This window comes from Streptomyces sp. NPDC056835 (assembly GCF_042789485.1).
Taxonomy (GTDB): domain Bacteria; phylum Actinomycetota; class Actinomycetes; order Streptomycetales; family Streptomycetaceae; genus Streptomyces.
This window is the reverse complement of the sequence record NZ_JBHUBB010000014.1, coordinates 113519-170528: the sequence shown is the minus strand read 5'-3', so window position 1 is coordinate 170528 and position 57010 is coordinate 113519. Positions and strand designations below refer to the sequence as shown.

General features: G+C 68.7%; 53 protein-coding genes (2 of these 53 cut by a window edge). 29 read left to right on the top strand and 24 right to left on the bottom strand.

All coding sequences use genetic code 11. The annotated features are described in order from the left end of the window. The 3 genes from ACFRMN_RS18575 to ACFRMN_RS18565 all read right to left on the bottom strand — a co-directional run. Positions 1-3334: the 5' portion of a DEAD/DEAH box helicase family protein gene (locus tag ACFRMN_RS18575; RefSeq protein ID WP_383020521.1), read on the bottom strand. 329 nt of this gene lie to the left of the window's left edge; only the first 3334 of its 3663 coding nucleotides appear in the window; the start codon lies at positions 3332-3334; its stop codon lies off the left edge, out of view. A gap of 139 nt (positions 3335-3473) precedes the next feature. Beyond that, entirely contained in the window at positions 3474-4694 is a 1221-nt protein-coding gene (locus ACFRMN_RS18570; RefSeq protein ID WP_383020604.1) for a restriction endonuclease subunit S, read from the bottom strand. 5 nt (positions 4695-4699) lie between these two features. Then, the gene (locus tag ACFRMN_RS18565) at positions 4700-6217 is read right to left on the bottom strand and encodes an N-6 DNA methylase (RefSeq protein WP_383020519.1); all 1518 of its coding nucleotides are present in this window, start codon (positions 6215-6217) and stop codon (positions 4700-4702) included. Positions 6218-6500: 283 nt separating this feature from the next. Here ACFRMN_RS18565 and ACFRMN_RS18560 point away from each other — a divergent pair, with 283 nt between their 5' ends. The 3 genes from ACFRMN_RS18560 (at position 6501) to ACFRMN_RS18550 (ending at position 8490) form a co-directional block, all read left to right on the top strand. Further along, entirely contained in the window at positions 6501-7700 is a 1200-nt protein-coding gene (locus ACFRMN_RS18560) for a hypothetical protein (RefSeq protein ID WP_383020516.1), read from the top strand. A gap of 264 nt (positions 7701-7964) precedes the next feature. Then, entirely contained in the window at positions 7965-8234 is a 270-nt protein-coding gene (locus ACFRMN_RS18555; RefSeq protein ID WP_015578585.1) for a type II toxin-antitoxin system Phd/YefM family antitoxin, read from the top strand. Continuing rightward, on the top strand, positions 8227-8490 hold the full coding sequence (locus ACFRMN_RS18550; protein WP_126640886.1) for a type II toxin-antitoxin system RelE/ParE family toxin: 264 nt from the start codon (positions 8227-8229) through the stop codon (positions 8488-8490). The genes ACFRMN_RS18555 and ACFRMN_RS18550 overlap by 8 nt, the downstream gene beginning before the upstream one ends. A gap of 82 nt (positions 8491-8572) precedes the next feature. Here the strand turns inward: ACFRMN_RS18550 and ACFRMN_RS18545 are convergent, their stop codons facing one another. Together ACFRMN_RS18545 and ychF are read right to left on the bottom strand one after the other, a co-directional pair. Next, on the bottom strand, positions 8573-9349 hold the full coding sequence (locus ACFRMN_RS18545; protein ID WP_383020512.1) for a hypothetical protein: 777 nt from the start codon (positions 9347-9349) through the stop codon (positions 8573-8575). 462 nt (positions 9350-9811) lie between these two features. After that, a complete protein-coding gene (ychF, locus tag ACFRMN_RS18540) occupies positions 9812-10900 on the bottom strand; it encodes a redox-regulated ATPase YchF (protein ID WP_383020509.1) in 1089 nt (362 codons plus the stop codon). Positions 10901-11240: 340 nt separating this feature from the next. Between ychF and ACFRMN_RS18535 the strand changes: the two genes are divergently transcribed. After that, positions 11241-11798 (top strand): DUF6542 domain-containing protein, encoded by a 558-nt coding sequence (locus ACFRMN_RS18535; protein ID WP_383020601.1) that lies wholly within the window; start codon positions 11241-11243, stop codon positions 11796-11798. A gap of 10 nt (positions 11799-11808) precedes the next feature. On the opposite strand, the gene ppgK is transcribed toward ACFRMN_RS18535, so the two are convergent. Beyond that, the gene (gene ppgK, locus ACFRMN_RS18530; protein ID WP_383020506.1) at positions 11809-12546 is read right to left on the bottom strand and encodes a polyphosphate--glucose phosphotransferase; all 738 of its coding nucleotides are present in this window, start codon (positions 12544-12546) and stop codon (positions 11809-11811) included. A gap of 89 nt (positions 12547-12635) precedes the next feature. Continuing rightward, positions 12636-13661 (bottom strand): 4-hydroxy-3-methylbut-2-enyl diphosphate reductase, encoded by a 1026-nt coding sequence (locus ACFRMN_RS18525; protein ID WP_383020504.1) that lies wholly within the window; start codon positions 13659-13661, stop codon positions 12636-12638. 301 nt (positions 13662-13962) lie between these two features. Here ACFRMN_RS18525 and ACFRMN_RS18520 point away from each other — a divergent pair, with 301 nt between their 5' ends. The 4 genes from ACFRMN_RS18520 to ACFRMN_RS18505 all read left to right on the top strand — a co-directional run bounded on the left by ACFRMN_RS18520 (position 13963) and on the right by ACFRMN_RS18505 (position 17850). Next, a complete protein-coding gene (locus ACFRMN_RS18520; protein ID WP_383020501.1) occupies positions 13963-15336 on the top strand; it encodes an APC family permease in 1374 nt (457 codons plus the stop codon). Positions 15337-15520: 184 nt separating this feature from the next. Then, a complete protein-coding gene (gene xseA, locus ACFRMN_RS18515) occupies positions 15521-16729 on the top strand; it encodes an exodeoxyribonuclease VII large subunit (protein WP_383020498.1) in 1209 nt (402 codons plus the stop codon). 86 nt (positions 16730-16815) lie between these two features. Beyond that, positions 16816-17109, top strand: coding sequence for an exodeoxyribonuclease VII small subunit (locus tag ACFRMN_RS18510; protein WP_383020495.1), 294 nt, complete (start codon positions 16816-16818; stop codon positions 17107-17109). A 153-nt stretch (positions 17110-17262) separates the two neighbouring features. Beyond that, positions 17263-17850, top strand: coding sequence for a malonic semialdehyde reductase (locus ACFRMN_RS18505; protein ID WP_383020493.1), 588 nt, complete (start codon positions 17263-17265; stop codon positions 17848-17850). 181 nt (positions 17851-18031) lie between these two features. On the opposite strand, the gene ACFRMN_RS18500 is transcribed toward ACFRMN_RS18505, so the two are convergent. Next, a complete protein-coding gene (locus ACFRMN_RS18500; protein ID WP_383020490.1) occupies positions 18032-18607 on the bottom strand; it encodes a DUF4245 domain-containing protein in 576 nt (191 codons plus the stop codon). A 123-nt stretch (positions 18608-18730) separates the two neighbouring features. Between ACFRMN_RS18500 and glpX the strand changes: the two genes are divergently transcribed. Next, positions 18731-19762 carry a class II fructose-bisphosphatase gene (gene glpX, locus ACFRMN_RS18495; RefSeq protein WP_383020488.1) on the top strand — a complete coding sequence of 344 codons (1032 nt, stop codon included), beginning with the start codon at positions 18731-18733 and terminating at the stop codon, positions 19760-19762. Positions 19763-19862: 100 nt separating this feature from the next. On the opposite strand, the gene ACFRMN_RS18490 is transcribed toward glpX, so the two are convergent. Beyond that, positions 19863-20237 carry a WhiB family transcriptional regulator gene (locus ACFRMN_RS18490; protein ID WP_129770557.1) on the bottom strand — a complete coding sequence of 125 codons (375 nt, stop codon included), beginning with the start codon at positions 20235-20237 and terminating at the stop codon, positions 19863-19865. 235 nt (positions 20238-20472) lie between these two features. After that, positions 20473-21171, bottom strand: a complete 699-nt coding sequence (locus tag ACFRMN_RS18485; RefSeq protein WP_383020485.1) for a DUF1707 domain-containing protein — start codon at positions 21169-21171, stop codon at positions 20473-20475. Positions 21172-21394: 223 nt separating this feature from the next. Here ACFRMN_RS18485 and ACFRMN_RS18480 point away from each other — a divergent pair, with 223 nt between their 5' ends. The 8 genes from ACFRMN_RS18480 to ACFRMN_RS18445 all read left to right on the top strand — a co-directional run bounded on the left by ACFRMN_RS18480 (position 21395) and on the right by ACFRMN_RS18445 (position 33044). After that, positions 21395-23068 carry a fumarate hydratase gene (locus ACFRMN_RS18480; RefSeq protein ID WP_383020482.1) on the top strand — a complete coding sequence of 558 codons (1674 nt, stop codon included), beginning with the start codon at positions 21395-21397 and terminating at the stop codon, positions 23066-23068. Positions 23069-23282: 214 nt separating this feature from the next. Next, a complete protein-coding gene (locus ACFRMN_RS18475; protein WP_383020479.1) occupies positions 23283-24680 on the top strand; it encodes a class II fumarate hydratase in 1398 nt (465 codons plus the stop codon). A 152-nt stretch (positions 24681-24832) separates the two neighbouring features. Continuing rightward, positions 24833-25507 (top strand): DUF402 domain-containing protein, encoded by a 675-nt coding sequence (locus ACFRMN_RS18470; protein WP_383020477.1) that lies wholly within the window; start codon positions 24833-24835, stop codon positions 25505-25507. Between the two features lie 112 nt (positions 25508-25619). Next, the gene (locus tag ACFRMN_RS18465; protein WP_383020474.1) at positions 25620-26093 is read left to right on the top strand and encodes a hypothetical protein; all 474 of its coding nucleotides are present in this window, start codon (positions 25620-25622) and stop codon (positions 26091-26093) included. Continuing rightward, on the top strand, positions 26090-28432 hold the full coding sequence (locus ACFRMN_RS18460; protein ID WP_383020470.1) for a hypothetical protein: 2343 nt from the start codon (positions 26090-26092) through the stop codon (positions 28430-28432). Before ACFRMN_RS18465 ends, ACFRMN_RS18460 begins: the two co-directional genes overlap by 4 nt. Before the next feature lie 17 nt (positions 28433-28449). Beyond that, the gene (locus ACFRMN_RS18455; RefSeq protein WP_383020467.1) at positions 28450-29175 is read left to right on the top strand and encodes a hypothetical protein; all 726 of its coding nucleotides are present in this window, start codon (positions 28450-28452) and stop codon (positions 29173-29175) included. A gap of 333 nt (positions 29176-29508) precedes the next feature. Further along, the gene (locus tag ACFRMN_RS18450) at positions 29509-31383 is read left to right on the top strand and encodes a SpoIIE family protein phosphatase (RefSeq protein ID WP_383020464.1); all 1875 of its coding nucleotides are present in this window, start codon (positions 29509-29511) and stop codon (positions 31381-31383) included. Between the two features lie 197 nt (positions 31384-31580). Continuing rightward, positions 31581-33044 (top strand): catalase, encoded by a 1464-nt coding sequence (locus ACFRMN_RS18445; RefSeq protein WP_383020461.1) that lies wholly within the window; start codon positions 31581-31583, stop codon positions 33042-33044. A 66-nt stretch (positions 33045-33110) separates the two neighbouring features. Here ACFRMN_RS18445 and ACFRMN_RS18440 read toward each other — a convergent pair whose 3' ends face one another. Continuing rightward, positions 33111-35393 (bottom strand): transglycosylase domain-containing protein, encoded by a 2283-nt coding sequence (locus tag ACFRMN_RS18440; protein WP_383020459.1) that lies wholly within the window; start codon positions 35391-35393, stop codon positions 33111-33113. 258 nt (positions 35394-35651) lie between these two features. Between ACFRMN_RS18440 and ACFRMN_RS18435 the strand changes: the two genes are divergently transcribed. Then, positions 35652-36599, top strand: coding sequence for an SPFH domain-containing protein (locus tag ACFRMN_RS18435; RefSeq protein ID WP_383020456.1), 948 nt, complete (start codon positions 35652-35654; stop codon positions 36597-36599). After that, positions 36545-36874 carry a hypothetical protein gene (locus tag ACFRMN_RS18430; RefSeq protein WP_383020598.1) on the top strand — a complete coding sequence of 110 codons (330 nt, stop codon included), beginning with the start codon at positions 36545-36547 and terminating at the stop codon, positions 36872-36874. The genes ACFRMN_RS18435 and ACFRMN_RS18430 overlap by 55 nt, the downstream gene beginning before the upstream one ends. 52 nt (positions 36875-36926) lie before the next feature. Here the strand turns inward: ACFRMN_RS18430 and ACFRMN_RS18425 are convergent, their stop codons facing one another. The 4 genes from ACFRMN_RS18425 to ACFRMN_RS18410 form a co-directional block, all read right to left on the bottom strand. Then, complete coding sequence (locus ACFRMN_RS18425) at positions 36927-37331, bottom strand: hypothetical protein (RefSeq protein WP_383020453.1); 405 nt, start codon at positions 37329-37331, stop codon at positions 36927-36929. Positions 37332-37397: 66 nt separating this feature from the next. Continuing rightward, a complete protein-coding gene (locus ACFRMN_RS18420; RefSeq protein ID WP_383020450.1) occupies positions 37398-37535 on the bottom strand; it encodes a hypothetical protein in 138 nt (45 codons plus the stop codon). Between the two features lie 228 nt (positions 37536-37763). Next, the gene (locus ACFRMN_RS18415; RefSeq protein WP_383020448.1) at positions 37764-38246 is read right to left on the bottom strand and encodes a hypothetical protein; all 483 of its coding nucleotides are present in this window, start codon (positions 38244-38246) and stop codon (positions 37764-37766) included. After that, entirely contained in the window at positions 38243-38611 is a 369-nt protein-coding gene (locus ACFRMN_RS18410; protein ID WP_383020445.1) for an ATP-binding protein, read from the bottom strand. Before ACFRMN_RS18410 ends, ACFRMN_RS18415 begins: the two co-directional genes overlap by 4 nt. Positions 38612-38889: 278 nt before the next feature. On the opposite strand from ACFRMN_RS18410, the gene ACFRMN_RS18405 reads away from it, so the two are divergent. The 6 genes from ACFRMN_RS18405 (at position 38890) to ACFRMN_RS18380 (ending at position 45153) form a co-directional block, all read left to right on the top strand. After that, a complete protein-coding gene (locus ACFRMN_RS18405; protein ID WP_383020442.1) occupies positions 38890-39690 on the top strand; it encodes a GntR family transcriptional regulator in 801 nt (266 codons plus the stop codon). After that, positions 39687-40355, top strand: a complete 669-nt coding sequence (locus ACFRMN_RS18400; protein WP_383020440.1) for a YdcF family protein — start codon at positions 39687-39689, stop codon at positions 40353-40355. Before ACFRMN_RS18405 ends, ACFRMN_RS18400 begins: the two co-directional genes overlap by 4 nt. A 220-nt stretch (positions 40356-40575) precedes the next feature. Beyond that, a complete protein-coding gene (locus ACFRMN_RS18395) occupies positions 40576-41100 on the top strand; it encodes a PadR family transcriptional regulator (protein ID WP_383020437.1) in 525 nt (174 codons plus the stop codon). Next, entirely contained in the window at positions 41097-41783 is a 687-nt protein-coding gene (locus ACFRMN_RS18390; protein ID WP_383020435.1) for an ABC transporter ATP-binding protein, read from the top strand. The genes ACFRMN_RS18395 and ACFRMN_RS18390 overlap by 4 nt, the downstream gene beginning before the upstream one ends. After that, entirely contained in the window at positions 41780-44185 is a 2406-nt protein-coding gene (locus ACFRMN_RS18385) for an FtsX-like permease family protein (protein ID WP_383020432.1), read from the top strand. Before ACFRMN_RS18390 ends, ACFRMN_RS18385 begins: the two co-directional genes overlap by 4 nt. Positions 44186-44616: 431 nt before the next feature. Further along, positions 44617-45153: a hypothetical protein gene (locus tag ACFRMN_RS18380; RefSeq protein ID WP_383020430.1), complete on the top strand. Its 537-nt coding sequence runs from the start codon at positions 44617-44619 to the stop codon at positions 45151-45153. Here ACFRMN_RS18380 and ACFRMN_RS18375 read toward each other — a convergent pair. After that, positions 45150-46190 (bottom strand): hydrogen peroxide-inducible genes activator, encoded by a 1041-nt coding sequence (locus tag ACFRMN_RS18375; RefSeq protein WP_383020428.1) that lies wholly within the window; start codon positions 46188-46190, stop codon positions 45150-45152. The two genes, ACFRMN_RS18380 and ACFRMN_RS18375, sit on opposite strands and share 4 nt — an antisense overlap. A gap of 213 nt (positions 46191-46403) precedes the next feature. On the opposite strand from ACFRMN_RS18375, the gene ACFRMN_RS18370 reads away from it, so the two are divergent. Together ACFRMN_RS18370 and ACFRMN_RS18365 are read left to right on the top strand one after the other, a co-directional pair. Next, positions 46404-46958 (top strand): peroxiredoxin, encoded by a 555-nt coding sequence (locus ACFRMN_RS18370; RefSeq protein WP_030352998.1) that lies wholly within the window; start codon positions 46404-46406, stop codon positions 46956-46958. Between the two features lie 6 nt (positions 46959-46964). Beyond that, positions 46965-47513 (top strand): alkyl hydroperoxide reductase, encoded by a 549-nt coding sequence (locus ACFRMN_RS18365; protein ID WP_383020425.1) that lies wholly within the window; start codon positions 46965-46967, stop codon positions 47511-47513. Positions 47514-47619: 106 nt separating this feature from the next. Here the strand turns inward: ACFRMN_RS18365 and ACFRMN_RS18360 are convergent, their stop codons facing one another. The 5 genes from ACFRMN_RS18360 to ACFRMN_RS18340 all read right to left on the bottom strand — a co-directional run bounded on the left by ACFRMN_RS18360 (position 47620) and on the right by ACFRMN_RS18340 (position 53613). After that, the gene (locus ACFRMN_RS18360; RefSeq protein WP_383020422.1) at positions 47620-48462 is read right to left on the bottom strand and encodes a hypothetical protein; all 843 of its coding nucleotides are present in this window, start codon (positions 48460-48462) and stop codon (positions 47620-47622) included. Continuing rightward, a complete protein-coding gene (locus ACFRMN_RS18355; protein ID WP_383020420.1) occupies positions 48459-49868 on the bottom strand; it encodes an AI-2E family transporter in 1410 nt (469 codons plus the stop codon). The genes ACFRMN_RS18360 and ACFRMN_RS18355 overlap by 4 nt, the downstream gene beginning before the upstream one ends. A gap of 172 nt (positions 49869-50040) precedes the next feature. Then, positions 50041-50754, bottom strand: a complete 714-nt coding sequence (locus ACFRMN_RS18350; RefSeq protein ID WP_383020418.1) for a transglycosylase SLT domain-containing protein — start codon at positions 50752-50754, stop codon at positions 50041-50043. A 388-nt stretch (positions 50755-51142) separates the two neighbouring features. Next, positions 51143-52477 (bottom strand): PhoH family protein, encoded by a 1335-nt coding sequence (locus tag ACFRMN_RS18345; RefSeq protein WP_383020415.1) that lies wholly within the window; start codon positions 52475-52477, stop codon positions 51143-51145. A gap of 374 nt (positions 52478-52851) precedes the next feature. Next, positions 52852-53613, bottom strand: a complete 762-nt coding sequence (locus ACFRMN_RS18340; RefSeq protein ID WP_351421443.1) for an isoprenyl transferase — start codon at positions 53611-53613, stop codon at positions 52852-52854. A gap of 149 nt (positions 53614-53762) precedes the next feature. Here ACFRMN_RS18340 and mgrA point away from each other — a divergent pair, with 149 nt between their 5' ends. Beyond that, positions 53763-54800 (top strand): L-glyceraldehyde 3-phosphate reductase, encoded by a 1038-nt coding sequence (gene mgrA / locus ACFRMN_RS18335; protein WP_383020413.1) that lies wholly within the window; start codon positions 53763-53765, stop codon positions 54798-54800. A gap of 410 nt (positions 54801-55210) precedes the next feature. Here mgrA and ACFRMN_RS18330 read toward each other — a convergent pair whose 3' ends face one another. Next, the gene (locus ACFRMN_RS18330) at positions 55211-56185 is read right to left on the bottom strand and encodes a prepilin peptidase (protein ID WP_383020410.1); all 975 of its coding nucleotides are present in this window, start codon (positions 56183-56185) and stop codon (positions 55211-55213) included. Between the two features lie 126 nt (positions 56186-56311). On the opposite strand from ACFRMN_RS18330, the gene ACFRMN_RS18325 reads away from it, so the two are divergent. Further along, positions 56312-56689, top strand: a complete 378-nt coding sequence (locus tag ACFRMN_RS18325) for a DUF192 domain-containing protein (protein WP_383020407.1) — start codon at positions 56312-56314, stop codon at positions 56687-56689. A gap of 60 nt (positions 56690-56749) precedes the next feature. Here the strand turns inward: ACFRMN_RS18325 and ACFRMN_RS18320 are convergent, their stop codons facing one another. Next, a complete protein-coding gene (locus ACFRMN_RS18320) occupies positions 56750-56944 on the bottom strand; it encodes a hypothetical protein (RefSeq protein WP_383020405.1) in 195 nt (64 codons plus the stop codon). After that, a protein-coding gene (locus ACFRMN_RS18315; protein WP_383020400.1) for a hypothetical protein crosses the window boundary here: on the bottom strand, positions 56941-57010 show its end. Its footprint extends 479 nt past the window's final position; 70 of the gene's 549 nt are visible here — the last part of the coding sequence; its start codon lies off the right edge, out of view — the gene reads right to left on this strand; its stop codon occupies positions 56941-56943. Before ACFRMN_RS18315 ends, ACFRMN_RS18320 begins: the two co-directional genes overlap by 4 nt.

The window sequence follows — 57010 nt, the reverse complement described above, 5'->3', positions numbered from 1 at the left end:
CCCGTGAGGCGATACCTTCGGTGAGGAAGACCCCCTCCAAGGCTTCCAGATCCTCGATGGTGATCTGCTCGGCCTGACGGAGTCTGCGCACGGACGGGTGGTCATCGTGACGCAGCAGGTAGGCACGGGCCTTCTGGCGGAAGCGCTGCTCGTCGGTGCCGACGGGCAGGCCGCGCAGCTCGGCCTCGGTGATCTCGCCGAGTTCGTCCTCGAAGTCGGTGTAGACGATCTTCCGCTTGGCCTTGGCGTCGACGAGCCCAGCGAGACCGCGGACTCTGCGGCGCATGTCCTCCAGCATCGGGAGGGTCGCGTCCTGCCACCATTCGTCGCCGGCCAAGGCGTCGAGGAGGGCGGCCTGGTCACCCACAGCCGGGATGATGACCATGCCGAGCAGTTCGCCGGCGATCTCCGTGATCTTCGCGCGGAGCTTGCCGTATTCCTTGCCGCCCTCCAGGGCCGCGAGCTGAAGCCGGAACGCGATGAGGTCGAAGCGCTTGGCGTCCTCGCGCCGGTCGTCCGCGTCCGGTTCGTACGCGCTGGGCAGTTTGATCAGCTTCTCGCGGATCTCGGCCTCGGCGTCGTCGTCAATACGGTGCCAGGTGGTGAAGTCGGCATAGACCTCCACGGCGCGGCGGTGCCGGCGAACCAGGAAGTTGTCCGGGCTCATGCCGTTGATCACGCCGTTGAGGCGGTGGGCGAGGGCCCAACGGACGGCGTGCTCGGTGCCGATGTCGTCCGGGCCACCGTCGCGGGCGGGGTCGGGCTGGATACGGCGGTCCAGGCTACGCAGAAGATCGAGCTGGACGGCGAGGAGCCGTTCGGTGAGGGAGACCGTCTGGCGGCCTTCGCTGCCGGCGATCTCGCTGTTGAAGAAGTCGACGTTGCCGCAGAAGTCGAAGACCCGGAAATCCTTCTTCGCGTACTCGGGGTCGGTCTCGTCCGGGCCGAAGAGGGCAGGGCGCAGGCGGGTGCCGCGGCCGATCATCTGCCAGAACTTCGTCTTGGAGAAGACAGCCTTGGCGAAGACCAGGTTGACGACCTCGGGGACGTCGATGCCGGTGTCCAGCATGTCGACGGAGATCGCGATGTCCGGTTCCTTGGCGGGGTTGGAGAAGTCCTCGATGAGGCTCTGGCGATATGTCTCCCTGTACGTGATCACTCGGGTCGTGTGGCCCGCGCCCTGGGGGTAGTTGGCGTTGTAGCGCGCCTCTATGAAGCGGGCGTGCTCGCTGCTCTTGGCGAAGATGATGGTCTTGCCGAGACGGTCGCCGCCCTGGACACGGTGGCCCCGGGTGACCAGGACCTCCAGCATCTTGTCGACGGTGTCCTCGTTGAAGACATACTTGTTGATGTCATTACGCCCGACGGTGTCGGGGACCTGGCCGTCCTCGGTCCATTCCTTGGCATCCCACTCGGCCCTCTCCTCCTCGGAGAGCTCCGCGTACCGTATGCCGTGCTCCATGATCTTCAGGGGCACCTTCACGGCACGCGGCGGCACGAGGTAGCCGTCGGCGACGGCCTCGTCCAGACCGTAGGAGTCGGTGGGGACGCCGTCCTCCAGCTGGAACAGCTTGTAGGTGTTCCGGTCGATCTCGTCCTTCGGGGTGGCGGTGAGGCCCAGCAGGAGTGAGTCGAAGTAGTTGAAGATCTCGCCGTACTTGGCGTAGACGGAACGGTGGGCCTCGTCGATGACGATCAGGTCGAAGTGGCCGGGGCCGAAGCGGCGACGGCCCGCCGAGTCGGTGACGTCGATCTGCTTCATCATCGTCTGGTACGTGGAGACGAAGACGCGGGCGGAGGCGTTCTTGTCGTCCAGGAGGCTGGCGACGGGGGTGTTCGGCAGGTGTTCCTTGAACGCCTTCATCGCCTGGATGACGAGGGCTTCGCGGTCGGCGAGGAAGAGGACGTTCTTAACCCAGCCGGCTTTGGAGAGCTGCTCGACCAGGGCGACGGTGGTACGGGTCTTGCCTGTGCCGGTGGCCATGACGAGGAGGGCTTGGCGCATGCGCTCGCGGTCGTAGGTCTCGCCGACGCGCTTGACGGCGCGGAGCTGGTAGGGGCGGCCGGCGATATTCAGGTCGGTGGGGTACGTGGACAGCGAGCGGCGCAGTGCGCGCTGCTGGATGCGCCAGAGGAGCTGTTCCTTGGTGAGGAAGCCGGAGATCTGGCGAGGCGGGTAGCGAAGGCCGTCGTCCCAGATGTGGGTCTCGTAGCCGTTGGTGAAGAAGATCACTGGGCGGCGGTTGTGCGCGGCTTCGAGGGCATCGGCGTAGAGCTTGGCCTGCTGCTGGCCGTCGCGGGGGTCGCGGCGGGTGCGCTTGGCTTCGACGACGGCGAGGGGCTTGCCGTCGTCGCTCCACAGGACGTAGTCGGCACGGCCGTCGCCGGAGTCGGTCGGCATGCCGGTGATGGCGTGCTCGGTGGTGCAGTCGGTGGCGCCGACGGTCCAGCCGGCCTCCTTGAGGAGGAGGTCGATGAACGTGTCGCGGGTGGCCTGCTCGTCGTAGTCGTGGGTGTCCCGGATCTGGGTGTTGGCCTGCTTGGCGGCCTCGATCCGGTCTCGCAGCTCGGCGATCTCGCGGGCGCGGGCGGCGTTCTCGGCGAGGGCCTGCTTCAGCTCTTCGTCCTGCTGCTTGTAGCGGCGGGCATCCGCCTCCGCTTCCGCCTTGAGCTCTGCCTGCTTCTTCAGGCGCGCCTGCGCGGAAAGCGGACGGGGCACGGCGGCCGTGTCGAAGTCGAGCGCGGGGGCCGGGCGGAGCTCGGGACGGGCGGCATAGGTGCGGGCCACCCAGTAGAGGGAGTGGAACACCTCCCGGAGCACGGAGAGCGCGGTGGCGGGCGGGACGGGCGCGGCCTTGTGCACGGCGTCGTTGCCGAGGCGGCGCACCAGGTCCATCTTCGCCGCCACGGCCGGGCCGACGAGCCGCTTGAAGCCGGCCTCGTGGAGGTGGGCCGCTAAGTCCCTGCGGTACGGCTCGCGGAGGCTGGCCGTGTCGTTGGCGTACATCCAGTGGACGGCGAGTTCGAGCGCCCGGCGGGAGTAGAAGCAGGAGGCGCGGGGATCGGCGTGGGCGAAGCGTTCGGCCTGACGGGCCTCTTGGTAGAAGGCGGGCCACGAGGTCTTGAGAAAGTCGAAGTTGGAGACGAGGGCGGCTGCCTGGGAGGCGGCACGGTCGCGGGAGGCGGGGGCGGTGGGTGCGGGCTGACCGGCCGGGCGACCCTGGCGGGGGTCGTGGGGCTTGGGGGGCGTGGGCCCCGGCTGCCCTCTCCCATCACTGCCGCTGCCGCTGCCGTTGCCGTTGCCCGGGTTCTCATTGTTCGCGTTGCTGCGCATGGTCGCTTGCCGCGCCCCTCTCCCCTATTGACGATCCTGCTCGGGGTGGGGCTGCCGGCCCGTTCATGGCCCGGCAACCCCACCACCGCGCGTACGACGCGGCCGTATCGGTCGACCGGTCGCTGCTGACGTGGTGCGGCTAGACCGGGACAGCGATGTGTCGCGGGTACGCGGCTTCACGATCCCGGAGCTCGCCGGCGAAGGCACGCTGCTGGAGGGAGGTGAAGAGTTCGTCAAGGGTGGCGAGGTGAGCCGCGTAGGACCTCTTCCGTTCCGCCACCTTCTCAATTCGCTCCGCGAATCCGGAGATCTCTCCCGCCGGAGCGACAGGGATGGGCAGATTCCTGAGGATCGCAAGATTGATATTCTTCTGAGCCGATTCAGGAGCTGATGCCTCCAGCGCTTTCTGCAGGAAAGAAAGCCAGATGCGGACATATTCCACCACTGCCGAATCTGCCGTGAAACCCACCACACTGTCCGGGAAGCACGCGGGGAATCGAAGAATTCCGGTCTTGGCGATATTTGCGGCGATGGTGATGCAGAGCGTACCGGCGGGCCACATTCGACTCTGCGTCAGACCGATCCCGGAATAAGTCGACTTATATTCGTCAATATACCCTCCGGATGCGGCGACATCCCCCGTCTGGATGAGTGGGTAAGGGCCACCAAGAAGCGCCGGGTCATTCCTCGGCCGATGCTTGGAGACTCCGCGGTCCAGAGTCCCCAACTCTCCCAGTCGCCCCATCGGCAGCCCCTTGGGATTCACCACCGGATCACCGAACATGTCAAGGAAGATGTCGCGGGCGAGGCCGTCGAGGAGGGCGATGGTTTGCCGGCGCTTGGTACGGAGGGCATCTACCTGGTCGAGGATTGCCGCGATGCGCCGCTGCTCCGCGAGCGACGGAAGCGGAATCTGGAGGTCCAGGCACCTTTTCAAATCAAGGTTGGCAATGTTGGTCGTCTGCCGACTGAAACTTCTGACTGTCGCCTGCGTACTCGACATGATGAACCAGTGGTACAGGTAGCGCTTTTCGATCAACGCCCTGTCTCCACGCAGGACACTCACAAATCCACCAAAGGTTGCCGGGGATTCCATTTCGGGAATCCACGAGCACTTCCCCACCAGATTCCAACTATTGGCACTGGAGATCAACAGGTCCCCGGCGCACAAAAACTGTTCCTCCCGCTTGACGAATCCGGAATCAACACTCCAGACGTCTGATGTATCCAGAGTCGCTTGAACGTTCTTCGTCCTCATGCATTGAATCGCACCACTGGTTCCGGCCGGCACGACGTCATCGGGCTTGAACGTAATCCCACGAATGAACTTTGCGACGTCACCGAGTCGCATGCTTCGCATATCACTCACGCCAGCATCCCCTTCAGCTCCGCGGTTCCCTTCGCGATCTCTTCCTCAAGGCGCTGAAGGTCGGCCAGGATGTCCATTGGTGCCCGCGTCTCGATCTCCTCGGGGACGATCTCCTTGTACCGGTTGAGCGACAGGTCGTAGCCCTGGGCCGCGATGTCCGCCTTCGGGACCGTGAAGGACTGGGCCGTACGCGGGTGTTCTCGTTCGGTGGTGTCGCGGGCGAACCAGCGGGTGAGGGCGTCCGGGAGGTTGTTCTTGGCGTGGTCGGCCTCGGTCAGGGGCTCCGCGGGGCGGACACCGAACTTGTCCTCCGGCAGGAGGAGGTTGCGCTTGTCGTCGAGGGACATGCCGTCGGCCCGGACGTCGTAGAACCAGACGTCGTCCGTGCCGCCGGAGTCGGTTCGGGTGAAGATGAGGATGGCGGTGGAGACACCGGCGTAGGGCTTGAAGACTCCAGAGGGGAGCTTGACCACGGCGTCCAGCTTCTGGTCCTCGACCAGCATGCGGCGGAGTTCCTTGTGAGCCTTGGTGGAGCCGAAGAGAACACCGTCGGGGACGACGACGGCGGCGCGGCCACCGGGCTTCAGGAGCTTCAGGAAGAGGGCGAGAAAGAGGAGTTCGGTCTTCTTGGTCTTGACGACTCGGAGGAGGTCCGCGGCGGTCTGCTCGTAGTCGAGGCTGCCCGCGAAGGGCGGATTCGCGAGGATCAGCGAGTAACGCTCGGACTCCGGAGAGGCGGACTCGGACAGCGAGTCCCGGTAGCGGATGTCCGGATTCTCGATGCCGTGCAGGAGCATGTTCATCGAGCCGATGCGCAGCATCGTGGAGTCGAAGTCGAAGCCGTGGAACATCGACTCGTTGAAGTGCTTGCGCTGGACGGACTCGTACAGCTCCTCACGGTGCTCGCGCTGGACGTAAGAAGCCGACTGGACGAGGAAACCGGCCGTGCCGCAGGCCGGGTCGCAGATCTCGTCGCCAGGGCGGGGCTGGGTCATCTCGACCATGAGGTCGATGATGTGGCGCGGGGTGCGGAACTGGCCGTTCTGTCCGGCCGAGGCGATCTTGGCGAGCAGGTACTCGTAGACGTCGCCCTTCATGTCGCTGCGATCCATCGGAAGGTCATCGAGGATGTCGACGACCTTGGTGAGGAGGTTGGGCGACGGGATCGTGAAGCGGGCGTCCCGCATGTGGTGGGCGTAGGTCGAGTCGTCGCCGCCCATGCGGCGGAGGTAGGGGAAGACTCCCTCGGCTACCAGCCCGTACGCGGTCTCGGGGTCTCGGTCCTTGAAGTTCTGCCAGCGAAGGTCCTGCTCGTCGGGCCCGAAGAAGGGGGCCGGGTCGGGCTCTCCGAGGCGGTTCGCCTTGCGGTCCTTGACGGTCTGGAGTTCGTCGAGGCGCTTGATGAAGAGCAGGTACGTGATCTGCTCCATCACTTCGAGGGGGTTGGAGATACCGCCGGTCCAGAACGCGTCCCAGACGCGGTCGACCTTGCTCTTGAGTTCGCCCGTAATCACGTGGTCGATCGTAACGGCGGGCACCGACAGTGACGGTCCGCTCCGGATAAGCCCCCCGTGCGCCCCACCCGCCATGCCTCCGCGGGTGATGATGCGTCAGCCATCCCAGTACTGTCCCAGCACGGGAACGAGACAAGGGCCCGGCTCCGAAGAGTCAGCCCACTCCTGACCCGTCTATGTGACAAAAGCAACGTTGCGGAATCGCGCCAAAACGTTGAAGCGGAAGCGCCACTGGCCGGGCCGGCCGTGCCGGGTTGTCAGTGGTGACTGCTTCCATAGCGCCATGAGCACTGTGCACGAGACCGCGGCCCTCCTCCCCGAGCCCGCCGAACTCCGCTCGCACCTGAACGCGTTGGCCATTCTGGACGCCACGATCGGCGACGATCCGCAGTTCTGCTGCTACACCTTCGACACGGCTCGGGGCCCCGGCGAAGGGGCGGCCTCGATGGAGAACGGCTCGGGGGACGACTTCTCCGTCCTCTTCACCCCAGCAGGCGTGCTCATACGAGGGTTCGACCACGAATCGGAGATGAGTCCGTACGGGACGGACGACGAGCAGGTCTGGCCCGGTGTCATCGACGACGTGCCCGCCACACTGCGCCCTCTGCTGGACGAGCCCGCGTTCCGCGACGAGGGTATCGACGCTCCTCGGATCACCGCCTGCCTGTGGCGGGAAACCGGTGACACCGCCTGGCGCACCGGCTCGGCCATCGCCTTCCCCGCAGGCAACGAGGACCCGGACGGCTCCGGCTTCCTCTTCCATCTCCTCACCGACCGCTCCCCCGAGGCCGTCCAGGCCCACTTCGAGGACTACTACGAGCGCCCCGTCCCCCTCGACGCCGTCCGCCACGTCCTCGCCGGACACCCCCTCACCCCTGCGATCGCCGGGGCCCTCAACCCGGCCGTCCTCTCGGACAACGCGCTGCTCCACAAGATCGCCGCGCGACCCGAGGTAGCCGCCTATCTGTCCTGCGACGGCGAGTTCGACCTGGCCCGCACCGACCCGATCGAGTCGATCATTCTGCCCAACGGCCTCCCGGTGGAGCCGGTCGCCGGCTGCAACGCGGGCGGAACCCACTACCTCTGCGGCCCGGCCGTCCCCGACGGCCCCGACCCCCGCCCCGTCCTCTACACCGACTCCGAGGGCCAGGCATCCCTCATCGCCGAGTCCCTCGCCGAGGCCCTGACCCTCGCCATCGTCCTGCCGTCCTGGCACGACGCCCTGGCCGGCTTCCGGCCCCCGGCCCTCAACTCCGACTACCTCGCCGATCACCCGGACCACCCCGCCGTCCGGGACCGCCTCCTCGCCGCACTTCGGCTTCCCCCGGCCACCGACCTGGAAGTCCTGGACCGCCTGCTCACCACCGCCGCCCGCACCGTCCCCGACGGATTTCTCCCTCGCGTTCCCGATGAGGAGGAGTCCGCCTTCGAGCCGATGCTCGAACCGTCTGCCGAATGGAGCCGGACCCGTCCAGCACGGTGACGACGAAGGGGCCGGCTCCCCGAGGAGCTGGCCCCTTCTGACCTGCACGTTTGACGAAACTATCTAACACGCAGTAACGGGACGATCACACGCTGAACCTGAATCTGCGGTACAGAGCTCCCACCTGCGTAAACGCAGTACTGGAAATGGCAATCCAGCACCTATCCAGCACGGTGACGAGTCACCCAGTTCGTCCAGCACGGCACAACCCGCTCCACCCGGAGCAGGTTGTGTACACGTGGCACACTCAGTACACTTGAGCGCATGACGCAGCCACTGCCCATAGAGTCCATCCGCGACGTACGTGCGCACCTAGCCGAGGTCGTGGAGCGCGCCGATCGAGATGACATGCCCACCGTGATCACCCGACGGGGCAAGCAGATTGCCGCCGTCGTCTCCATCGAGGTGCTGCGCAAGTACCAGGAATGGGAAGAGCGCGAGATCAACCGGATCATCGACGAACGCATGGCCAACCCGGCACCCGGCATCCCGATCGAGGACATCATGAGGGAGACGTTGGCGCGCGGTGAGTGAATACCGAACCGTCTTCCGGCCAGAGGCACAGGCCGAGCTCCGGAAGATCCCTCGCGACATGGCCCTGCGCATCCTGACCAAACTGACCGAACTGGAGAGCGACCCCCTCGGCTTTAACACCACCGCGCTCGTGTCACAGCCAGAACGCCGTCGACTGCGGGTCGGCGACTACCGGGTCGTCTACACGATCGACAAGGGAGAGCTCGTGGTGTGGGTCGTCCACGTCGGGCATCGCTCCACCGTTTACGACACCTGATCCCGGCTGATACCAGCGTCTGAACATCCAGCACAGGTCCAGCAGAGGCAAACCCTTAGCCTTCTACACCTACATGCGGGCGCTATTCCGTCTCACTACTCCGTTCCCACTGAGCGCTGTTCCAAAGCGCCGTGATGACAGGAACCATGTGCTCGGGATCCTGATAGGGCGCCATCTCCGACAGTGCTCTAACAAACTTGTGCAGCATGCTGAGAAAGAAATTTTCAGGCCGCATGAAGTTCTTGCGCAGCGTCTCGCGCGTGTTCGGCGCGAGGCCCATGGCAGCGATTGCTTCGGCGAACGTTGGCGTGCCGGCATCGACGTACAAGAAGTACAGGCAGCGCCCTAGATTCCTTCTGGCGCCCAGGGAAGCCGCATGGGGTGGCGCCCATGGTCTCCTCGAAGAGTTTATCGGCTGAGTAGCGTGGACCGAAGCCGCCTGCTTTACAGCGTCTTCGTGATCTGCAAACGCACGAGTTACGTCGTCGTCCCAGGCAGCCGGTGTTCCATCGGTAGCGTCAGCCGTCCTAGCGCCTTCAGTACTATCGCTGGACACATCCTCCTGCTCTCCAATTGCCGCTTCATCCCACAGCATGTGGAACCGAGCAACTTCAGGCTCGGGTTCCAGGCCGGCAATATCCTGAGCAAGGATCAGAACGACCAGCGCGAGGAAACCCCAGTCGGGGAGCACCGGCTTTGAGAACAGGTCGTGCACGCGCCCGTGACTACCGATCCCGTTCGTCCTGCGGGCCAGTTCACGCGTTGACGGAAATCCGGCCTTCCGATGCAGCGCATGCAGCTCTTCACTCAGCCGTTGCATGGGCCCATCCGGCAGCCCTGGCGCCCTCAGCTTTGCCACGGTCTCCCCCTCCGAGGCGGACCTCGACCACTGCGCGTGACACGCGTCTGATCCCGTCCAGTGACGTCTGATGTTGTCCAACGCTGTCCAGAACTGTCAAAACTGCGCGCGCGGCGGGCCACGCTTGATGCGTCAACATCGAGCGAGAGGACGCGACATGGCTCTGCAACGGCTTCTAATCGAGGGCCTACTCACTCAGCTACCTGCATCCCTGATCGCTGGCGGCTTGGCAGACGCGGGCAGCTGGGCGGTCCGCCGCTGGCGGCGCCGGAAGGCAGGAGCTGACGCAACCGATCAGGTCGTCACAGCGGTTCCATCCCCAGGGCCCAGCAGAGGTGACTATCGTCAGAAAATCCAGCACCGAACCAGCACGGTATGGACGAAGGGGCCGGGCTCTCAAGAGCCCGGCCCCTTCTGATCTGCTTGTTTGCCACATCAACGACGTGGTGTTATTTCATCCGCTCAGACGTTGAACCGGAACTCGACTACGTCGCCGTCCTGCATGACGTACTCCTTGCCCTCCATGCGAGCCTTGCCCGCCGCGCGGGCTTCCGCCACCGAGCCCGTTTCGACCAGGTCGGCGAAGGAGATGACCTCGGCCTTGATGAAGCCCTTCTGGAAGTCGGTGTGGATCACGCCGGCCGCCTCGGGGGCCGTCGCGCCCTTCTTGATCGTCCAGGCGCGGGATTCCTTGGGGCCTGCCGTGAGGTAGGTCTGCAGGCCCAGGGTGCGGAAGCCGACGTGGGCGAGGGTGGCGAGGCCCGGTTCTTCCTGGCCCACGGACTGGAGGAGTTCAAGGGCCTCCTCGTCGTCCAGTTCGGCGAGGTCGGACTCCAGTTTGGCGTTGAGGAAGATCGCCTCGGCGGGGGCGACCAGGGCGCGCTGTTCGTCCTTGAAGGTGTCGTCCGTCAGCTCGTCCTCGTCGACGTTGAAGACGTAGAGGAAGGGCTTCGTCGTGAGCAGGTGCAGCTCGCGCAGGGGCTCGGCCTTCTCGGTGCCCTGGAGGATGCCGGCCGAGAAAAGGGTCTCGCCGGTCTCCAGGATGGCCTGGGCCTCCTCGATGGCCTTGACCTGGCCCACGACCTCCTTCTTGATGCGCGACTCGCGCTGGAGGCGCGGGAGGACCTTCTCGATCGTCTGGAGGTCGGCGAGGATCAGCTCGGTGTTGATCGTCTCGATGTCGTCCTTGGGCGAGACCTTGCCGTCGACATGGACGACGTTCTCGTCCTTGAAGGCCCGGATGACCTGGCAGATCGCGTCCGATTCACGGATGTTCGCCAGGAACTTGTTGCCCAGGCCCTCACCCTCGGAGGCGCCGCGCACGATGCCGGCGATGTCGACGAAGTCGACCGTGGCCGGAAGGATCTTCTGCGAGCCGAAGATCTCCGCGAGCTTGTCCAGACGCGGGTCCGGTACGCCGACCACGCCGACGTTGGGCTCGATGGTGGCGAACGGGTAGTTGGCCGCCAGCACGTCGTTCTTGGTCAGGGCGTTGAACAGGGTCGACTTGCCGACATTCGGCAGACCGACGATTCCGATCGTGAGCGACACGTTGGCGACTTCCTGAAGTGAGGACTGGCTGATGGCCGTGACCGGCCCGGGGCGGGCCCGATCCCCCAGTTTACGGGCGGGCCGAAGCCGCCACCGACGGGCGCCGGGCGCCTCGGTCCGGCCGCCGGACGTCGAACTCAACGCCAAGCTCGGCCAAAGGGCGTGTCCAAAGCCCGCATCGTCGTCCCGGGCCACCTACGTTGGTCCGGTGGAGCAGCACAGGACACGTCAGGCCCAGCAGCGTCGACAGCGCCCCCCGAGCCCCCGCAGAGGGACGGGCACCGGGACCGGCACCAGAAACGCCGGTGGCTACCGGGGTCCGGTGGCGCCCCGGCCGCGGATGTCGCCCCGGCAGCGGGTGTCGCCGTTGGCGCAGCGGCTGCGCGGACTGCCCAATCCGCGGTTCACCGGGCTCGGCGCGGGACTGTTCGCCGCCGCGACGATGCTGGCCATCGGCTTCCTGGACCGGCTGCTCCTGGACGGCGCGCCTCTGGTCTACGGGGTGCTGTTCCTGCCGGTCAGCGCGGTGACCGCGCTCTGGGTACGTACCGCCGACCTGGTCACGGCGCCGATCAGCGTGCCGATCGCCTTCGCCGTCGGCGCGTATCCGATCGCCGACGGGGAAGGCGGCTTCGGCGGGCGGACGATGGCGCTCGTCACCACCCTGGCCGTGCACGCGGGCTGGCTGTACGGCGGCACGCTCATCGCCGGGCTCATCGCGTCCGTACGGAAGGTGCGGCAGATGGGCCGGCGTCAGAGCGCCCGGGAGGCGGCGGCCCGAGCCGGAGCGACCCGGGCCGGGGCCACGGCGTACAGGGCAGCGGGCCCCGGCCCCGGACCCGGCCCCCGGACCAGAGCGCCCGGAGCTACCGTGCCCAGGGCTGTCCGGCGCGGCTAGTGCCGCTCCGTCACCTTCCCGCCGCCGTCATCGCCGCGCCCACGATCCCCGCGTTGTTCTGGAGCTCCGCCGGAAGAATCTCGGCCCTGACCCCCTCGATGAGGGGGATGAACTTGTCGGCCTTGCGGCTCACTCCGCCGCCGATGATGAACAGCTCGGGCGAGAACAGCATCTCCATATGGACCAGATACTTCTGGACGCGGTGCGCCCAGTGGTGCCAGCTCAGGTCCCCGTCTTCCTTGACCTTCGTGGAGGCTCGCTTCTCCGCCTCGTGGCCGTCCAGCTCCAGATGCCCCAGCTCGGTGTTGGGCACCAGCTTGCCGTCCATGAAGAGCGCGCTGCCGATACCCGTACCGAAGGTCAGCAGGAACACCACGCCCTTACGGCCTCTGCCCGCGCCGAAGGCCATCTCGGCCACCCCCGCCGCGTCGGCGTCGTTGAGGAGGGTGGTCCGCAGGCCCAGCCGCTCACCGAGCAGCTGACCCGCGTCCGTATCGATCCAGGCCTTGTCGACATTGGCGGCGGTACGGATCACCGAGCCCGTGACCACCCCCGGGAAGGTGATGCCGACCGGGCCCGACCAGCCGAAGTGCCGTACGACCTCCACCACGCCGTCGGCGACGCTCTCGGGCGTCGCCGGGTGCGGGGTCAGCACCTTGTACCGCGGTTCGACCAGATCGCCGCGCTCCAGGTCCACGGGCGCACCCTTGATGCCCGAGCCACCGATGTCCACTCCGAAGACGTTCATGGGCACAACGTTACGGGCAGATGCTGACAGCGACTTCCCGGGCGGCCGCTTTGGTCCTGTCCGTGCCGTCAAGTGCCGTCCGGGCTCTACTACTCCGAGAGGGCCGCCGCCTCGGCGCGCAGGTCGCGGCGCAGCTCCTTCGGCAGCGAGAACGTGATCGACTCCTCGGCCGCCTTCACGATCTCGACATCCTCGAAGCCGCGCCGCGAAAGCCACTCCAGCACGCCTTCGACCAGGACTTCCGGGACGGACGCGCCCGAGGTGACGCCGACCGTGGAGACGCCGTCGAGCCATGCCTCGTCGATCTCCTCGGCGCCGTCCACCAGATGGGAGGCGCCGGCGCCCGCGCCGAGGGCGACCTCGACCAGCCGGACCGAGTTGGAGGAATTCTTGGAGCCGACGACGATCACGAGATCGGCGTCGGCGCCCATCTGCTTGACCGCGATCTGGCGGTTCTGGGTGGCATAGCAGATGTCGTCGCTCGGCGGCGAGATCAGCTGCGGGAACTTCTCCTTGAGCGCCCCGACCGTCTCCATCGTCTCGTCCACGGACAGCGTGGTCTGGGAGAGCCAGACGACCTTCGACTCGTCGCGCACCTCGACATTGGCGACATCGTCCGGGCCGTCGACCAGCGTGATGTGGTCCGGGGCCTCGCCCGACGTACCGATGACCTCCTCGTGGCCGTCGTGGCCGATGAGCAGGATGTCGTAGTCCTCGTTCGCGAACCGGACGGCTTCCTTGTGCACCTTGGTGACCAGCGGGCAGGTCGCGTCGATGGTGGCGAGCCTGCGGTCCGCCGCCTCCTGATGGACGACGGGCGCGACGCCGTGGGCCGAGAACATGACGATCGAGCCCTCGGGGACCTCCGCCGTCTCCTCGACGAAGATCGCGCCCTTCTTCTCCAGGGTCCTGACGACGTACTTGTTGTGGACGATCTCGTGACGGACGTAGATCGGCGCCCCGTACTGCTCCAGGGCTTTCTCCACGGCGATCACGGCGCGGTCGACACCGGCGCAGTAACCACGGGGAGCGGCGAGCAGGACGCGTTTGCCGGCGCGGCGCGCGGCGTCTCCACTGGGGGTGGCGGCGGGCGACGGGCGGGACTGTGCAGTCATGCGTCCCATCGTAAGGCCGTTCACAAGAGGCGGGACGGCGGGCGGCGGCCCGAGACTGGGCCTACGCGATCGACGGAGGGACGCGATGGCCGATACCGGCGCCGGTACGGACGGGCCGTCAGGCAGGCCGCCGGTCGGACCGTCGGACAGGCCGTCGGACAGGCCGTCGGACAGGTTGTCGAACGGATCTTCGGACAGGCCGTCGCACGAACCGTCGAACGGGCCGTCGAACGAGCGGCCGGCGGAGGGTGGACCGACCACCGGTGGCCCGACCGTCGGTGGCCCGAGCGCCGACGGTGGCATGACCGCCGACGGCGGCGAACTGCGGCGGACGCTGGGCTTCCGCGACCTCGTCGTCTACGGGCTCCTCTTCATCGCCCCCATGGCGCCGGTCGGAATCTTCGGCACGCTCGACGCCAAGTCCCATGGCGCCGTGGCCCTGGTCTACGTCGTGGCGACCGTCGCGATGGCGTTCACCGCCTTCAGCTACGCGCAGATGGTGCGGGTCGCCCCGCAGGCCGGCTCCGTCTTCGCGTACGCGCGCAAGGGGCTCGGTGAAGGGGCCGGATTCATCGCCGGCTGGATGGCGATGCTCGACTATCTGCTGATCCCGGCGGTCGCCTATCTCTTCGCCGGGATCGCCATGGAGGCGCTGGTCCCCTCCGTCGACCGCTGGGTGTGGACCGCGATCGCCGTCGTGATCACCACCCTGCTCAACCTCTGGGGGGTACGGGCCGCGGCCCGGGTCGGGATGGCGGTGCTCGCCCTGGAGATCGTCGTCCTGCTGGTGTTCGTCGTGTCGGCCGTCGCGGTGCTCGCGCGGGACGGCGGGACCCGCGGCTGGTCCACCCCGTTCACAAGCGATGTGGGCTTCTCCCCGGCCGCCGTACTGGGCGGGGTGTCGGTGGCCGTGCTGTCCTATCTCGGCTTCGACGCGATCGCGTCGTTCGCGGAAGAGGTGACGGGCGGATCGCGGCAGGTGGCGCGCGCCGTGCTGTCCTGTCTGGTGCTGGCGGGCGCGCTGTTCATCGCGCAGACCTATCTGGTGGCGCTGCTGGAACCGATGTCCTCGGCGGAGCTGGCCGCGAATCCGGCCGCGCAGGGCTCCGCGTTCTATGACGCGGTGGACACCTCGGTCGGCGCCTGGCTGCACGATCTGGTGGCGGTCAGCAAGGCGATCGGCGCGGCGTTCGCGGCGCTGGCCGCGCAGGCCGCGGCCGGACGGCTGCTCTTCGCCATGGGCCGCGCGCGCCGGCTGCCGCGTGTGCTCTCGCGTACGGACTCGGGCGTGCCCCGGGTGGCGCTGCTGCTGGCCGCCGTGGTGACGCTGCTGGCGGCGGTGTGGGCGGCCAGGCGCGCCGACGGACTCGACCGGCTGGTCTCGGTGGTGGATATCGGGGCGCTGACGGCGTTCGTGCTGCTGCACGCGTCGGTGGTGGGGTGGTTCGCGGTACGGCGCGGGGACGGGCCGGTGCGCTGGATCAGCCATGTGCTGCTGCCGGTGATCGGCGCGGGGATCCTGATCGCGGTGATCGTGGAGGCGGCGGGCTCGGCGCGGATCGTGGGCGCGATCTGGCTGGCCGTGGGTCTGGTGGTACTGATGTCGCAGCGGGGACGGGGACGGGGACAGGGACAGGGACAGGGACGGTCGGCCCCGCTCACCGGCAAGCCGTAGCCGTCGGGCCGGGGCGGACGGCCGGGGCGGACGGCCGGGTCGGAGGGCCGGGGCGTGCCAGGTCGGACGGCCCTGGACGCGTGAGCCTGCGGCGGGCCCGTACCCGGCGGGCCGTACCCGGCGGGCCGTACCCCGTAAAGCCGGTTTCGGAGCGATGTCACAGGCGGCCGATACGCTCCCGTGTATGGCTCTCAATACATCCGCGGACGCTCCGCTGCCCGTCGGTGAGGTGTCGCGGCTCATCGGCGGGTGGATCGACCGGCTCGGTGCCGTCTGGGTCGAGGGACAGATCACCCAGCTCTCGCGCAGGCCGGGGGCGGGCGTGGTCTTTCTGACGCTGCGCGATCCGTCGTACGACATCTCGGTGAGCGTGACCTGCTACCGGCAGGTCTTCGACGCGATCGCGGACGTGGTCTCCGAGGGCGCGCGGGTCGTGGTGCGTGCCAAGCCCGAGTGGTACGCGCCGCGCGGCCAGCTGTCGCTGCGGGCCACGGAGATACGGCCCGTCGGGATCGGTGAACTGCTCGTGCGGCTGGAGCGGTTGAAGAAGTCCCTGGGGGCCGAGGGGCTGTTCGCCGCCGACCGCAAGAAGCCGCTGCCCTTTCTGCCGCAGCTGATCGGGCTGGTGTGCGGCCGGGCCTCGGCGGCCGAGCGCGATGTGCTGGAGAACGCGCGGCGGCGCTGGCCCGCGGTGCGCTTCGAGGTCCGCAACACCGCGGTACAGGGGGTCAACGCGGTGGCGCAGGTCGTCCAGGCGGTCAAGGAGCTGGACGCGCTGCCGGAGGTGGACGTGATCGTCGTGGCGCGCGGCGGCGGCAGCGTGGAGGATCTGCTGCCGTTCTCGGACGAGCAGCTGGTACGGGCGGTGGCCGCGTGCCGTACGCCCGTGGTCTCCGCGATCGGTCATGAGCCGGACGCGCCGCTGCTCGACCTGGTGGCGGACGTACGGGCCTCGACACCGACCGACGCCGCGAAGCGGATCGTGCCGGACGTCGGCGAGGAGCAGGACCGCGTACAGGCCCTGCGGGACCGGGCGCTGCGGACGGTACGGGGGCTGCTCGACCGGGAGGAGCGCGGTCTGGCCCACGCGCTGGCCAGGCCCGTGATGGAGCGGCCGCACCGGATGGTGGACGAGCGCGCGGCCGAGGTGGACGCGCTCGCCGACCGGAGCCGGCGGGTGCTGCGGCATCTGCTGGACCGCGCGGACTCCGAGCTGTCGCACACCCGCGCCCGGGTGGTCGCGCTGTCACCGGCGGCGACGCTGGAGCGCGGGTACGCGGTGCTCCAGCGGCCGGACGGGACGGTCGTACGCTCCCCGGAGGAGGTCACCGCGGCCGAGGAGCTGCGGGCCAGGGTGGCGGAGGGTGAGTTCACGGTACGGGTCGCCGAGTAGGTCCTTTCCGGTCGGACAGGACCTAAGCGCTGACGCGATCGTTGTCGGACCGCGCCCCTGCGCGCGTATCTATGAAGGTGGATCACATGGCCAGGACGGACGAGAACGTGACGCTCGGCTACGAGCAGGCGCGGGACGAGCTGATCGAGGTCGTACGGCGGCTGGAGGCCGGCGGTACGTCACTGGAGGACTCGCTTGCGCTGTGGGAGCGGGGCGAGGAGCTGGCGAAGGTGTGCCGCCGCTGGCTGGAGGGCGCGAGGGCGCGGCTTGACGCGTCCCTGGCGGACGAGAGCCCGGAACGGGACGGCCAGGACGGCCAGGGCAGCCAGGACGGGCGGCACGGCCAGGACGGCGGCGAGGCGGAAGCGCCCCTGTCCTGACGTCCGGGGCCGGACGAGCGAGTACGGCGCGAGGGGCTTCCGGGCTGCTGTGAGTCGAGTCACCCCAGCCCGGCCTTTGTTGAAGGTTCACACATCCACTTGTACGGTGAATGCTGTTTGCCTGATCCATCGCGCCTCCGGAAGGTACTTCAGATGTCCCTCGTTCTCGACCCCGCCGCTCAGGACCTCCTCTTCCGTGAGGCACGTACGGCCAATACCTTCTCCGACGAGCCGGTGACCGAGGAGCAGGTGCAGGCCATCTACGACCTGGTCAAGTACGGCCCCACCTCGATGAACCAGTCGCCGCTGCGCGTCGTCCTGGTCCGTTCCGCCGAGGCCCGTGAGCGCCTCGTACCGCTCATGTCCGACGGCAACCAGGCCAAGACCGCCACCGCCCCGCTCGTCGCGATCCTGGCCGCGGACAACGAGTTCCACGAGGAGCTCCCCCAGCTCTTCCCGCACTTCCCGCAGGCCAAGGACTACTTCGGTGACCGTTCGGTCCGCGAGCAGGCCGCCGCGCTGAACGCCACGCTCCAGGCCGGCTACTTCATCGTCGGCGTCCGTGCCGCCGGGCTCGCCGCGGGCCCGATGACGGGCTTCGACCCGGCCGGCGTCCAGAAGGAGTTCCTGGACGACGACCACACCCCGCTGATGATCATCAACATCGGAAAGCCCGGCGAGGACGCCTGGTACCCGCGCTCCCCGCGCCTCTCCTTCGACGAGGCCATCACCACCGTCTGAGGCCGGCCGCCCGACCCCGACCCCGCACATGAACGAGGCCGCCGTCCCGTACATCCCGTACGCGAGACGGCGGCCTCATCGCGTACGGGACGTGCGGGATGCGCGGGACGAGGCCGCCGGACACCGCCCGCCAGGACGTCCTGGACGTCCAGGACGTCCAGGACGTCGCGACTCCAGGCTTCTAGGCCTCCGGATTCCCGGCCTCCGGCTGCTCCGACCCCGGCTTCCCGGCCTCCTGCTTATCGGCCTCCAGCGCGGCGGCCATCTCCGCCAGCCGCTCGAAGGACGCCGTACCCGTCACCACCGTCGTCGCGTCCCCGTCCGTCCGGACCAGGGCGTCGTACTTCGGACCCTCCCAGCGCCGCCAGGTCTCGCCCGCCACCTGCTGCGTCTTACCCGTGTCCGCGGCCTGCCGGCTGACCTCCGCGGCGTACTTCTCCGGAGCCCCCGTCGACTGCTCGACCGCGACGTACTCGCCGTCCGGGGCCAGATACCCTAGGTGCCAGGCGTTGTCGCTCGCGCGCTTGTACGAGACGGACGTCGGCTTCCACGTCTCCGCCAGGCCCGTCGGGGCCAGCACCGGGTACGGCGCCGCGCGCCGCGCGGTCAGCAGCTCGACCCGGTAGTCGACCGCCTTGACCGGGATCGCCTTCTCGTCATGCGGGATGAATACATACATCCCGGCGACGACGAGTCCGATGACCGCCATCGACAGGAATAGGTCCCGCACCGTCTGTTTGCCTCGCTCGCTCGCCACCCCACCATCGTCGCATCACGGCGCGGCGCTCATACGTGGGGCCCTCTGCTCAATCTGTCGATGTGCGGATAGAGTCGTATCACCCTCTTTTCCGGCCGTCGCCGTACAGAAAGGTGCGCTCCGATGACCGAGCATCAACTACCGGCTCCCCTTGAGGTGTCTCCCGAGGCACCCGACCGCAACCTGGCCCTGGAGCTGGTCCGGGTCACCGAAGCGGCCGCGATGGCGGCCGGCCGGTGGGTCGGGCGCGGGGACAAGAACGGCGCGGACGGCGCCGCGGTGAACGCCATGCGCACGCTCGTCTCCACCGTGTCCATGAACGGCGTGGTCGTCATCGGCGAGGGCGAGAAGGACGAAGCCCCGATGCTGTTCAACGGCGAGCGTGTCGGTGACGGCACCGGCGCCGAGGTCGACATCGCCGTGGACCCCATCGACGGCACCACCCTTAACGCCAAGGGCATGCCGAACGCGATCGCCGTCCTGGCCGCCGCCGACCGCGGGGCCATGTTCGACCCGTCCGCGGTCTTCTACATGGACAAGCTCGTCACCGGCCCCGAGGCGGCCGACTTCGTCGACATCAACGCGCCCGTCGCGGTCAACATCCGCCGAGTCGCCAAGGCCAAGCACTCCTCGCCCGACGATGTCACCGTCGTCATCCTCGACCGCCCCCGCCACGAGGGCATCGTCAAGGAGATCAGGGAGACGGGCGCCCGGATCAAGTTCATCTCGGACGGCGATGTGGCCGGTTCGATCATGGCCGCCCGCGAAGGCACCGGCATCGACCTGCTGATGGGCATCGGCGGCACCCCCGAGGGCATCATCTCGGCGTGCGCCATAAAGTGCCTCGGCGGTGTCATCCAGGGCAAGCTGTGGCCCAAGGACGAGGTCGAGCGGCAGCGCGCGATCGACGCCGGGCACGATCTGGACCGCGTCCTGTCCACCGACGATCTGGTCAGTGGCGACAATGTCTTCTTCGTCGCGACCGGCATCACGGACGGCGAGCTGCTGCGCGGGGTGCGCTACCGCTCGGAGACCGCGACCACCCAGTCCCTGGTCATGCGCTCGAAGTCGGGCACGATCCGGCAGATCGACTCGACACATCGGCTCTCGAAGCTCCGGGCCTACAGCACGATCGACTTCGACCGCGCCAAGTAGCTCTGCCCAGGCCCTGTCTGAGCCGCGCGTACGGAAGGGCGCCCCAGCTGTGCGGCGGGGCGCCCCCTCCGTATCCGTACCGTCCGCGAACCGCCCCGCTTCAACCGGCGGCGGCGATCCGGTCGCCCGCCGCGGCGGCCTTCCGCAACTCCACCTCGCGCCGCCGGCGACGGGCCAGCACCACCCGGCGCTCAGCCGCGGTCAGCCCGCCCCACACTCCGTACGGCTCGGGCTGGAGCAGGGCATGCTCCCGGCAGTCGACCATGACCGGACAGCGGGCACAGACCCGCTTCGCGGCCTCCTCCCGCGCCAGCCTCGCGGCTGTCGGCTCCTTGGAAGGGGCGAAGAACAATCCGGCTTCGTCCCGGCGGCACACCGCCTCCGAATGCCAGGGCCCGGCCTGATCCTCCCGAGCGGGACTCCGCTGGGGCGGTACGGCGGCGACCTGCAGGGGCTGATGCGGCAGTTGCAGCACGGTCTACTCCTGACGACGGCTTCGCGAGCGAGAGACGATGAAGCTTTCCCTACCCGCTGTACGCACGCCTATGCACTGAGTGGCAGCCAGTTCGGGGTCCGGAACGCGGTACGGAATTCCGGACGCGCCCCCGCAACGGGACACCTTTGGCAGGAAGCAGCCGAAAACGCTGGGCCAACGAGCCGAACCGGTCAGGCGAGTCGGACGCGTCAGCGGGTCGGACGAATCGGACGCGTCAGTGACCGAGGTGCTTGCGGAGCTGATGGCGTAGATCGGCGATGAACTTGCCGCGCTTCGGTTTGGCCTCGACATTGCCGAACACCGAGTATCCGTTCACGACGACGGTCGGCGCGTCCTGCTCCTCGGCCTCCAGCGTAAGCACCTCGAAATTGGCGAAGATTCCGGTGCCGTTGCCGCGCAGCGAGATGTTCTGGGGAACCGTGATCTCGACATTGCCGAAAATGGACGTCGCGTTGATCACGCTGGTGCGCTGCCCGAAGAGCGCCTCGGTCAGGTCGATCTCGATATTGCCGAAGAGCGCGAAGGCGTTGGTCCTGCGGCCGATGCGCCAGCGGCCCTTGCGGGTCGAACTGCTGAAGATCGCGACAAGGTTCTCGGCGGGGGCCGTGGGGTCCTCCGGACCGTATCCGTACGAGGCCGACGAGGACGCGGCCGGCGTGACCGGGCGGCCGTCGGCTCCGGTGGCCGGCAAGTCGCTTACCAGCGGCTCCAGTTCGGCGACGGTCTTGGCCCGGTAGACGGAGTCGATCCGCTCGGCATGCTCCTCGGCGTCCAGCCGGCCCTCCGCGAGGGCCTCCCGAAGGATGTCCGCGATCCGGTCACGGTCGGCGTCGGAGGCCCGGATGGCCGGGGGCTCCGCCGGCGCGACCGGCTTCCGCGCGACCGGCTTCTGAGGGTGCTTTTCGAGGTCCACGGCCCCAGGGTAGCGAAACGCGATAGATCGCGACTAGTGGCAGACCCGCCAGGCGTGTACCAGGCGCGTCCCGAGCCCGTGACGAGCCACCGCCCCGGCATCCGCCCGGCACCCGCGCACCGTCACAACTGAGCCTTACCTCACAGCACCACCGTCAGTGCCGCGCCCTACGCTGGAGTACGCGTCGCCAAGGGAGGCCACGCCGCTGTCTGTCGAGTGAGGAATGGCCGTAATGCCGGAGTTTGCGTACTCGGATCTGCTTCCGCTGGGAGAGGACACCACGCCGTACCGGCTGGTGACCGCCGAAGGTGTCTCCACCTTCGAGGCCGACGGCCGTACGTTCCTCAAGGTCGAGCCGGAGGCGCTGCGTAAGCTCGCCGCCGAGGCCATGCACGACATCTCGCACTATCTGCGCCCGGCCCATCTCGCCCAGCTGCGCAGGATCGTGGACGACCCCGAGGCATCCTCGAACGACAAGTTCGTGGCGCTCGACCTCCTCAAGAACGCCAATATCGCGGCCGCGGGCGTGCTGCCCATGTGCCAGGACACCGGTACGGCGATCGTGATGGGCAAGCGCGGGCAGAACGTACTGACGAGCGGCGGCGACGAGGAAGCCCTTTCGCACGGCATCTACGACGCCTACACGAAGCTGAATCTGCGCTATTCGCAGATGGCTCCGCTCACCATGTGGGAGGAGAGGAACACCGGCTCGAACCTGCCCGCGCAGATCGAGCTGTACGCGACCGACGGCGGCGCGTACAAGTTCCTTTTCATGGCGAAGGGCGGCGGCTCCGCCAACAAGTCGTTCCTCTACCAGGAGACCAAGGCGGTTCTCAACGAGTCCTCCATGATGAAGTTCCTGGAGGAGAAGATCCGCTCGCTCGGTACGGCCGCGTGCCCGCCGTACCACCTGGCGATCGTGGTGGGCGGTACGTCCGCCGAGTTCGCGCTCAAGACCGCGAAGTACGCCTCCGCGCACTACCTGGACGAGCTGCCGTCCGAGGGCTCCCCGACCGGTCACGGCTTCCGCGACAAGGAGCTGGAGGAGAAGGTCTTCGAGCTGACGCAGAAGATCGGTATCGGCGCGCAGTTCGGCGGCAAGTACTTCTGCCATGACGTACGGGTGGTGCGGCTGCCGCGGCACGGCGCCTCGCTGCCGGTCGCGATCGCCGTCTCCTGCTCGGCCGACCGGCAGGCCGTCGCGAAGATCACCGCCGAGGGCGTCTTCCTGGAGCAGCTGGAGAAGGACCCGGCGCGCTTCCTCCCGGAGACCACCGACGAACACCTCGATGAGGCACAGGTTGTCCGGATCGACCTCAACCGTCCGATGGACGACGTCCTCGCCGAGTTGACGCGGTATCCGGTCAAGACGCGGCTCTCGCTCACCGGCCCGCTCGTGGTGGCCCGTGACATCGCGCACGCCAAGATCAAGGAACGGCTCGACGCGGGCGAGGAGATGCCGCGGTATCTGAAGGACCACCCGGTCTACTACGCGGGCCCGGCGAAGACGCCCGAGGGGTACGCCTCCGGTTCCTTCGGCCCGACGACCGCCGGCCGGATGGACTCGTACGTGGAGCAGTTCCAGGCGGCGGGCGGCTCGAAGGTCATGCTCGCCAAGGGCAACCGCTCGAAGCAGGTCACCGACGCGTGCGGGACGCACGGCGGCTTCTATCTCGGCTCGATCGGCGGCCCGGCCGCCCGGCTCGCCCAGGACTGCATCAAGAAGGTCGAGGTCGTCGAGTACGAGGAGCTGGGCATGGAGGCGGTCTGGAAGATCGAGGTGGAGGACTTCCCCGCGTTCATCGTCGTGGACGACAAGGGCAACGACTTCTTCACCGAGCCCGCCCCGGCGCCGACGTTCACCAGCATTCCGGTCCGCGGCCCGGGTCTGGCCTGACGCTCTCCCCGTCCGGGCCACCCACGGCCACGCACTGCCACGCACGGCCACGCACGGCCCCTTCGACGCGCCCTCCCCGGCCTTCCTCCGGGGAGGGCGCTCCCGTCTCCGCGACACTCGCCGGAGAAACGTACCGGGGGGAACGTACGGGGAAACGTACGGGGGAACACATCGGATCAGGCGGGCGCTCACCCTTCCAGGAGGTACGACGACGATGACGACCGATGAGAACCAGTACCGGACCGAGCACGACTCCATGGGCGAGGTACGGGTCCCCGCGCACGCCAAGTGGCGTGCCCAGACGCAGCGCGCGGTGGAGAACTTCCCCGTCTCGGGACAGCGGCTGGAACGCGCCCATATCGAGGCCCTGGCCCGGATCAAATCCGCCGCTGCCAAGGTCAACGCCGAGCTCGGTGTGATCGACAAGGACATCGCGGACGCCATTCAGGACGCCGCGGCCGAGGTAGTGGACGGCCGCTGGGACGAGCATTTCCCGGTGGATGTCTTCCAGACGGGTTCCGGCACCTCCTCGAACATGAACACCAACGAGGTGCTGGCCACGCTCGCCACCGAGCGTCTGGGCCGCGAGGTCCACCCGAACGACCATGTGAACGCCTCGCAGAGCTCCAACGACGTTTTCCCGTCGAGCATCCATATCGCCGCGACCGCCGCCGTCACCGGTGAGCTGATGCCGGCGCTGGACCATCTCGCCGCCGCCCTGGAGCGCAAGGCCGAGGAGTTCCGGGACGTCGTGAAGTCGGGCCGTACGCATCTGATGGACGCCACGCCCGTCACCCTGGGCCAGGAGTTCGGCGGCTACGCCGCACAGATCCGGTACGCGGGCGAACGGCTGACGGCCTCGCTCCCCCGGCTCGCCGAGCTGCCTCTCGGCGGTACGGCGGTGGGCACCGGCATCAACACGCCGCCCGGCTTCTCCGCGGCCGTCATCGCGGAGGTCGCGCGCGCGACCGGGCTGCCGCTGACGGAGGCCCGTAACCACTTCGAGGCGCAGGGCGCCCGCGACGGACTCGTGGAGACCTCGGGGCAGCTCCGTACGCTCGCCGTCTCCCTCACCAAGATCGCCAACGATCTGCGCTGGATGGCCTCGGGCCCGCGCACCGGACTGGCCGAAATCAGCCTCCCCGATCTCCAGCCCGGCTCCTCGATCATGCCCGGCAAGGTCAATCCGGTGATCCCGGAGGCCGTGCTGATGGTCGCCGCGCAGGTCACGGGCAATGACGCCACGGTCGCGACGGCCGGCGCCGCCGGGAACTTCGAGCTGAACGTGATGCTCCCCGTGATCGCCAAGAACCTCCTGGAGTCCGTACGGCTCCTCACGAACGTCTCCCGGCTGCTCGCGGACCGTACGGTCGACGGCATCACGGCCCATGCCGAGCGGGCCCGTGAGTACGCCGAGTCGTCGCCGTCCGTGGTCACCCCGCTGAACAAGTACCTCGGGTACGAGGAGGCCGCGAAGGTCGCCAAGCGCTCTCTCGCCGAGCACCTGACGATCCGCGAGACGGTTCTTGCGGGCGGCTATGTGGAGCGCGGGGATCTCACCCTGGAACAGCTCGACGAGGCGCTGGATGTGCTGCGGATGACGCGCCCGTGAATACGTGAGGTGTGCCGTGGCGCCCCGGACGCCACGCCCTTGGAGGCCGCGTGGACAGGTGGGGCGCCGTCGCGTGCCGATGGACGGCGCCCGGCGGCGTTGTCGTCGGTCCACGCCACCCCACCTGTCCGCGCGGCCTCTAAGATCTGCGCATGACAGCGACGGTGAGGGCGAAGAACGGGCAGCACTGGGCGCCCGGCACACAGATCCTGTGGCGGTACCGGGAGAACGCCGGGGACCGCGTGCACATCTGCCGTCCTGTCACGGTCGTGCAGGACACCGACGACCTGCTCGCGGCCTGGCTCGCGCCGGACACCCCGTGTGTGCGGCCGGCCCTCGCGGACGGCACCCCGGTCCACCGCGAGCCGCTGGCCACCCGCTACACCAAGCCGCGCACGGTGGTGCGCGACCGGTGGTACGGGATGGGCGTGCTGAAGCTGGCCAGACCGGGGGAGCCGTGGTCGGTGTGGCTGTGGTGGGAACGCGGCTGGCGGTTCCAGAACTGGTACGTGAACCTGGAGGAGCCGCGTGCGCGTTGGGCCGGGGGCGTCGACTCCGAGGACCATTTCCTCGACATCGATGTCTATCCGGACCGCAGTTGGCGCTGGCGCGACGAGGACGAGTTCGCGCAGGCGCAGCAGGATGGCCTGATGGCGCCGGAGCAGGCGCGCCGCGTCCGGGAGGCCGGGCGCGCGGCGGTCGAGGTGATCGACGCGTGGGGCGCCCCGTTCAGCGGCGGCTGGGAGCAATGGCGGCCCGAGCCGCACTGGCCGGTGCCCGAGCTGCCCGCGGACTGGGACCGTACGGCGGCGCGGCCGGCGCCCTGATCGTTCACGGAACATCCCTGCGGAGCCTTCCGAATGACCAGGCGTCAGAAACATCGCGGAAACCTGACGTTGTTAATTTTGCTCGATTATTCGGTTTACGGGGAGTTCTGCTGTGGCGTGGGACGAGTGGGAGCGGCTGAAGGCCGAGTCGGCCGAACGGAACACCACGCACATGAGACTCAACGGACTCGATGACGGCAACGGCGGCCGTGGCGGGGCCGGTACGGGCCCCGAGGGCGGTACGCAGGGCGATCTGCGGGTCAGCCAGAAGTCGCTGGCCGCCCTCGGCGACGCGGCCTTCCAGCTCTTCGGCCATCTGGAGAGAGACGGCAAACACGCCAAGGCCGCCAGTACCTCGGCCGCGACCGGGCTCAAGGCCGACTTCGATGTGGGCAGGGCGCTGGCGCATGTCGTCGACCGGTGGGAAACGCAGGTGCGCACCGTCCTGGACGCGTGCGCCCATATCTCCAACCACCTCGAATACTCCAACACGGCGCACCGCAAGGACGACGAGCACGCGCTCACCGCCATCAGCAAGATCTCCGAGCTGGACGCGGGATTCGACGACAGGGACCAGCGACGATGAATCCGGACGCGCTGCGGTTCGCCTCCTTCGCCCAGCTCGGTGAGGCCGTCACCGACTGGACCGCCATGATCGGCAAACTGGAGAAGCTGAAGACCGAGGCCGAGACGGGGCTGCGTCAGCGGGCCCAGAAAGCGGACTGGGCGGGGTACAACGCCACGGTCACCCGGGAGTTCATCACCAAGACGGCGCGCGAGTTCGCCGACGCCGTCACCCAGGCGACCTCCATCCGCAATATCCTCCAGGACACCCTCGCCGAGCTGATCGGCTACCAGGGGCAGCTCAAGGACGCCATCGCCCGGGGCGCGGCGAAGAACCTCACCGTCACGAGCACCGACGGCGGCTTCACCGTCACGATGAACATCCATCCCGACCGGGCCGCCAAGGGCACGGAGGTGCCCGAGCACACGCCCCAGGATGTGACAGACCTCCGGGACGAGGTCGAGCGCATACTCAAGGCGGCCACCACGAGCGACACCACCGCGGGGACGGTACTGCGCGCGCTGGTCGACGGGACCGACACCGGTTTCTCCGGTGGAAAGCCGTACAAGGACCGGGACCAGGCGGCCCAGAAGATCGCGGAGGCCGACAAGGCCGCGGAGATCTACGCCAAGGGATCCGACGCGACCAACACCGAGCTGGCCTCCTTGAACGGCTACCTCAAGAGAAACCAGAACGACCCGCTGTTCGCCGAGCGCTTCGCGAAGGATGTGGGCCCGAAGAAGATGGTCGAGCTCTACGCCAACTTCGCGGACGACTCGCAGTTCTATGTCAGCCCGCGTTCCCGGACCGGCCTGTCGCCCGAGCAGAAGGAGCGTATGAAGCTCCTGGGCGCGCTGGAGCAGGGCCTCGGCGGCACTCTGGCGACCGCCACGCGGTCCGACAGCGCGGACATGGACACCTGGAAGCGGCAGCTGCTCGCCGAGGGCCCCAAGGACATCAACGGGCCCGGGCAGAACCGGGTGTACGGCTACCAGGTCATGAGCAATCTGATGCGTTACGGGACGTACGACCAGAAGTTCCTGAACGACTACGGCACCGACCTCATGGCGTTCGAGAAGAAGAACACCACGGACGAGTACGGCGGCCTGCAGCGCCGGGTCAGCCGCGAGGACGTCCTGCCGTGGGACCGCTCGGGCTCCTACGAGCGGCTGCACTACGGAGACGACGACGACGGCGGCAGGGACCCGATGGTGGGCTTCATGGAGGCGCTGGGGCACAACTCCGAGGCCTCCACGGAGTTCCTCGACTCGGATGCCACCTTCGACTACCTCACCCAGGACCGCGACTGGATGCAGGACCAGGTGTCCGACAAGGCGAAGGGCATCGCGGGCCACGACGCGCTGGGCCACGCGCTGGAGTCGGCCACCAAGGGCTCGGCGTACGACGCGAACCCGCCGACGCTGCACCGGGACGCGGACACGGCGTCGGTCGCGGAGCGGGTCATCGAGCGGTACGGGCAGCCCGCCGAGGGGACGGACGAGAAGAGGACCCAGGAGAGCGGCTCCGCGCTGATGAAGAAGCAGGCGGGGATCGAGGACAGCCTGGCACGTATCGGCGCCGCCTACGTCGACGACCTCAACTGGGGCCTGGACGGCAGTGACGACGACCGGTCGATCTTCGCGGACCCAGAGAACGGGGGCGGGCGCACGGTGGAGGAGCGCGCGCGCTTCGACACGGGCGACACCAAGCGGTTCCTGGGCGTCCTTGGCCAGGATGGGGACGCGTACAAGGTCATGGGCAGCGCCCAGCAGATCTACACCACGTCATTGCTGGAGGCCAACCCTCCGGTCATCGAGCCCGATGGGGATGTCAACTCGGACCGGTCCAAGATGGCAATCTTTAGGGGCGCCGAGGTCCAGGGCGTTCTGGACCGGGCATGGGGCGACCAGCTCACGGCGGAAGGCGAGAAGAAGGAAGCGGATTACAACGCGTCCGTCGACGCACGGACCGAGCGGGACAAGGCAATCATCGGAGCGATCACGGGCACGGCCTTCTCCTTCGTCCCCGAGCCCGCGTCGGGTGCGGCCGCCGTCGTGGTGCCCATTGTGGCCGGTCAGGTCGAGGACCAGTTGACCAGCCAGATCGAGTCCAATCTGGACGCGTACGGAGAATCGCAGAAGCGCAATCTCGCCGATGTACGCCAGGGCGAGGTGAGCGCGATCTACAACGCCGGGTTCCAGGCGTCCTGGCAGCCCGCCGGCGCGGTTCTCTCAGGGAACACGTGGTCCGACAAGGAGTACGACAACCTCAAGGCGGCTTTTACGCTCGCGCAGACAACAGGGTACGACTCGGGGAGCCTGGGCCAACGGGTCGGCGGCAACCTACCGGTCACAGAGTGAGGCAAAAGAAGATGCGGATGAAGACCAAGGGCTTCCGCTCGCGGGCAGGACTCGCCCTACTGACCATCACCGCGGCAGGGACACTCGTCGGCTGCTCCGCGGACTCGTCCGAATCCAACACCGGGCCAGGACCGACAAATACCGCGGCTTCCCCCTCGATCAGGGCGGACGCGGCGTGCGACGGCTCCCTGCGGGGTGCAGGGGTATCCGCCCTGGAGCAGATCAGCGGTGCGGATGAATTCCAGCCGGGCCCCGACACCAATCAGCCCATAAAGCAACTCGCCGACGCACTGGTCACCGATCTGAAGAAGTATCCCGACAAAAGAGGGCCGGAACGCATGCTGTGCAGCGTCTCTCCGCAAGAGAGTGACCCGAGCGCGCGGGCTCTGTACATATTCTTCCAGTGGGGGCTGGACACTCCTTCCGTCGGCGGCAAGCCCACCCACAGTACGTTCGATATGACCTACTTCGACATCGCCAAGTTTGCTATGTCCGCCGACAACAGCACCTATTTGGGTTTCGCCTGCCCGTCCGCCTCCGGCCAGGACAGCCGTAACCGCCGCATCAACGCGGAGGCCGGCACCTGGGGCCTCAACGCGGAGACCCGGTCCGCCAAGCGCGAAGCCCAAGTCCGTATCCTCCACTCCGCCTCCGTCGCCCTGGCCAAGCAGCTCGGCTGCTTCAAAGAGAGCGGCCTCCCGGAGACACTGGGAGAACTTACCCCGCTGCCCCTTGAGAAGTGACTGGTTCCGGTTCGAGAACGCGCTCGGACGCATACGACGTCGTGAGATCCTTGATACGCCCCCAGGGTTGAAACGTAGGATCGTCCTCCGGAAGACCGGAGCGGGGCAACAGACTGGTACGGAAAGCCAACTGACCGTTGGTCACACCGCACCGGAGACCACACGTCACACTGTTCGCCCGCAACGACCGCACAACAACGACCGTGAGCCACTACGAGGGGGTGGAGCCGTGCGTAAGGGCTGCCGCCCTGTCGACGCCGCCTGCCGCGCGGTAGTTTCGCCAGTCGAAACGATCGCATCGCACCCCCGGCCCGGACGGACGGAATCCCACGCGTGACGGAGCATCCCCCCTCCCACGAAGGCCGGCAGCCCCTGGTTGCCCGGCCGCAGGAACGCACCAGGCCGCGGCAGGAGGCCGGTGCCTCCGCCGTGCCGCAGCCCGCGGTGCCGGCGCCGGCGCCGGACCCCGTCGCGACGGCGCGGCGCGAGGGCGACCGGCTGCGCTTCGTGGGGGCCGCGACCCGGCGGATCGCACGCGGCATAGACCTGGACGAGATCGTGCTCGGGCTGTGCCGGGCGACGGTACCGACGTTCTCCGACGCCATACTGGTCTATCTGCGCGATCCGCTGCCCGTCGGTGACGAGCGCCCGGTGTCGCCTTTCGTGCTGCGGCTGCGGCGTACGGACCGGCTGCGGCTGACCGACGACGACACTGAGGGCGGCGGTATCCCGCTCCAGATCAGCGACGGCCTGCGGCTGCCGATCCTCGACCCGCAGTCGGATGTGATGCCGGCGGCCGAGCTGTGCGAGGTGCGCTCCGGCGGCGCCCTCTCCGAGGTGCTGCGCGGCGTACGTCCGGTCTTCGGCGACTCGGCCGCGGCCCGCGCCGCACTGCCCGAACTGCTGGGCGCCGACCGCACCGTACCGTCCGGGCACCGCGCGATCCTCGCGCCGCTGCGCGGCCGTCGGCGGGTCATCGGTGCCGCGGTGTTCCTGCGCCGGCCGGACCGCGCCGCCTTCGAGCCGAACGACCTGCTGGTCGCGGCGCAGCTGGCGACCCATACGGCGCTGGGTATCGACAAGGCGGTGCTGTACGGCCGCGAGGCGTATATCGCCGATGAGCTCCAGCGCACGATGCTGCCGGAGAATCTGCCCCAGCCGACCGGCGTACGGCTGGCCTCCCGCTATCTGCCGGCCGCCGAGACCGCGCGGGTCGGCGGCGACTGGTACGACGCGATCCCGCTGCCCGGCAGCCGGGTCGCGCTGGTCGTCGGCGATGTCATGGGCCACTCCATGACCTCAGCGGCGATCATGGGCCAGCTGCGGACGACCGCGCAGACCCTCGCCGGTCTCGATCTGCCGCCGCAGGAAGTGCTGCACCATCTGGACGAGCAGGCCCAGCGGCTGGGCACGGACCGGATGGCGACCTGCCTCTACGCGGTGTACGACCCGGTCTCGCACCGGATCACCATCGCCAACGCCGGTCATCCGCCGCCCATACTGCTGCATCTGGGCGGCCGGGCGGAGGTGCTACGGGTGCCGCCCGGAGCGCCGATCGGGGTCGGCGGGGTGGACTTCGAGGCCGTCGAGCTGGACGCGCCCGCCGGAGCGACCCTGCTCCTCTACACGGACGGGCTCGTCGAGTCCCGGCTGCGTGACGTGTGGACGGGGATCGAGCAGCTGCGGGAACGGCTCGCGGCCACCGCGCAGCTGACCGGGCCCGACCATTCGCCGCCGCTGGAGGCGCTGTGCGACGACGTCCTCGATGTGCTGGGCCCCGGCGACCGGGACGATGACATCGCGCTGCTCGCGGCCCGTTTCGACGGGATCGCGCCCAGTGATGTCGCGTACTGGTTCCTGGAACCGGAGGACGCGGCTCCAGGCCGGGCGAGGCGACTGGCCCGGCGGGCGCTGGCCCGCTGGGGCCTGGAGGAGCTGAGCGACTCGGTCGAGCTGCTGATCAGCGAGGTCGTGACCAACGCCGTGCGGTACGCGGAGCGCCCGGTGACGCTGCGGCTGCTCCGTACGGACGTACTGCGCTGCGAGGTCGGGGACGATTCGCCGCAGCTGCCCCGGCAGCGGCGGGCCCGTGACACCGATGAGGGCGGCCGGGGATTGTTCCTGGTCAACCGGCTGGCGCGACGCTGGGGAGCGACCCGACTGTCCACCGGAAAGGTGGTCTGGTTCGAGATCCCCACACGGGCCTAGGCCCCGTCCTGGCATCACGCAGGGCAAACCCGGCGAAATCTACCGAAACGTACATGTTGCCGACGAGGTGTCGTAGAGGTTAGCTGGGGCAGGCGGCCGTAGTGACCGCTGTCCCAGCCCGGGACAGGGCCTGTGATCACTCGCTGGTCCCCTGGTCCTCTCCTCTCCCGGGCTTCTCTATCGACGGGAGGCCGCTCGTGTCCGGGTCAACCCCCAAGACTCCCTACACGACCAACAACGCCGGCATTCCGGTGGAGAGCGACGAGCACTCGCTGTCCATCAGCCCCGACGGCCCCATCCTGATGCAGGACCACTACCTCATCGAGAAAATGGCCCAGTTCAACCGGGAACGGGTCCCCGAGCGGGTGGTTCACGCGAAGGGCGCGGGTGCCTACGGATTCTTCGAAGTGACCAATGACGTCAGCCAGTTCACCAAGGCCGACCTCTTCCAGCCGGGCAGGCGCACCGACATGCTGGCCCGGTTCTCCACGGTCGCGGGCGAGCTCGGCTCGCCCGACACCTGGCGCGACCCCCGTGGCTTCGCACTGAAGTTCTACACCGAACACGGCAATTACGACATGGTCGGCAACAACACGCCGGTCTTCTTCGTACGCGACCCCATGAAGTTCCAGGACTTCATCCGCTCCCAGAAGCGCCACCCGGCGACCGGGCTGCGCAACAACGACATGCAGTGGGACTTCTGGACGCTCTCCCCCGAGTCCGCGCACATGGTCACCTGGCTGATGGGCGACCGGGGCATCCCGAAGTCCTTCCGGCACATGAACGGCTACAGCTCGCACACCTATATGTGGGTGAACGGCGCCGGTGAGCGGTTCTGGGTGAAGTACCACTTCAAGACCGATCAGAGCATCGGCTGTCTCACCCAGGCCGACGCCGACGAGATGGCGGGCTCGGACGGCGACCACCACCGCCGTGATCTGTACGAGTCGATCGAGTCCGGGAACGCGCCGACCTGGAGCCTGAAGGTCCAGATCATGCCGTTCGAGGACGCGGCCGACTACCGCTTCAATCCGTTCGATCTGACGAAGGTGTGGCCGCACGGCGACTACCCCCTGATCGATGTCGGCCGGATGACCCTCAACAAGAATCCGGACAACTTCTTCATCCATATCGAGCAGGCCGCTTTCGAGCCCTCGAACCTGGTGCCGGGCATCGGCCCGTCCCCGGACAAGATGCTGCTCGGCCGGCTCTTCTCGTACCCGGACACCCACCGCTACCGGATCGGCCCGAACTACGCCCAGCTGCCGCCCAACCGGGCGCGCTCGCAGGTGAATTCGTACGCCAAGGACGGTCCGATGCGGTACGAGGCGGCGAACGCGGCGAGGCCGTACGCGCCGAACTCGTACGGCGGCCCCGCGGCCGATGTGGACCGGTTCGGCGACCCGGCGGGCTGGGCGGCGGCCGGTGAGATGGTGCGCGAGGCGTACAAGCTGCACCGCGAGGACGACGACTGGGGCCAGGCGGGCACCCAGGTCCGTCAGGTGCTGGACGACGCGGCGCGCGACCGGCTGGTGTCGAATGTCTCCGGGCATCTGGCGCAGGGGGTGTCCCGGCCTGTCCTGGACCGGGCGCTCCAGTACTGGCGCAATATCGACAAGGTGATCGGCGACCGGATCGCCAAGAACGCGAACGGCGGCTGACGTACGACGCGGTCGCCGGACGGGCGGTCGCCGGACGCGCTGATCACAGCGCGTCCGGCGATCGCGTTACAGGCCACCCAGCGCCGACCCGCTGCCGGGGCCGTTGCCAGAGCCGTGGCCGTTGCCGTTGCCGTTTCCGGGGCCGTTGGGGCCGCCCCCGCCCGGCGGCGCACCGCTCGACTCACTGGGCCCCGGGCCGCTCGGGTCGCCTCCGCCGGGCTCCGTGCTCGGTGAGCTCTCTCCCGGTGACTCGGAGGGGGGCGGGCTCACGGACGAGCCGGACGGGTCGGGCTCCGGCGACTGAGAGTGCGAGGGGTCCGTGGACGGGGGCGGTTCCGGGCTGTTCGACACCGGCGGTGGCGGCGGCGTCTCCCGCTCGGGCGCCGGGATGTTCAGGTCGAACGTGGCGTCGGAGCCGCCGTTCAGCGCGTCGAGGGTGTAGTCGGCCCAGATCCGGGCGGGGAAGCCGCCGCCGTTGGCCCGGCCGGAGTTGGCCGTGCCGGTCAGGCTGACCTGCCCGCCCCCCTCCTTGGTGGACTCGCCGAACAGCGCGACGGCCGTGGTGAGCTGCGGGGTGTAGCCGGCGAACCACGCGGACCAGTTGTTCTCCGAGGTACCGGTCTTGCCCGCCGCGTCATAGGCGGAGGTGCTGGCCTCGAAGCCCGAGCCGTTGTCGACGACGCCCTGGAGTACCCGGGTGACGGTGTCGGCCGTCTCCCGGCTGACCACCTGCTCCCCGACCGGGTCGGGGAGGTCGACCGTACGGTCCTTGTGCTCGGCGGACTTCACGATCGTCGGCGTGATCTTCCTGCCGTGGTTGTCGAGCGTCGCGTACACCCCCGCCATGTCCCAGGTGGAGGCGTTCATCGTGCCGAGGGTGATCGCGGGCCGTTCGGGGAAGCCCTTGTCCCGCATCCCGAGGTCCAGGGCGGTCTTCTTGACCACGGGCGGGCCGACGTCCACGACCATCTGCGCGAAGACGGCGTTGATGGACTTGTTCATCGCGGTCTGGACGCTGACCCGGCCGTAGTCACGGTCGTCCTCGTTCTGCGGGGCGTACGGGGTGTCGCTGCCCTCGACCGGCCGCGCGCTGGTGCCGTCGTACCTCGTGTTGACGCCGATCTTGCGGCCGTCCTGGGTCTCGGAGCCGTTCTCCAGCGCGGAGGCGAGCACGACGGGCTTGAAGGTCGAGGCGGGCTGGTAGTCGGTGCGGGTGGCGTTGGATATCCAGTGCTGCGTGGCGCCCGTACCGCCGTAGAGCGCGACCACCCGGCCGGTCTTCGGATCGACGGAGGTGGCGCCGGCCTGCACTGTCGCGTCCGTCTTGTTGTTCTTGCGGTCGAGCTTGCTCTCCAGCTGCTTGTCGACGGACTGGACGAGCTCCTGCTGCCGCTTCTTGTCGATATTGAGGGTGATCGTCCAGCCGCCCTTGGCGATCTCCGCCTTGTCGACGCCCTGGCGGGCCAGTTCGTCATTCGCGGCCTCGACGAGATAGCCGGCCTGGCCCTCCATCCCGGGGGCGGCCTTCGGCGGCCCCGGCACCGGGAACTTCAGCCCCGAGCGGGTGGCGGAATCCAGCCAGTTCTGCTCGACCATGTTGTCGAGGACATAGTTCCAGCGTTCGGTGACCAGCTTCTTGCCGGTGGCGGTGGCCACCGCCCAGTCGTACTGGCTGGGGGCCTGGAGCAGCGCGGCGAGATACGCGCCCTGGGAGACGTTCAGCGCGGAGGCGTCGATCCCGTAGTACGCCTGGGCCGCGGCCTGGATGCCGTACGCGCCGCGGCCGTAGTAGCTGGTGTTGATGTACCCGGCGAGGATGTCGTTCTTGCTCGTGTTCCGGTCCACCTTCAGGGAGATCACCAGCTCCTTGAGCTTGCGGGTGATCGTCTGGTCCTGATTGAGGTAGTAGTTCTTGACGTACTGCTGGGTGATGGTCGAGCCACCCTGCTTACCCTTGCCGGAGAGGGTGTTGATCAGGCCGCGGGTCGTGCCTTTGATGTCGACGCCGGAGTCCTGGTAGAAGGACTTGTTCTCGGCCGCGACGAAGGTGCGCTGGACGTCCTTGGGGATCTTCTCCAGGCCGACGATCTCGCGGTTGATCTCGCCGGTGCGGGTGAGGATCGTGCCGTCGCTGTACTTGTAGATGTTGCTCTGCATCTCGGCCTGCGCGTTGGCGCTCGGCACGGGGACCAGCAGATAGAGCACGAACAGCCCGCCCATGGCGAGCAGACAGAGCCCGAAGAACGTACCGAGCAGTCTTTTCAGCGTGAAGAAGCGGCGTATGCCGCCCGGTTTCGCGGCGCGGCGCGTTCCACGCCGGCTCGCCCGTCTGGCTTCCGCTCGGCCCATCGCCGTCTCGCTCCGCTCTCTTGTCCGCTCCGTCAGGACTCGTCCGTAGCTGCTCACCCACCGGAATCAGCTCAGAAAGCTAACACCGCTCCCTGTGACAAAGGGCAACCGATCAGGTCTTTTGGGACGTGACAATCAGCACCTATCCCACCTGAATCGACTCACGGGAGCGCCGGATGGTTGCGACAGGGCATAATGTGTAATCACAATGCTAGCTACCGCCCATCGGCGGAAGTGAATCGGAAACGGGGATGGATCATGGCCTCCACCAGCACCGCCGTCAGCACACCCGCGTCGGATGACATACCCGAGATGCCCGCACCACGGGTCCGGGAAAATCCCGCCCACAGCATCGGCGGCGGGCTGGCCCTGCTGCTCGGACTCCTCGGTCTCTTCGCCGGCACCGGTCTGGTGGTCCTGGGCACAACGGTCGGCTCGGCCGGACTGAAGGCGACGCTGATCGTGATCGGCGTACTCGTCGGGATCGCCGCGTTCTTCGCGATGTGCGGGCTGAACATGGTGGCGCCGGGCGAGGCCCGGGTCGTCCAGCTCTTCGGGCGTTATCGCGGCACGATCCGTACCGACGGACTGCGCTGGGTGAACCCGCTCACCTCCCGCACCAAGATCTCGACGCGGGTACGGAACCACGAGACGGCCGTCCTCAAGGTCAATGACGCCTACGGCAATCCGATCGAGCTGGCCGCGGTCGTGGTCTGGAAGGTCGAGGACACCGCGCAGGCGATGTTCGAGGTGGACGACTTCCTGGAGTTCGTCTCCACGCAGACCGAGGCCGCCGTACGGCATATCGCCATCGAGTACCCGTACGACGCCCACGAGGAGACCGGTCTCTCGCTGCGCGGCAACGCCGAGGAGATCACCGAGAAGCTCGCCGTCGAGCTGCACGCGCGGGTGGAGGCGGCCGGTGTCCACATCATCGAGTCCCGCTTCACGCATCTCGCCTACGCGCCCGAGATCGCCTCGGCGATGCTCCAGCGCCAGCAGGCGGGCGCCGTCGTCGCGGCCCGCCGGCTGATCGTGGACGGCGCGGTCGGCATGGTCGAGGCGGCACTCACCCGCCTCACCGAGCAGGACATCGTGGAGCTGGACTCCGAGCGCAAGGCCGCGATGGTGAGCAATCTGCTCGTCGTGCTCTGCGGGGACCGGGCCGCCCAGCCGGTCGTGAACACTGGCACGCTCTACCAGTGACCGAACGCAAGCAGGTTCTCCTGCGACTGGACCCGGCGGTGTACGACGCCCTCGCACGGTGGGCGTCCGACGAACTGCGCAGCGCCAACGCGCAGATCGAGTTCCTGCTCCGCCGGGCCCTGGGCGAGGCGGGCCGGCTCCCCACCAACGCGGCACCGATCCCACGCCGCGGCCGGCCACCGAAGCCGACGGAGCCGGGGCCGGGGCCGGGGCCGCCCGATGGGGAGCCGGAGGACGAAACACCGGGCGGGCAGTCCACCGGGCGGACTGCTTAAGCGTCATGCCCCGGCCAAGGCGCCGATCTTTAGCGCCCATGTGGGCCTCTTGTCACCGAGCCGGGCAGACATACTCCCTGCGCTCACGGTGCGGACTGCAAGCGATCAGGTTGACGGACAGGAACCGGCCGCCGGTCGCCCACCAGCCACCGACGATGTCCGCGCGGGCCGCCAGGCGCCGGGCGATCTCGTCGGGAGCGGCAAGGGGGGCGTAGCTGCCGGTGAACGTCTCGGCGTGTCGTGCCAGTTGTTCCACGTACCAGTCCGCCGCCTCTTGGGGTTCGGTGAACGTCGCGTCGATCCGGGACGCGCTCTTGAGCAGCCAGTCCGCGCTTTCCAGCGGCATTACCTGCGCCGACGCGAACTCGGGATGTCCAGGGCGCCGATGCGCGTCACCCGGCTTGACCAGTACGTCGCCGTGACCGAGCCATACGTACGCGTGGTGGTGCGGCATCATTTTTCGCCTCCGCCAGGAGTGGGCGGCCCCGCCCGGAGAAGGGGCCGCCGGGTTGAGGATGTGCTGTTAACTGCGACCGCAGCCGTCGCCATCGCCACAGCCGCCGGAAGGATTGCCCCCCTGTCCGTCGTCGTCGCTGCTGCTTCCGCTGCTGCCGCCGTTGTCCTCTCCGCCGTACTTGACCAGGTCGATGAGGTGTCGCATGGTGACCTCCTGTGCCGTGTCGGCATCCGGTCCGTCCGGACGGCCCGACTGGTGCAGTGCTGGGCCCTGGTGGCCCGAACCCGTTCCGGCCGGCCTTTCCTTCGCCGGGAGTCCGGCCGGAAACGGGGGTCTATAGGGCGAACTGATCGCCGGCGATCGTCAGAACGAACACGAGAAGCGCGGACAGCGCGATGACGAGAACCATCAGCGGAGGCCGGTGACGTCTCGTCACCAACGGGTTCGTACGCCGGTGGCGCCCACGAGCGCTCTTCCGGCCGCGGCGGACCGCCGTATGTACGTATCGATGGCGTCCCGGCTCGCGCCCAGCGGCATGGAATCGAGTCCGAGGGTGATGCATGCGAGTCCGCCCCGGGTCAGGTGGGCGCGCCAGCGAGGGCCGGGGTCCGGGAGGCGCAGGAGGCAGTCGGGGTGTCCGTAGTCGAGAGCGGTGATCGGGCCCCGGATCAGCAGGCGTTCACCGACGTACGGCACTCTCTCGACGACGCGCCGCAGCCCCATCACGGCGGCAATGCTCCGCAATCCCTCCTCGACACTCCCCGTCGTCTCACCGGGGCGACGCGGCGGTGGATGTCCGAGCAGCAACCACGCCACCGGGCCCGCCGGTGTGACGTCGAGCCATGTCGAGACGACGCACCCCGCGACGAACCCTGAGCCGGGGACCACGGCGCGGACGGCGAGCGGATGCGTCACCCTGCTACCTCGGCCCATACGGTCTTGCCGAACGGCTGGTCGACCACACCCCAGCACTCCGCCAGCGCCTCAACGATGAACAGCCCACGCCCACGGTCGCGTTCATGTGAAGCGGGCTTGAAGGACGGCCGCCGCCGTACGGGGTCCCGCACCTCGATACGGACACGGGCGGCCGTGCCGCTCAGGCCAACGAGCAGGGAGTCGCCGGGCTCAGTCCCGTACCGAACGGCGTTGGTGACCAGCTCCGAGACCACCAGTTCGACATCGGCCGTGTGGTCGGGTGCCAAATCCGGCAGGTGGCACGCGACGAACTCGCGTACGTACGCACGAGCGGCCCGGACAGACTCCGGGGCTCCAACGAGCATGAGCTGGGGCGGAGGCCCCGCCGGTGGCCGAAAACCGGTTTTTTCGCACTTCTTCGGGAGCATGGTCACCATGCGATTCCCCTCGTAGACACGTTCTGTACAAGTGCCGCACCGGGCATGACCAGGGCACGCGCACGCCCCATGCCGTCTTCCAGGACAAGGGCAGCCTCCCGCTGTCCCAGGACTGCGAACACAACTCAAAACCTTGCCGCACAGTCCCAGGACTGTCAACAGTCCTGGGACTGTGTTTGACTTGCCAAGGCGAAAGGAGTTCCTACATGGCACCAAAGTGGCGAGAGCTGGCGGACCGACTGGCCGACCGCATCAAGAGCGGCGACCCCGAGTACGCGCCAGGTCAGCAACTGCCCCACATTCGGGAGATGGTTGAGGCCGGAGAGGGCTCCAAGTCCACGGTTCATGCGGCCTACAAGGCTCTGGAGGCAGAGGGGCTTGTCACGTCGTCACGCGGACACGGAACCGTGGTGCGGCAACAGACACCGCTCAAGCGACTCGGCACCGGCCGGTACGACAAGGCCAAATGGCGCGACGGCGACGAGGTGGCGTTTATCGCCGACCGGGTGAGTTCAGGCCGCAGGTACCGGCGTGGGGAGCAGACCCAGACCGTCACCCTCGGCGAGGCCCCGCCTGAGGCTACTGCCGCGCATGGACTGCCAGCGGGGTCGGAGCTCTACGCCCGAGCGCGTCTTGTGAAAGAGGGCGAACAACCAACCCATACCCTGACCAGCTACTACCGGCCGGAGCATGTCGAAGGGACGCGCCTGATCGACCCGACCCCGGGACCAGCTGGCCGGGGTGGCGGGTTCCGGGTGCTGTACGACGCGGGTTACGAGATCGACCACATGAAGGAAGAACTGTTCGCTCGCACCCCCACGCCGGAGGAAGTAAAGTTGCTCCGGCTGCCGATCGGTGAGGCGGTTGTCGAGTTGCACAGGACCACGTACACGGCAGATGGCACAGTGGTTGAGTTCGCCATTGGGGTACACGCCGCGTCTCGCTTCACATGGGAATACCGATTCGAGGTTCCCGACTCGGCGAAGGACGGAAAGGCACCGCGGTGATCTCGGAACAGGCATGGGCGGACGCCGGGCGGCTGTGGGAGTTCCACAGGATGCGTCACGAGCCCCGGCCGTGCTCGGTCGCTGTTGGCTTGGGGAGCCATGACCTGGGGGTGGCCGACACGTCGGCGGAGCTGTACCGGAGCGGGATGATGCCGCTCATCGTCTTCACCGGAGCGACCAGTCGTACGACGCGCGACCTCATGCCCCGAGGTGAAGCGGTCCACTACCGGGAACGGGCCCTCGCGCTCGGCGTTCCCGAGCACGCCGTACTCGTGGAGCCCCTCGCCCGTAACACCGGCGAGAACATCCGCTTTTCGCGAGCACTGCTCGAAGAGGGCGGCATCGACGTCTCGTCCGTGCTGCTGATCAGCAAGCCGTACGAGGAACGGCGCGCATACGCCACGGCGCGCAAACTCTGGCCCGGCGTCGACATCGTCAGCGCGTCCGTCCCGATGACCTTCAAGACGTACACGGACACCATCGGCGACCCGCACCGCGTCATCGACATGCTGGTGGGTGCCCTGCAACGGCTCCTGATCTACCCCGCACACGGATTCATGATCCGACAATCCGTCCCCGCCGACGTCACCGCCGCATACGAACGGCTGTGCCGCCAAGGATTCACGAGCCGCCTCGTGAAGGAGGACACGAACACCAGCACCTGACCTTCACCCCGCGTTCCCGCGAAGAAGTCGGTGCGATCGTCGCCCGCTCCATCGCGTCGGCCGCGGCCCCGCGTCCGCTGCGGCCTCGCGTCGGCCGGAGCCTCGCCCCGGATTGAGTACGCCTTCGGCGTTGTCCAACGGAGGTGGGGCCCTGGCCCCGTCGCACGGACGCGGGAGTGGGCGTCTCCACGCGTCTATACACCGCACGTATAGTGCTGGTATGTCAATCGGGCACACTCTTCTCGGACTCCTGGAGTCGGGGCCGCGCCACGGATACGACCTCAAGCGGTCCTTCGACGATCAATTCGGCCGCGACCGCCCCCTGCACTACGGACAGGTCTACTCGACCATGTCCCGGCTGCTGAAGAACGGGCTCGTCGTGGTCGATGGCGTCGAGGCCGGCGGCGGCCCCGAGCGCAAGAAGTACGCGATCACCGAGGCCGGTGTGACCGATGTCGCCCGGTGGCTCGCCCAGCCGGAGAGCCCGGAGCCGTACCTCCAGTCGACCCTGTACACCAAGGTCGTCATCGCGCTGCTCACCGGCCGCAGCGCCGCCGATCTCCTCGACGCCCAGCGCGCCGAGCATCTGCGGATGATGCGGGACCTCACCACGCGCAAACGTGAGGGCGACCTCGCCGACCAGCTGATCTGCGATCACGCGCTGTTCCATCTGGAGGCCGATCTGCGCTGGCTGGAGCTGACCGCGGCGCGGCTGGACCGGCTCGCCAAGGCGGTACGCCGGTGACACCCGCCGGCTCCCTGCTCATCGCCGACGAGCTGCGCAAGTCGTACGGACCGACCCCCGCGCTCGACGGTGTGACCTTCTCGATCCATCCCGGCGAAGTCGTCGCCGTCATGGGCCCGTCGGGCTCGGGCAAGTCGACGCTGCTCCACTGCCTGGCCGGGATCGTGCCCCCCGACTCGGGCACGATCACCTATCAGGGGCGTGTGCTGACCGAAATGCCGGACTCCGAGCGCAGCGCCCTGCGCCGCACCGAGTTCGGCTTCGTCTTCCAGTTCGGGCAGCTCGTACCCGAACTGACCTGCCTGGAGAACGTGGCGCTGCCCCTGCGGCTCGCCGGTGTCCGGCGCAAGGACGCCGAACGCGCCGCGCGGGAGTGGCTGGAGCGGCTGGAGGTCACCGACGCCGCGCCCAAGCGCCCCGGCGAGGTCTCCGGCGGACAGGGCCAGCGCGTCGCGGTCGCCCGTTCCCTGGTCACCTCACCGCGCGTGATCTTCGCCGACGAGCCGACCGGCGCGCTCGACTCCTTCAACGGGGAGCGGGTGATGGAGCTGCTGACCGAGGCGGCCAGGTCCACCAGCGCCGCCGTCGTCCTGGTCACCCATGAAGCGCGGGTCGCCGCCTACTCGGACCGTGAGGTGATCGTCCGGGACGGCAAGGCCCGCGAGGCGGAGTTCTTCGTATGACGCTCCTCGACCGGCGCGGGTCACCCCCGTACGCTCCCCCGGTCCCGGAGCGGGCGCGCGGCCGGCTCCGCACCTGGGCCCGTGATCTCGGGCTCGGTGTACGGTTCGCCACCGCGGGCGGACGCGAGGGCTGGATCCGTACGCTGCTGACCTCCTTGGGGGTCGGGCTCGGTGTCACGCTGCTCCTCCTCGCCGCGTCCGTACCGCGGGTGATGGACGCGCGCGCCGAGCGGGAGGGCGCCCGCACCGTCCAGGAGGCGGGGGACGAGGCGCCGGTGCCGCGCTCGGACACGACGCTGGTGTGGATCAACGCCGGGACCGAGTACCGCCGCGCCGAGATCGGCGGCCAGTCGCTGCGTCCGGACGGCGCACGCCCGCCGCTGCCGCCCGGTGTCGCGAAGATGCCCGCGCCCGGGGAGATGGTGGTCTCCCCCGCCCTGCGAAAGCTGCTGGAATCGCCCGGCGGCGCGCTCCTCAAGGAGCGGCTCGGCCACCGCGTCGTCGGCACCGTCGCGGACGCCGGTCTCCTCGATCCGGAGGAACTGCGTTTCTACGCGGGCAGCGACACGCTGACCAGGGCCAAGGGCGGCCACCGGACGGCCGGTTACGGCTCCGCCCTGAACCCCTCGCCGGTCAACCCGTACTTGATCGTGCTGATCGTGCTGATCTGTGTGGTGCTGCTGGTGCCGGTGGCGATCTTCATCGCCACCGCCGTCCGCTTCGGCGGCGACCGCAGGGACCGCAGACTCGCCGCGCTGCGGCTGGTGGGCGCGGACATCGCGACGACCCGGCGCATCGCGGCCGGGGAAGCGCTGTTCGGCGCGGCGCTCGGTCTGCTCGTCGGGGGCGCGCTCTTTCTGGCGGCCCGGCCGCTGGCGGGCGGGGTGCGGCTGTGGAACCTCAGCGCCTTCCCCGCCGATCTGATTCCGGCTCCGTCGCTGGTCGCGCTGATCGTGCCTGCCGTGCCCGTGGCGGCGGTCATGGTGACGCTGGTCGCGCTGCGTTCGGTCACCATCGAACCGCTGGGTGTCGTACGTGAAGCCCGCCCCCGGCGCCGACGGCTCTGGTGGCGGCTGCTGCTGCCCCTCGCCGGTGTCGCCGTACTGAGCACGGTCGGCACGGTCGGCGAGGCGACGGCGGTCGATCCGTACCCCATCGCGGCCGGCGCGGTGCTGGTGCTGGTCGGTCTGACCACGCTGCTGCCCTGGCTGGTCGAGGCCGTGGTGGCGGGGCTGGCCGGCGGGCCGGTGCCCTGGCAGCTCGCCGCCCGCCGGCTCCAGCTGAGCAGCGGCTCGGCGTCCCGGGCGGTCAGCGGCATCACCGTGGCCGTGGCGGGCGCCATCGCCGTTCAGATGGTGTTCGCCGGGATGCACGAGGACTTCGTCAGGCCCACCGGTCAGGACCCGACGCGGGCGAACATCACCGTCGAGGCGTCGTACGGCAGCGCGCGGCTGGCCCAGGAGATGACCGACGGCTTCCGTGACACCCGGGGCGTCACGGCGGCCGTCGCCGTGGCCGAGAGCTATGTGGTCAGGCCGGGGCCGGTGGCCCCGCACGAGATCCGGCCCACCACCATGCTGACCGTCGGCACCTGCGCCACGCTGCGGCTCCTGGCCGAGCTGCCGTCCTGCGAGAACGGAGACGCCTTCGTGTCCCATATCGCGGGGCGGAAGGAGCAGAACGACTGGGTCGACAAAACGGCCCGGCCCGGCGAACCGGTCGACCTCGGCACCCGTACCGTGAACGGCGTTCCGACGCCCGCGCTGTGGACGCTGCCCGCGTCGGCCCGCACGGTCGAGGCCAGGACGGACCCGGTGGGTGTCAAGAGCGACGGCATCCTCGCCACCCCGGGCGCCCTCGACCCGAGCCGGATGCCCGACGCGCTGACCCGCGCCACGGTCCGGACCGACGAACGGGTCGCGGACGCCGAGGAGTACGTACGCAACACCGCGGCGGCGCTCGACCCGACGATGCGGATCAGCACCTTCAAGGCCGTCGAACGCGACAAGCGGTACGCGAGCGTGCAGACCGGTCTGCTGGTCGGCGGCACCGCCACGATGGCCCTGATCGCCGCGAGCATGCTGGTCTCCCAGATCGAGCAACTGCGCGAGCGCAGACGCCTGCTGGCGGTCCTGGTGGCCTTCGGCACCCGCCGCTCGACGCTCGCCTGGTCGGTGCTGTGGCAGGCCACGATCCCGGTCGTGCTCGGCACACTGCTGGCCATCGCGGGCGGGCTGACCCTCGGTGCCGTGCTGCTGAACATGGTCACCAAACAGGTCGCCGACTGGTGGGTCTTCGCGCCCTTCGCGGGCGCGGGCATCGCGGTCATCCTGCTGGTGACGGTGGCCGGCCTGCCGCCGCTGTGGCGGATGACGCGACCGGACGGCCTGCGGTCGGAGTGATCCGGCGGCGGTACGACGGGGACACGGGGTACGGCGAGGGTCCGGCGTACGGCGGGGGGGGTCCGGCGTACGGCGGGGGGGGTCCGGCGTACGGCGGGGGTCCGCACCGCTCGTACCCACGACTCGTACCCACCGCTCGAACCCTCGTGACACACGTCACACCGCAACGGACACGCAACGGAATGTGACAACTTCAACGCGTGATCGTCCACTTGGTCACGAGTGATGCCCATACAGATCTTCTGACGCGATCACTCACGGCTTCATCACACTCCCGCCACGGAAGCGCACCGCGAAAATCCCCCTGCCGCCGCCTCGGTGATCTCCTAGGGTCTCCCTGGATGTGCGCCAAGTGAGCTTCCAATACCGGGAGTTCACTTCGATTCGTACACCTTCCCGACCAACTCGCCGCACCGACAGGGGACGACTCGATGACCAAGAAACTGAAGCACCTTCCGCGCGCGGCCGTCGCGACCTTCGTGGCGGTCGTCGGCTGCCTGGCCCTGACCACGCCCCAGGCCGTCGCCACGGACGCCGGCCCCGGCATCACGTTCACAGCTGACGCGAGCGCCGAGACCAAGGCCGTCGCGGCGGCGGAATCGGAGGCCGCGCAGATAGCCGCGGTGGAGTGCGGCACCGGCTATGAGCTGCGCTGGGCCGAGCGGCTTCCCACCGCGACGAATCGCCTCGGCACGCTCTTCAGCTACGCCAAGCTGACGGGTTCCAGGTGGGACGCCTGCGCCGTGTTCGACAACAACACCGGTGGCACCAAGTACATGAAGCTCAAGATCTGTCCCAACACCGTGGGTGGCGCGTGCGCCCAGGACGAGGGCAACTTCAGCCAGTACGCGGGCCCCGTCCGCCTCACGAACGCGATGTGCGGAGACATCACGGCCATCATGAAGAACACTTCTTCGTCCTCGACCGCTCTCGTTGACGCGGTGCGCGGAGCGACCCCCTGCAACTAGGTCCTGTCCGATGAGCCCGGCGCCGGACGCTGTCCGGGTGCCGGGCTCGCCCGCTCCGGGACCCGGGCGGGCATGGGCGCGTGCGTCGCCAGACGTACCGGGAGCGCTCGCAGGGACTCACGCAGCGCGTCCGCGAATGTCTCGAACTCGCCGCCCCGCGCCGCCCCCGTACGCATCGCCAGCGCGATCCTGCGCGCCGGGGCGGGGGCCGCGAAGTACCCCGTGGCGAGCCGGTCGTTGCGGCCGGTCTCGACCCGTACGGCCGTACGCGGCAGCAGGGTGACCCCGAGGCCGCCCGCGACGAGTTGCACGAGCGTCGACAGACCGGCCGCCGTGGTCGTCACGGGCACACCATCGGCGCGGCCCGCCTCCCGGCAGATGTCCAGCGCCTGGTCGCGCAGGCAGTGCCCCTCGTCCAGGAGCAGCAGCGGCAGTTCGCGCAGCGCCTCGCGCGGCAGGTCGCGGGCCCCGCCGAGGGGGTGGCCGTCGGGGGTGACCAGGACGAAGTCCTCGTCGAACAGGGGCAGTTCGGTGACCGAGGGCTGGCCGAGCGGTACGGCGAGCAGCAGCAGGTCGAGCCGGCCGGCCGCCAGACCGTCCAGCAAGGACGAGGTCTGCTCCTCGTGCACCTGGAGGTCCAGCTCCGGGTAGCACTCCTGGACCAGCCGGAGCACGGTCGGCAGCAGATACGGCGCGACGGTCGGGATCACGCCGAGCCTGAGGACCCCGGTGAAGGGCGCCCGTACCGCCTCGGCCTCGTCCACCAGCGCGCCCACCGCGTCCAGTACGGCCATCGCCCGGACCGCGAGCCGCTCGCCCGCCGGGGAGAGCAGTACCTTGCGCGTCGTACGCTCCACCAGTTGTACGCCAAGGACCTCCTCCAGCGCCGAGAGGGCGCCGGAGAGCGCGGGCTGGCTCATCCCGATCGCGGCGGCCGCGTCCCGGAAGTGCAGATGCTCGGCCACCGCCGCGAAGGCGCGCAGCTGGGACAGGCTGGGCTGTTTGCCCCGCGTGCCCGACTGCCTGACGTGCTGCACGACGGACACTGCCCCCGGCCCCGACCCCGCCCCTGATCCCGCCGCCGCCCCTGACCCCGACCCCACTGAACCGACCTCACTGATAGGTACCTCCGATCACGGCGACCGAGTCTAGCTATTTCTTTGATCAATGCTGACTGTGCCACCATCAGTGAGCCGCCCAACCGCCCGGAAGACCTCAAAAGGGACTTCCCACCCCCACAAGGAGAGCCTGTGCTCACCGTTGGTGACAAGTTCCCCTCGTTCGAACTGACTGCCTGTGTCTCGCTGGAGAAGGGCAAGGAGTTCGAGGAGATCAACCACAAGACCTACGAGGGCAAGTGGAAGGTCATCTTCGCGTGGCCAAAGGACTTCACTTTCGTGTGCCCGACCGAGATCGCGGCCTTCGGCCGGCTGAACGACGAGTTCGCCGACCGTGACGCCCAGATCCTCGGCTTCTCCGGCGACTCCGAGTTCGTGCACCACGCCTGGCGCAAGGACCACCCGGACCTGCGCGACCTGCCCTTCCCGATGCTCGCCGACTCCAAGCACGAGCTGATGCGCGACCTCGGCATCGAGGGCGCGGACGGCTTCGCGCAGCGCGCCGTCTTCATCGTCGACCCGGACAACGAGATCCAGTTCACGATGGTGACCGCCGGTTCCGTGGGCCGTAACCCCAAGGAGGTCCTGCGGGTGCTCGACGCGCTCCAGACCGACGAGCTGTGCCCGTGCAACTGGAACAAGGGCGAGAACACCCTCGACCCCGTCAAGCTCCTGTCGGGCGAGTGATCCCCGATGGCCCTCGATGAACTGAAGTCGGCCCTGCCCGACTACGCCAAGGACCTGCGACTGAACCTCGGTTCGGTCATCGGCAACAGCGGACTGCCCGCGCAGCAGCTCTGGGGCACCGTGCTGGCCTGCGCGATCGCCTCGCGCTCGGCGCGGGTGCTGCGCGAGCTGGAGCCGGAGGCCAAGGCGAATCTGAGCGCCGAGGCGTACACCGCCGCCAAGTCGGCCGCCGCGATCATGGCGATGAACAACGTCTTCTACCGGACCCGGCATCTGCTGTCGGACCCCGAGTACGGGACGCTGCGGGCCGGTCTGCGGATGAACGTCATCGGCAACCCGGGGGTGGAGAAGATCGACTTCGAGCTGTGGTCGCTCGCCGTCTCCGCCGTCAACGGCTGCGGCCAGTGCCTCGACTCGCACGAGCAGGTGCTCCGCACGGCCGGTGTGGACCGCGAGACGATCCAGGAAGCCTTCAAGATCGCCGCGGTGATCCAGGCGGTCGGTACGACGCTCGACGCCGAGGCCGTGCTCGCCGGGGCCGTACCCGCCGAATAGGCCCGTCCTCGGAACCGCGCCACCGGTACGTACGTACGGTCCGGCCCCCTGTCCGCCACCCAGCCGTGGAGGGCAGGGGGCCGGACGCGTCAGCGCGTCTCGCCGGTCACTCCTTGACCGCGGCCATCAGCGCCTTCATGTCCTCGACCAGGGCGGGTTCGAGGACGGCGGGGTCGACCCGTTCCGGTTCGGCCGGCGATCCGGCACCGTGCGGGCCTTCGCTGACGGACTCGCTCATGACCTCGATCGAGAACACCGCCCGGCCGTCGAGGACCTTCAACTCCGGGGTGAATCCGGCGGAATCCGTCATCAGATAGGCGCGCTCGCCCAGTTCCGGGATCCGTTTGGTCTTGCGGTCGATGATCCGGGAGAGCGCGAGCGGAGTCAGCGTCGCGTCGAACTCCGGAGCCGGGTCGGTCTCCTTGTGCAGGGAGTAATTGACGGTGACGGACGAGTACGACGTCGGCAGGGCGTCGTCCTTCACCTCGTGCGGCCGCCCCTTCATCATCGTGACGTTGCAGAAGGACCGGTCGATCGCGCGCTGTTCCTCCACCGCGGGCTGCGGGGACCGCTTGACGCCGAGGAGCTTCGAGAGCGCGGACAGATCAGCGTCCAGGCACAGGTCCTCGCTGATCCGGTAGCCGCCCAGATCCGGTCCCGTCCGGTCGTACGCGTACAGTCCGCCCGCCCAGACGGCGGAGGCGACCACCGCGCCGCCGAGGGCCCAGAGCCACCGTATGCGGTGCGGCGGCAGAGTCGGCAGGTCAGGCAGGTCCGGCAGATTCGGCAGATTCGGCAGAGACCGTGCGTCGCCGCCGACGATCGTCTCGGACCCGTCGGGCGGCCGGGGAGCCCCCGATGACCGGTGGGACAGCGGGCCGCTCCGTCCGCCGTCCCCGGCGCCGTCCTCCGCGCCGTCCTCGCCTTCCAGCTCCGGCTCGGATATCACTCCCGGCCGTCCCCGGCCTCGGCGGTGGCGGGCCTGGCCGACGCAGCCACGGCCGGGGCTTCCGGAGCCTCCCCGGACGACGAGGACGGAGACGGGGACGGGGAGAAGGACGGGGAGGAGGACGGGGACGGGGGCGCCGATGACGACGAGGCCGGTTCCCGTTCCGGTGAGTTCGGCAGGGACCGTTCCGCGCTGTACGCCCGGAGATAGCCGACGACCGTGTTGGTCACCGCCACCAGCGGCACCGCCACCACCGCCCCGCCGATGCCCGCGACCAGACTGCCCATCGCGACGGAGAGCACGACGGCGAGCGGATGCACCCGTACCGCACGGCCCAGGATGAGGGGCTGGAGCACATGCCCCTCGATCTGCTGGACCCCGAGGACGACGCACAGGACCATCAGCGCCGTGAACACATCCTGTGTGACCAGTGCGACGACCACGGCCAGCGCGCCCGAGATCAACGCGCCCACCAGCGGGATGAAGGCGCCGAGGAAGATGAAGACCGCGAGCGGCACGGCCAGCGGGACATTGAGGAAGTAGAGCCCGAGACCGATGAAGAGCGCGTCGATCAGCGCCACCAGTACCGTGCCGCGCACATACGCGGTCAGGGTGCGCCAGGCGCGCGGCCCGGCTCCCGCGACGCCCTCACGGGCCTGGGCCGGGACGAGCTTGAGCGTCCAGTGCCAGATCTTCCTGCCGTCGTACAGCAGGAAGAGCGTCGAGAACATCGCGAGGACGATCCCGGTCAGCAGCTCGACGATCACGGTCAGGCCCTGGAGCCCGGCGGACGTGATCTTGTCGGTGTTGGAACCGACCGCGTCGCTCAGAGTCTTGGCGATGTCATTGATCTGGCCCTCGGTCACATGGAACGGGCTGTCGAGCAGCCAGCGCTTCAGCTCGTTGATGCCGTCCGTGACGCGGTTGGAGAGATCGTCGATGTTCTCCATGACCTGCCACACCACGAACCAGCCGACCAGCCCCATGAGGACGAACCCGGCGACCGCGGTGAGCGCCGTGGCCAGTCCGCGCGGCATCCCGTGCCGCTTGAGCCAGGCGACCGTCGGCTGGAGGAGCGCCGTGATCAGCAGACCGGCGGCGAAGGCCATGACGACCAGTTGTACGGAGTCGATGACCCGCATCAGCACCCAGAGCAGCCCGGCGAGGACGAGCAGCCGCCAGGCCGCCTCGCCCGCGACCCGCATCCCCCAGGGGATGGCGGTGACGGGGTCCGGCTTGGCCGCGACGGAGGGGGCGTACGCCGGGGGCGGGGGGACCTTCTCGGGCTCGGCCCGGGGGACCGGCCGGTCGTCCTCCTCGGCCTCGGCCCGGCGCTGGTCCAGGCGCTCTCCCATACGGGTCAGTTCGGCGCCGACCTGACCGAGCCATGCGGGCACTTTCGACATGAAGCTTCCTCTTCCCCCCTGCGCTGTCCCCAACTCACTCCCCCCGGAGCACGTTCGAATCGACCGTACACGTGCGAAGCCCCCCACCGTAGGACGGCGGGGGGCTTCGTGAGGTTGAGCGCCGACGGGACCGGGTTCAGCCGGCCCGGTCCGGCGTGACCGGGCCGCCGGCCTAGTACCAGCCGTTGGCCTGCGAGAAGGCCCACGCGGCACAGGGACTGCCGTAGCGGTCCGAGTTCATGTAGCTCAGGCCCCACTTGATCTGCGTGGCCGGGTTGGTCCGCCAGTCGGCGCCGGCCGAGGACATCTTGGAGCCGGGCAGCGCCTGGACGAGACCGTAGGCGCCGGACGACGGGTTCTGCGCCAGGTAGTTCCAGGTGGACTCTTTGTTCACCAGGTTGCTGAAGCACTGGAACTGGTCCGCGGGGACCATCTGCCGTGCGATCGCCTTGACCTCGGCGACGGTGTACGAGGCCTGCGTGGGGAAGGAATCGGCGGAGGCCGAGTTGGAACGGACCTCGTCGCGGCTCGCGCGCTCCTTGGCCTCCTTCGCCTCGCGCTCGCGCTCGGCCGCGTCGTCGGCGGCCTCCTTCTTCGCCTTGGCGTCCTTGGCAGCCTGGATACGGGCCGCTTCCTCCGCCGACTTCTTCGCGGTCGCGTCGGCGGCGGCGGCCTGTACGTCGGCCTGCTGCGTCAGCGACGCGGTCTGCACCTGGGCCTGCTGGCCCGCGGGGATGTCAGCGAGGAGCGTCATGTCGGCCGCGGCCGTCTCGAAATTGTCATCCGAGACCTGGGGGTCGCCCGAGGCAACACCCACGACAGCGCCAACGGTGGTGACCGCAGTGGCAGATGCCACGGCGAATCCCCGGACCGAGATCCGGCTCACACGGTGTCCTTCCAGCAACATCCGCATACGTGACCTCGCGGACGCAATCGTGCCCCTGGCACTGGTCTCCGTACTACGGGGTCACGGGAGACACGGGCCCGGTGGGCAATCCCCCTGCGGGGATCGCCGCGTGGTGCGCGGGCGGCATGCGGCGGCAGTTGTTGAGTTGTGTGGTGCCGCATCTCTGGAGATGCGCGTGTGCCGCATGCGGGGCCTGACGGAAGCAAGACTCTGCCGGAAGGTCACGGCGGGAGGCAATTCTTCGTTACGTGGGAAAGCTCACACCTTGTTTGCGTCAGGAGAATCACGGAAATAGCGGCGCGACACAGCGCCGCCCGGCTAAGCTGCTGCGCTTTCGCCGGGCGGCGCCAAGTGTGGCGATACGGGGTTAGATCTGACCGTCCTCCAGCATTTCGGTCACCAGCGCGGCGATCGGTGAACGCTCGGAGCGGGTGAGCGTGACATGCGCGAAGAGCGGATGCCCCTTGAGCTTCTCGACTACGGCGACAATTCCGTCGTAACGCCCCACCCGGAGATTGTCGCGCTGAGCGACGTCATGCGTGAGGACCACCCGGGAGTTCGCCCCGATTCGGGACAGAACGGTCAGCAGTACGTTCCGCTCCAGGGACTGGGCCTCGTCGACGATGACGAACGCGTCGTGCAGGGACCTGCCGCGGATATGCGTGAGCGGGAGCACTTCGAGCATGCCGCGCCCCAGCACCTCCTCGATGACCTCACGGCCGGCGACCGCGGAGAGCGTGTCGAAGACGGCCTGCGCCCACGGGCTCATCTTCTCGGCCTCGGTGCCGGGCAGATAGCCCAGCTCCTGCCCGCCCACCGCGTACAACGGCCGGAAGACCATCACCTTCTGATGCTGCCTGCGCTCCAGGACCGCCTCCAGCCCCGCGCAGAGGGCCAGCGCCGACTTGCCGGTGCCCGCCCGGCCGCCCATCGAGACGATGCCGATGTCCTGGTCGAGAAGGAGATCGAGGGCGATGCGCTGCTCGGCGCTGCGGCCGTGGATCCCGAAGGCCTCGCGGTCCCCGCGGACGAGCCGGACGTGGCCCTCCGCGGTGATCCGGCCGAGCGCCTTGCCGCGCTCGGACTGGAGCACCAGGCCCGTGTGCACGGGCAGGTCGCTCACCTCGGGTACATAGAGGGAGTCCTCGGTGAACAGAAGGTCCACCTGATCCGCGGCGAGCGACACCTCACTCATCCCCGTCCAGCCGGAGGAACCGGCGGATTCGGTGATGGCGAGCTCGGCGCGGTACTCCTCGGCGAGAAGTCCGACCGATGACGCCTTGATACGCAGCGGCAGGTCCTTGGAGACGACCGTCACGTCGTATCCCTCGGCCTGGAGATTGCGGGCCACCGCGAGAATCCGTGAGTCGTTGTCCCCCAAGCGGAAGCCGGCGGGCAGGATGCCGGGATCAGAGTGGTTGAGCTCGACGCGCAGCGTGCCTCCCAGGTCGCCCAGGGGGATGGGGGCATCGAGACGGCCGTACCGGATACGGAAGTCGTCGAGCAGGCGCAGCGCCTGCCGGGCGAAGTAGCCGAGCTCCGGATGGTGCCTCTTGGCCTCCAACTCCGTGATCACCACGATCGGGAGCACCACTTCGTGCTCGTCGAAGCGGGACATGGCGTTCGGATCGGCCAGCAGGACGCTGGTGTCGAGAACGTAGGTGCGCCTGTCGGGCATGCGGCGCTTTGTGCTGGTCACCACGGAAGGACGTACCCCCTCGAATGAGGTCGGGGTGCGACGGCGTCGCGGGCGGGTGGACCGGGTCCTGACCCCATGCGCGGGCCGGACTCCGGCCCTCCATGTCGCCCGTACGACTCGGCGCACGGTCGTCCTGGTGCAAAGGGCCTCCCGGGCGGACGGCCCCATGCCGTCCGCTGAGATCCGACGTCCACTGACTTGTTTTGGACGTCGACCTGGGGGAGGTATTCCCTCGAACACGCGCCGCCATGCCAGGGCGTGGGGCGGACGGTGGATGAACCGTGGGTGAAGCGAGCGGTCCTGCCCGACGGAATCGGCCGGGCACCGGACGGCGCCGAGCGGTCGCCTCGCCGCGTCCTTGCGGGAGAAGGAGGAGGTCAGGTCCCGTAGCGCCGGTGACGTGCGGCGTAATCGCGCAGCGCTCGCAGAAAGTCGACTTTACGGAAGGCCGGCCAGAAGACTTCGCAGAAGTAGTACTCCGAATGGGCGCTCTGCCAGAGCATGAAGCCGGAGAGACGCTGTTCACCGCTGGTGCGGATGACCAGATCCGGGTCGGGCTGGCCGCGCGTGTAGAGATGGGACGAGATCAGATCGACGTCGACGATCTCGGCAAGGTCCTCGAATGAGGTGCCCTTGCTCGCGTGGTCCATCAGAAGGGAGCTGACCGCGTCCGCGATCTCCTGCCGGCCGCCGTAACCCACGGCGACATTGACGAGTATTCCCTCATTGCCGATGGTGGCCTGTTCGGCCTCCTTGAGAACGGTCTGCGTATGGGCGGGCAGCAGATCGAGCGTGCCGACGTGATGCACCCGCCAGCGGCCGTCGGCCGCCAGATCGCGGACCGCGTTCTCGACGATGCCGACGAGGGGGGTCAGCTCGTTCTCGGGGCGGTCGAGATTGTCCGTGGAGAGCAGCCACAGGGTGACCACCTCGACATTGGTCTCGGAACACCAGCCAAGCAGCTCCTGGATCTTGTTGGCGCCGGCCTTGTGTCCTTGCTCGGCCGTGCCGCCGGCCGCCCGCGCCCAGCGACGGTTGCCATCGAGGATGACACCGATGTGCTTGGGCACCTGGGTGTGGTCGAGGCGGCCTTCCACCCGGCGTGCGTAGAGCCGATACACCAGGTCGCGCAGGTTCACTGAGTCCACCCTCTCGATTCCATGGGGACCGGCGCGCCCCCTGACGGGATCCTGGGGCCGGCCCGGGGACCCCGAAGCCGTCACATTACTGCGCGGGCCCCATGGCGGCCCAACCCGGTCTGTCACAAGTACGTGATAAGCAGAGAAGCGTGACTGATTTTCCCTCATACCTCGCAGCCGACGACCGGTACGACTCCATGGAGTACCGGCGCAGCGGACGCAGTGGCCTGAAACTGCCCGCGATCTCGCTCGGCCTCTGGCACAACTTCGGCGACGACCGGACCCTCGATTCACAGCGCGCGATCCTGCGCCGCGCCTTCGATCTCGGCATCACGCACTTCGATCTGGCGAACAACTACGGTCCGCCCCCGGGATCCGCCGAGCTGAATTTCGGCAAGCTCTTCGCTCAGGACTTCTCGGCCTATCGGGATGAACTCATCATTTCGACCAAGGCCGGTTATTTGATGTATCCCGGCCCATACGGTGAATGGGGTTCCCGTAAGTATCTGCTGTCCTCGCTGGACGCGTCCCTGAAGCGGATGGGGCTCGACCACGTCGACATCTTCTACTCCCACCGGTTCGACCCGAACACCCCGCTGGAAGAGACGATGGGGGCGCTGGCGTCGGCCGTGCGGCAGGGCAAGGCCCTGTACGTCGGTGTGTCGTCGTACAGCGCGGAGCAGACCGCGGAGGCGGCCGGGCTGCTGAAGGAGATGGGCGTGCCCGCGCTCATCCACCAGCCCTCGTACTCGATGATCAACCGCTGGACCGAGGACGACGGGCTGCTTGACACCCTGGAGGCGGCCGGGATGGGCTGCATCTCCTTCGTCCCGCTCGCCCAGGGGCTGCTGACGAACAAGTATCTGAAGGGCATCCCGGAGGGGTCGCGGGCCACCCAGGGCAAGTCCCTGAACCCGGATCTGCTGTCCGACGAGGTCGTGCGGCGGCTGAACGGGCTGCACGAGATCGCCCAGCGGCGCGGTCAGTCGCTGGCGCAGCTGGCGCTGACCTGGGTGCTGCGTGATCCGCGGATGACGTCCGCGCTGATCGGGGCGTCGAGTACGAAGCAGTTGGAGGAGAACGTCGCGGCGCTGGCCGGGCCGGAGCTCTCCGCGGCGGAGCTGGAGGAGATCGACAGCTTCGCGGTGGACACGGAGGGCACGAACATCTGGGCCGGACGGGGCTGACGGTCGCCTGCGCGGCCGGCGGCGGCGAAGCCGGCGGCTTCGCCGGCTGTGAAGAGAGCCGGCTGTGAAAAGAAAACGGGCCGGTCCGTGGGGGGGGGATACGGACCGGCCCGAGGGGGGGGTTTCCACCATAACCCTTCATAAGTCGTGGTGGGCGCCGCGACTGGCCGTGCCGGCGCTCCGAAAACGGCGGTCGGCCGTGCGAGGCCCGTAGTACCAGGCATTTCGAGGGTTCCGGCGCTCGGTGTGGCGAGTAGTTGCCACCCCGCGCCGTGCCCCTCGGGAGCGACCTCGGCGCGGGAGCCGGCTTGACGTCGGCGTCCCAGCGCCGCGAGCCGGTCGCGGTACCGCTCGACGGTGAAGCCGGACACCATCCACCGGATCACCTCACCTTGCGCGGGAATCGTCCGTCACGCGGCGGCGAGAGCGCCGAGGACGATGCCGGTCAGCGCGCCGACGATCATGAAGGGGCCGAAGGGGAACGCGGACTTGCGCCCGGCCCGGCGCAGCAGGATGAGCCCGAACCCGTAGAGCGAGCCCAGCAGGAACCCGGCGAAGGCCCCGACGAACAGAACCGTCCAGCCGTACCAGCCGAGCGCGACGCCGAGCGAGAGGGCGAGCTTGACGTCGCCGAAACCCAGGCCGTTCGGGTTGATCAGGAACAGCACGAAGTAGCAGACGCCGAGGACGAGTCCGCCGAGCAGCGCGGTCGGCCATGAGCCGCCGGGGCCTGTGCCGCCGGGACCTGTGCCGCCGTCTCCACCGTCGGGAAGCAGTGCGGCCAGTCCCAGCAGTACCGCGGCCGCCACCGCTAGCGGCAGGGTCAGCCGGTCAGGCAGCCGGTGGACGGCGTGGTCGACAAGGGCCAGCAGTACGGCGATGGGCGTGAGCAGCAGCCATACGGCGAGTTCGGGGCGGGGGCCGGTGGCGGCGGCGAGGACCGCGCAGACGAGGGCGGTGAGGAGAGGTACGAGGAGTCCGGGCGCGTAGCGGGCGCTGGCATGGGCGTGGGCAGATGCGCGTGCCTGGGCCCGGGCCTGGGGGGCCTGGGGGGCCTGGGTATGCGGTTCGTCGGTGTCCGCATTGGCGGAACCGGCCGTTGAGCTGGTGTCGGCACCGGCGGCGGTGCGGCCGGTGCCGACGCCAGGGCTTTTGACGTCGGCACCGGAGCTTTCCGCCGTACCTGACGGCTCGGCCGCCTTACAGGCCGTACACCTCGCGACGCCGAGCCACCCGCCGGCGGGCCCCGTGATCGGGTGCCCGGCCGGGCAGCTGTCCCGCCACGGGTCCTCCGGTTCTACGGAGAGCCGGTAGGCGGCACGCGGCAGGAGCAGTCCGGTGGCCGCGCCCCAGAGCACGGCGACGACGATCAGCGTGGCGTACACAGCACCGACCCTAGGGCTCCCGGCCGGGCCCGGTCATGGGTCCAGGGGCCCACTCCCGTCGTCCCAGGACCCATCCCCGGCGGTCGGGGGCACGGGGCAGGACTCCGGGCGCTACGGTCTACGGCCATGGGCACTTGGCGAAACGGCACAGGGCGGTTGACGGTCGCGGGGCAGGACGCTCCGGTGGAGCTGGAGATCGCCGCGTCGTACGGGACACGGCGGCGCGGGCTGCTGGGGCGCGACGGGACGGCGGGCGCGCTGCTGATCACCCCGTGCAACAGCGTGCACACGTTCAGGATGCGCTTCACCATCGATGTGGCCTATCTGGACAAGGAGTTGAAGGTCATCGACGTCCACACGCTGAAGCCGGGCCGGCTGCCTCTGCCGCGCTGGCGGGCCCGCCATGTGCTGGAGGCGGAGGGCGGGGCGATGGAGCGGTGGGGGCTGCGGCCCGGGGTGCGGCTCAGTGTGAGCGTGGACGCGGACGCGGAGGGCTCCGCGTAAGAGGCCGCGCGGATAGCTGGGGTGGAGGAAGGAGCGGAGCGCGCCACGTGAGGTTGCGCGCTATGAAGAGGGGGCAGGGCGTGGGGTGGCCGGGGCAGGGGCCTCGCCGCCGACTTCCTTCGCGTCGCTGTGCTCCCCGCCTCCATAGGCACCCATGAGCCCGAGCGCGAGCGCGGCGGTCACGGCGGCCAGGACCACACGCCGTGCCGTCCCCGGTATGTCCTGCTCCTGGTTGCCTTCGGTACGTGTGCTCATCCGGTCACTCCCCACTGGCTCTGGCTCGTCTCGCTCGGTCCGTTCATGACGGCCGGCTCGCCGAGC

Coding starts and splice junctions, on each gene's coding strand:
- xseA (WP_383020498.1), top strand. CDS start 15,521: ATGGCTCTCAATACATCCGCGGACGCTCCGCTGCCCGTCGGTGAGGTG.
- ACFRMN_RS18555 (WP_015578585.1), top strand. CDS start 7,965: ATGACGCAGCCACTGCCCATAGAGTCCATCCGCGACGTACGTGCGCAC.
- ACFRMN_RS18355 (WP_383020420.1), bottom strand. CDS start 49,868: ATGTCGAAAGTGCCCGCATGGCTCGGTCAGGTCGGCGCCGAACTGACC.
- ACFRMN_RS18480 (WP_383020482.1), top strand. CDS start 21,395: ATGGCCGTAATGCCGGAGTTTGCGTACTCGGATCTGCTTCCGCTGGGA.
- ACFRMN_RS18520 (WP_383020501.1), top strand. CDS start 13,963: ATGACCGCCGACGGCGGCGAACTGCGGCGGACGCTGGGCTTCCGCGAC.
- ACFRMN_RS18425 (WP_383020453.1), bottom strand. CDS start 37,331: ATGATGCCGCACCACCACGCGTACGTATGGCTCGGTCACGGCGACGTA.
- ACFRMN_RS18475 (WP_383020479.1), top strand. CDS start 23,283: ATGACGACCGATGAGAACCAGTACCGGACCGAGCACGACTCCATGGGC.
- ACFRMN_RS18525 (WP_383020504.1), bottom strand. CDS start 13,661: ATGACTGCACAGTCCCGCCCGTCGCCCGCCGCCACCCCCAGTGGAGAC.
- ppgK (WP_383020506.1), bottom strand. CDS start 12,546: ATGAACGTCTTCGGAGTGGACATCGGTGGCTCGGGCATCAAGGGTGCG.
- ACFRMN_RS18455 (WP_383020467.1), top strand. CDS start 28,450: ATGAAGACCAAGGGCTTCCGCTCGCGGGCAGGACTCGCCCTACTGACC.
- ACFRMN_RS18385 (WP_383020432.1), top strand. CDS start 41,780: ATGACGCTCCTCGACCGGCGCGGGTCACCCCCGTACGCTCCCCCGGTC.
- ACFRMN_RS18420 (WP_383020450.1), bottom strand. CDS start 37,535: ATGCGACACCTCATCGACCTGGTCAAGTACGGCGGAGAGGACAACGGC.
- ACFRMN_RS18405 (WP_383020442.1), top strand. CDS start 38,890: ATGGCACCAAAGTGGCGAGAGCTGGCGGACCGACTGGCCGACCGCATC.
- ACFRMN_RS18395 (WP_383020437.1), top strand. CDS start 40,576: ATGTCAATCGGGCACACTCTTCTCGGACTCCTGGAGTCGGGGCCGCGC.
- ACFRMN_RS18325 (WP_383020407.1), top strand. CDS start 56,312: ATGGGCACTTGGCGAAACGGCACAGGGCGGTTGACGGTCGCGGGGCAG.
- glpX (WP_383020488.1), top strand. CDS start 18,731: ATGACCGAGCATCAACTACCGGCTCCCCTTGAGGTGTCTCCCGAGGCA.
- ACFRMN_RS18435 (WP_383020456.1), top strand. CDS start 35,652: ATGGCCTCCACCAGCACCGCCGTCAGCACACCCGCGTCGGATGACATA.
- ACFRMN_RS18505 (WP_383020493.1), top strand. CDS start 17,263: ATGTCCCTCGTTCTCGACCCCGCCGCTCAGGACCTCCTCTTCCGTGAG.
- ACFRMN_RS18320 (WP_383020405.1), bottom strand. CDS start 56,944: ATGAGCACACGTACCGAAGGCAACCAGGAGCAGGACATACCGGGGACG.
- ACFRMN_RS18380 (WP_383020430.1), top strand. CDS start 44,617: ATGACCAAGAAACTGAAGCACCTTCCGCGCGCGGCCGTCGCGACCTTC.
- ACFRMN_RS18535 (WP_383020601.1), top strand. CDS start 11,241: ATGTCGCCCCGGCAGCGGGTGTCGCCGTTGGCGCAGCGGCTGCGCGGA.
- ACFRMN_RS18410 (WP_383020445.1), bottom strand. CDS start 38,611: ATGCTCGTTGGAGCCCCGGAGTCTGTCCGGGCCGCTCGTGCGTACGTA.
- ACFRMN_RS18460 (WP_383020470.1), top strand. CDS start 26,090: ATGAATCCGGACGCGCTGCGGTTCGCCTCCTTCGCCCAGCTCGGTGAG.
- ACFRMN_RS18440 (WP_383020459.1), bottom strand. CDS start 35,393: ATGGGCCGAGCGGAAGCCAGACGGGCGAGCCGGCGTGGAACGCGCCGC.
- ACFRMN_RS18365 (WP_383020425.1), top strand. CDS start 46,965: ATGGCCCTCGATGAACTGAAGTCGGCCCTGCCCGACTACGCCAAGGAC.
- ACFRMN_RS18470 (WP_383020477.1), top strand. CDS start 24,833: ATGACAGCGACGGTGAGGGCGAAGAACGGGCAGCACTGGGCGCCCGGC.
- ACFRMN_RS18560 (WP_383020516.1), top strand. CDS start 6,501: ATGAGCACTGTGCACGAGACCGCGGCCCTCCTCCCCGAGCCCGCCGAA.
- ACFRMN_RS18510 (WP_383020495.1), top strand. CDS start 16,816: ATGGCCAGGACGGACGAGAACGTGACGCTCGGCTACGAGCAGGCGCGG.
- ACFRMN_RS18570 (WP_383020604.1), bottom strand. CDS start 4,694: ATGCGAAGCATGCGACTCGGTGACGTCGCAAAGTTCATTCGTGGGATT.